This is a genomic window from Paraliobacillus sp. JSM ZJ581, from assembly GCF_044383835.1.
Classification (GTDB): domain Bacteria; phylum Bacillota; class Bacilli; order Bacillales; family Amphibacillaceae; genus Paraliobacillus.
Window position 1 is genome coordinate 1 of record NZ_JBISEP010000003.1, and the last position, 57,671, is coordinate 57,671.

Sequence of the window (57,671 nt, forward strand, 5' to 3'; positions counted from 1 at the left end):
TTTGCGTGTGCGCCGATATTTTTGCGTGTGCGCCGATATTTTTGCGTGTGCGCCGATATTTTTGCGTGTGCGCCGATATTTTTGCGTGTGCGCCGATCATCTCCCAAAACCGGAGATGATCGATTTTTTTTACAAAAAATGCTTGACCCATTCAAAAAGGGTTCCGCATCAGCCGGAACCCTACTACTTTATATTCATGTATTAACTTGGTTCGATTAAACCATATCTTCCATCACGGCGACGGTATACAACGTTTGTATCGCCTGACTCTGCGTTTGTAAATACGTAAAATGTATGTCCTAGCATATCCATTTGCAAGATGGCTTCTTCTGAATCCATTGGTTTTAAATCAAAACGTTTAGTTCTTACAATTTCAAAGTTATCTTCTTCCCCTGACTCTGCTTCTCCATTTTCACGAATTGCTTCTCTTTCCATTTCCGCAAAAATATGTTTTGGTGCACCTTTTTGACGTGCTTTGCGGTTTACTTTTGTTTTATATTTTCGAATTTGTCGTTCTAATTTATCTACTACCAAATCAATTGCGGCATATAAATCCGCATGTTGTTCCTCTGCGCGTAGTAATAGATTCGTCATCGGAATTGTAATCTCAATTTGTTGCTCATCATTATAGACACTTAAATTTACATTGACATCTGATGTTGGGGGTGTATCAAAATAGCGTTCAAGCTTACTTACCTTTTTTTCAATATATTGTTTTATCGCCCCTGTAACCTCAACATTTTCACCTCGAATGTTATATTTCATAAAAGTGTCCTCCTTTCTATATCTATATTTCTATAATACCCTTACTTATTCCTGCATAAACCTATAAAAAATTTGTCGAAATAATAGATAATTAATGTATATTAAACCCTATTCATCATGAAACATAAGCATACCAATACTTTTTACACACCTCACAAATAAAAACATGATACAACTTTTTAATTTTTTTAATCCCAAAGATGAAGCTGACATGTTATAATGAGTTAGTATGCATAGATGGAAATTTATTGCTACATAAGCACTAATAAATAACAACTAAAGAAAGGGTGTTTCGATGGACCAACAACATTATAACCCATCACCTCAAGCTAGTGGAAAAGCAATCGCTTCTATGGTTTTAGGTATTTTATCTATTCTTACTCCTTGGCTTGGATTTATTTTAGGAATTATTGCGATTGTGTTAGCTAGCAAAGCTTTTAAGGAAATTGCTCAGTATCAACTTGGTGGGCGAGGTATGGCAGTCGCAGGGCTCACAACGGGTATTGTTGGCACCATTATTTATGGTCTAATAATCATATTTTTTTTCATCGCTATGGCCACAATAGACAGTATGCATTATTAAATCAAGTAAACGAACAAACACAAGCATCCTTTGTTAGTGTTTGTTCGTTTTTTACTACATAAAACTATCTGTCTTTCCATTTAAGTGGTATATTATAAAGTATATCTCGAACAGAAAGGAAGCTTATTTTGAAAGAACAACAATTCCAACAAACACCTCAAGCTAGCGGAAAAGCAATCGCTTCTATGGTTTTAGGTATTGTAGCTATTATTACTCCTTGGCTTGGATTTATTTTAGGAATTATTGCGATTGTATTAGCTAGCAAAGCTTTTAAGGAAATTACTCAGTATCAACTTGGTGGACGTGGTATGGCTGTTGCAGGATTAACAACAGGAATTATTTCTATTGTATTTTACGGACTCTTAATCTTCTTAGCTATTCTCGGTTTTGCATTTTATTCAGTGTAAGAAAAAGCTCTAACTACAAGATGAATGTAGTTAGAGCTCTATTTATTTCCGCTTATCAAGATATGAGCCATCAGAGTTAGCAAGTGATTGATAGGGGTTCATATATTTCTGATTCGTACTTTTCTGCTTTTTCACTGTACGCATATCTGTCTTAATATTAGTAAACAATAGATTCAGACGTTGCTGTATTTTTTGTTCTAATGGAACTAACTTTATTCCAATTTCTTTTTCTTCTGCTGTATAAGGCGGTTTTATTTCAGCCAATATAATTTCTCTATGATTTAATAAAACATTTACATTCTCAATAATCTTTTCTCTTTCTTCAACAGCTTTACTGACATTTTCATCTAGCAGGAGCAGTAATTCATTTGTTCGTTCGTATAATTGATTCATTCGTTCTGTCATTATACCCGAGCTCCATCTCCATATTTTTGTTGGCGTGTTTGTTTTAGAGCTTCCTTCCAAGAATCACGAAATTCTTCGATCAGTCCATAAGCTTCTTCCAATTTATTAATATCATTTTTTATATTGGCTTCCATCAATATATAGTTAATATAATCATATATTGGCAGCATTTGTTTCCCAATTTCTGTTTCTTGATTCAATGTCACCATTAATTCATTAATAATATTTTGTGCTTTTTGAATGTTTGTATTTTTCCATTCAAAATTAGAATCATTTATACCTTTTTTGGCCTGTTTTAAAAATTTTAAACATCCATTATATAACATAAGTGTTAATTCGCCAGGAGAGGCTGTGTTGACTGAATTATTTTTATACGCCTCATATTGTTGATAACTCATTACTAATATAACACTCCCTTATTCTTACATACCGCCAAACTGTTGTGTTAAATAGGTCGATTGTTGATTCATTTTCTGAATTGCTTTTTCCATAGCAGTGAATTGTTTCCAGTAACGATTTTCAACTTCCGCTAATCTTTCTTGAAAATCATCCATTCTTGTTTCCATATCTTTTAGTTTTTTTCCAAGCGTATATTGCTCTGCTGTCCAAGTCGTCTTACCTGCGCGATTATTAATGTTCTCCATCGTCTGTTTAACTGAATCTTCTAAGCGATTTACTAACCCCTGATTATTCTCATCTGCATTATAAAATAGCTTATACACAGCATCAGAATCATCTTGCAATGCTTCACGTAATTTTTCTTCATCAATAACTAATTTTCCATTATCCGCATATGATTTTGATGTAGTTATACCAATTTTGGACAGATGATTCAAATTTGCATTTCCTGTATCTACATTTTGATACCAGTCTTGACGCATACTTGTTAAGCCAGAGCTTAGCATAGAATCACTTTTTAACATCCCGCTTTTTGCTTTCTCTTCCCAAAGCTCTATTTCACTTTCTGACATATCCTTTTTTTGTAATTCTGTTAAAGGCTTATAATCTCTATGCCTTTTCTCTATTACTTTTTCATTCACACTTTCTATTAATTCATTATATTTATTAACAAATTGAGTGATAGAATCAACAGCTTTATCTACGTCATTCGTAACAGATATTCTTGCTTGTCCGGCTGTCACATCATTAAAAGTTAACGTTAATCCGTTAATGGATGTCGTATTTGTTTTAGACTCTAAGTCAATCGCTCCATTATAAGTGAATTTGGCATTTGTTCCACCTTTTTCACCTGCATTGGTCATATTAAAAATATTAGCAAAAAAACCACTATCTGAACTAAAATCAATTTCATTTCCACCAGGATTGAAATCACCCGTAGATTTCGTTTCCATTACAACTTTATCTGTTTGTACGTCATAAAACGCATTAATACCAGTACCATCTGAAATTTTTGCTAAAACATCGCCTAATGAATCTGTAGCATCAATTTGGATTTCATGCGTCTCCCCAGCAGGATTATTTTGATACGTTGTAAATTTTAAAGAACTAGGTAACGATGTGGCTCCTAATTTATCTAATTGCTCGGAAAGAGGAGCCAATGGATCAATTTTGTTTGATGCGTCAGTTGAAAGACCAGTTGAACTGACATTAATAGCATTTGTAGCTAATTGACTGACTTCAATACTGTATGAACCATTTGATGTACTTGAAGACGCAGTAGCAGTTATTGCATCAGATTGTGTTGAAATAGCAGATTTGACTTTATAGGAACTAGCTCGCTTCATACTAGAAAATAATTGTTCAAATTGCGAAAATTTTGTGTTCATCTCACGATATGCATCACGTGTCCACTCAGTCCAAATTTTGTCTTGCTCCATCTTCTGTAATGGTATACGCTCTGCTTTCATTAAATCGTCTATAATGCCATCGGTATCTAATCCCGAAGCAAGGCCTCCTATCCGCATAAAGTTACTATTTATACCTGTTACCATGTTTGTTCACCAGCCTTTTATATTTTTTCATCAACGATAAATCCCATAAATTCAGCCATAGCAGCGTAAACATCCAACATTTTTTTTGGAGGGATTTCTTTTACAATCTCATTGGTAGACGTATCAACAACCGTTACGTAATATTCATCAAGCTTATCATGTAATTCAAATTTTACAGAAGTACGAGTAGGCTCTAAAAATTCATTTAATGCTCCTATCATTCCTTCTATTTGTTTTTTTTCATTACGTGTATCAACTTGCTTCTGAATAGTAGCTGTTGTAGTATTTTCTTCATAATTTTTAGTATTTTCCACAGATCTTCCGCTTACAGATGTCGAAAACTCGTTGTATAATGACTGTTGCAAAAGCTGGGATCCAGAAAGAATTTTTCCCACACCCATAACTCATGCCAACTCCCTTTAGTTTGTTATCTCTTATATCGGCAGTTAGTCATTTTTATTAAATTGTTTTATTATTTAAATAAAGAAAAAGCATCACCACAATGTGATAATGCCTATGATTTAAGCCTTTACATCAATAGAACCACCTAAATGTGGTGTAACAGATTGCTCCATCATTTTAATTAATCCTTCATTCACAACCTCTGCTTGCTCCATTGTTTTATTCGTAACGCTTAACGAAACCTGCTGTTGCAAGCTAGCTTGGCTCATCACTGTAGATAATGCTGCAATGTCCATGATTTGCCTCCTTTTAGTTATTTTCTAGTCTGTCTTTTATCCACTATTTAAGGTGAATTCTTTAAAGTTTATTTTTAATTTTTATTCAACTGCATGATATTCTAGAGATTCATTTTACATTTTGTATATGCACCTTCAAGTATGAAGATCACAATTTTAAAAAAACTTTCTATATAAGTATTTAAATATCTCTATATCAAGCTCTGAATCTATATCAACACTATAATTCTTATTCATTACATAAGACAATTTATTATCATTTAGACTTGTGTTTATACTTAAGTTCTCATCAATTTTATTAATATAAATAGAACCATCAACTTTGTAAAAATCAGGGAAATCTTGCCTTCTAACTGTACTTCCCATTGTTAGTAGATTTTCTAAAGTTTCATCTTCATTAATTGTTCGCATTAAAATAGGGTTCTCTGACACTTCGACAACACTAACAAGGCTATTCATTTTGAAATCAACAATTTTTTCAATTGATAAATCAATATCTTCTGTGGTGCGCAAAGGTTGTGTGGGTTGAAGTAATACTACATAATCATAGTAGTCCCCTATATTATTCAAAGCTTCTATTGCATGTATAACTACATCTATAGTTTTCGATTTATCAGTTGCAAGATGACCAGGTCTTAAAAAAGGAACATCCGCTCCATATTTTTTAGATTTCTCTGCTATCTCAATAGCATCAGTTGAAACTATAATTTTGTCAAGGTATTTTGAACTTTTTGCGGTTTCAATAGTGAACTGAATTAGAGGCTTGCCATCTACTTCAAAAAGATTTTTTTTCTTGATACCTTTACTGCCACCACGCGCTGGTATAATTGCTAAAAAACTATTTTTTTTATACATCATGTCACCTATTACATTTTGTCATTAAAATATTTTTGAATATTGAAGTTCCAAATATCTGAATCAATTAATATTTTTAAAAACTGTTCATCACTATTACCTTTTCCATATGTTTGACTATAATATCTAGCCTTACTAGTTGCTTGATCTATGGCTTCTAGTATATGTTCTTTATTTTCAGTTACATTAATAATATTACATGATTTATATTTATCATATCTGTTATTCTGCCTATTTCCTATATCAATTGATTGAATACCAAAGATTTCAGCTTCTCTTATACCTGCACTAGAATTGCCAATTATAAAATCGCTATGCTTTAAAAGTGTTAAAAAATACTCAAATCTTAAAGAAGGGAATATCTTGAATTTCTCATTTTTATCTAATGATTTATATGCTTTTAAAATAACCTCATTACCTTCATCGTTATTAGGGTAAATAACCACATAATTTTTATTTGATTCTCCAAGTGCATCTAGCAAAGTATTAACATTTTTTTTTATCTTTTCTAGCTGTGTAGTTACTGGGTGATATAATAATATGCCATAATTGTCATAATTAATTTGATATCTTTCTCTTACCTTTTCAAGACTAGGTAAAGTATCAGATAACATTATATCTACATCAGGAGATCCAATTACATATATGGATTCTTCAACTTCACCTAGTTGAAGAACACGTTTTTTGGCCTGTTCATTGCTTACGAAGTGTATATGAGCCAATTTAGTAATCGAATGCCTAATCGACTCATCAATTGTTCCTGATACCTCTCCTCCTTCAATATGAGCTACTTTTATATTATTAAAAGCCCCTACAATTGCTCCAGCTAATGCCTCCAAACGATCACCATGTACAACAATTAAATCGGGTTTTTCCTCATGTACATAATTACTTAAACCAGTCACTGTATTACTTAAAATAAGATCCATCGTTGTTCCTTCTTGCTGATTTATATACTTGTAAATATCCTCAAAACCGTCTTTTTTTATTTCTTTCCAAGTCAATCCATACTTAGAAAGCATATGCATACCGGTTGCGAAGATTTTTAACTCAAATTGATTATGATTTTGTATCTTCCACATTAAAGACTTTAGTTTTCCATAATCTGCTCTAGTACCAGTAAGGAATAATATTTTTTTTTCATTAGTCATGTTTGATATCGTTCCATTTCAAATGTTGATCTTTATTAATTTTTTTGTTTGCATAAGAGCCTAATATACTATTATAGTACTCAGCTTTCAATTCTCCCAACCCAGGCCTTTTAACCCATATATTACTAGCGGAAAATTTTTCTCCAGCATCAATGTCTTTAATTGCCACAACAGTAGAAAAAGCAAAGTCTATTGTAACTTGCTCCTCCTTTGAAGGTTCTTTTATTCCTCCACGCATTTTCGCAATTTCCTTTGAGCCTGAGATTAATTGTTTCAATTCTTCTGTATCCATTGAACATAGAATATCAGGTCCACATCTTTCTTTTGAATCAGTATAATGTCTTTCAAGAATCGATGCGCCAAGCGCAGTTGCTGCAAATGCTGCATTATTATTTAAGGTATGATCAGATAAACCTATGACTGCTTCCGGAAATTCTTCCCTCAATATTTCCATACCTCCAAGTCTAACCAATTCAGGAGGTGTGGGATATAGGTTAGTGCATTGCAATAGTGCAAAAGGTACTTTGTGTTTCTTAAGTATTTCAACTGTCTTTCTCACACTTTCAATTGTGTTCATGCCCGTAGATACAATCATGGGTTTTCCATAAGAAGCTACTAATTCAATTAAAGGATAGTTATTGCACTCACCAGAACCAATTTTGTAAGCTTGTACATTTAATCTTTCTAAACGTTTTGCTGCTTCTCTAGAAAAAGGAGTGCTCAAAAAAATCATTCCTTTGGATTCTACGTAATTTTTAAGCTCCAATTCATCTTGTTCATTTAAAGCACTTTCACTCATAATATCATATATTGATTTATTTGAATTTCCAGGAATTACTTTTTTAGCTTCTTTACTCATCTCATCATCAATTACATGAGTTTGATGCTTAATCATCTCTGCCCCTGCACTAAATGCTGCATCTACCATTTCTTTAGCGACAACTAAACTCCCATTATGATTAATACCTATTTCAGCTATAACTAAGGGAGAATATTCTTCTCCGATATACCTTTCCCCAACTTTTATATATGGTTTTGACATCAATATACCTCCAATTTTTCTTCATGTAATATAATCAAATAAAATATTTAAAGCTTAGTAAATTCATTATTTTAAAATAATTATAAGCATTTATTTAATTGATTACTGCTTATTTCACTATATAGCTTGGCTTAGTATGAGAAAAAGAAAATTTTTTAATGGAATAATGATGTTTTTCGAAAAACTCATCCACAGCTCTTGTTTCACCTTCTACTGTTCCGTAATCATCAAAAACAATAACTCCACCTTTAACTACACGATCGAATAGTAACTCTAATGCTAGAGCTGAAGGCTCATATACATCGCAATCGATATGTAATAGGGCAATTTTTTCTTGAGGTTTCTCTTTAATATAACTTGGCAAAGTATCCATAATATTTCCTTCAACAAGTTGTATATTAGAGATTCGTTTATGTTGAAAACTTAGCTCTAATTCCTTTTTAGTGATATAGCTATCATTAAATTGCTTATTCCATTTATCAACAAATGCCATATCACTCTTCACTTCATTTACAGACGGAAATTCACCAAACATGTCAAAACCAATTATTTGTCTAGATTTTTCATTTTCTAATAATTCCCTAAAAGTTGCAAATTGAACTAGAGAATTTCCTTTAAAAACCCCTAACTCAATAACATTTCCAGGTAAATTAATGATCTTTTTATATAACTCATAGTGGGATAAGATATTACCTATTCGATATGGTTCAGAAGTCAATATAAAACCATTCTCATAATCAAATGCATTTTCAAAGAGATACTTGTTAATCAACTGATAACACTCCTTACATAACTTTCGATGAATTTTTCAATTCAGTTATAGTTAATTTTTTTAAACATTCATAGAACAATTTAGGATAAATAAAACAATTTGCTATTGACTTGTTAGTTTTATGAATAGTGTAATTATAAAGGACATAGAACTTTATCCTTTGTCCTCCTACTGTGACAGTTTAGCTAGGTTCAGTAAACTAGATGATTAAAATTAGGAATAAATTTTAATACCGTAAAGGAATATCCATTAATCTTACAACATTTCTGCAGCTTAGTTTCATTTATCCAGCACGCAATTCACGTATTTTCTGCCACCGCAAGTAAAGCGACTACGGTTTCTAAAAAAGATCTACTTTTCCTAATTAGATAAATACTTTCACTTGATAGTATCACTTTAGTAACTATTTTTTTAAAGTGTAAACCAATAAAGTTGTATCACTTGTTAGTAATATTTCCTTCATTTTAATCATCTATCTTAATAGTTTCGATTAGCTCTTCTATGTATGGTTCTGTAAATATTAGATGATTATCTATTTCAGTTAGGTATTCTCCAAAATAAAAATCAACCATCTCTATTTTATTCTTGATGTTTGTTTCAGCTTTTATTTTTTTTGATTGTTTCGCCAACTGTTCGGTTTGAAATCTAACCATGGGACTAATGACAGTTCTAAAATATTTATTATTCTTTACTTTTTTTAAAAGTTTATCGAATTTAACTAATTTTTTTTCTATTGATTGCAGTTGTGTATGAGTAAATTCTTTGCACTCAACTATTAAACGTTGCATTTCTGTCAACAATAAATTTAATTGGTCCTTTGAATTATATAAGTTTATTGTTTTCTTATAAACCAGTTCATCCTTATAATTATTATTCTTACAAAACCATTCTGTTTCTGTAGAATTATCTCTTAGATAATCATTTATTACTTGCTCTAAAGGAATAAATGTTGCACCATTTATTTTAGCACCACCTTTTGAAGTATTATAAACAGTTACATTTTTCGCAATACTAATGTAATGTTCAAGATGTACTCTCATACGCTCAAAGCCATCATCTGTGAAAACTTCTTCGCCATAAACGTTCTTAACTTTAAATAATTTTTCATCCATTGTTTCAGGTCCATAGCTGATTCCACTAGCATACATTTTATTTTTTTCATAAGCCAAGTTTTGACCTACAAGGATAATATTACGAAAACCTAATTTAACTAATAGTTGAAAAGTAACAATTGCAATTGATGGTGCATCTACAACCAAATCCAAATCTTTGCTATCGTTTAATAGAAATGGTGCTACAGAATCTTGACTAGTTATCATATGAAGCATATTACCAGGATAGTTTTTCAGCGTTTCATAACCAACTGTACTACCAAAGATTAAAGGAATCTCGCTTATTTCTTTTTCTTTTATTTTCTCAAAAACGAGTTGATTTTTTTCAGTAGGATCATAAGTACATGCTGCATCTGGATAAATATTATGTTCAATTAATGAATTAATTGCTGAACCCACAGAAAAGATATACGCTTGCTTATTATCTTTAATAAATCTTAGATGTTCATACTCAGAATCTAAACTAGGTCCTGCTGAAACTAGGATTGCAGTCTTCCCCTTAAAGTAATCTTTATCAATATCATTTAAAATGTTTGGTGTTTGCATTATTTTTGGTATGTTTTTAATGGCATTAATCGTCCATCTCTTCTGGAAGGATAAATTAGTTGCCAAACGACTCTTTTCATTTTTTAAAGATTTAGCAAGTGTTTCATATAAATGAAATAATTCATTACTATAATGTGTTTGGTAAAATGGATGTGCATAAATTTGAATTTTAAGAGAATAGATCGTTTTTAATTTATTTATTTTTTGTTCAAGATTACTTCTATTCATAAAAGATAATTTATTTATGTCAAACTGTTTCTCTAATGAAATTGCATCTAAAACAGTAGCTAAAATATTTATGTCTGGTTCATAAATAGTAAAAGCAACGTTAGGGTATTTGCTTGTTAGAGCTTCAATATGGTATCCTAAGCCGAAACCAAAGACGATAATATGTTCCTTATCCTCTTCTAGGTTAAAATCATTTACTATCCGAATAGCTTCTGAGTTGGGATCATATTTACTATGAATATAATTGTATTGATAGTCTATTTTCATTTTCAATGTTGGCATACCTTTTTTTGAATTCTCCACAATGATTCTATCTGTATCCATAGAGATATTATTACATTCGTCTAACAATTGCCTATCCGTTCTTCGGAGATAGTTTCTATTTTCAATTCGCATTCTTTCGTTCCCCTTCCAAATCAATTGATTTGGTTAGTGCTTGTTTTAATGTTTTTAATCCAGGTACTATTTCGTAATCTAGTATATCCGCAATTAATGTATTGTCTTTTGCTTTAATACTTTCTTCTAGTTGCACAAGTTCTTTCCTTATTGTTGTAATAGCTATCAAATAATCATTCCAATTTGTTGGTTGCTGTTCCGATTTTTCAATCGATTCTACTAATTGATCAATCCATTGTAAAGCAAACAAAATTTGTTCAAGATTTACCCAAGCCTGCTCTGAACCACCTTGATAAAACAAGTCTATAGTTGTTTTCATTTCAGGAAGTGCCCGCATTAAATAAGATTCACCAGTAAGATAAGTTTCGTTCATTAGTTCTTTTAAAGTAAGGAATATCACCTCTACTTTTTCTAACGTACTTATCTGTTCTATGATCTTATTTTCAAAGTCTTCATAAATATCTTGGCCATCTAATTTCATATGACTGAATTTTTTATCCGATTGATCCAATTTTTGTTTAATATAAGTATAAATATGATCGATAGCTGCACGTTCATTTTTCAATTCGACTACTTGCTGATCAATAATTAGTTGCATCATTTATTACCCCATTTTAATGTAATCTTTTCTATTTATTATATCGACAATTTTCTTATATTTTCAATGCTAATTTAGCTAATAGTAAATTAGTCTTGTAGTGGTAGATAAAATAAAAAATAAGGCCATCTTTAGGTAGATGACCTTATTTTTATATCATTTATTGTAGTAACTGTAGTACACCTTGTGGTGCTTGGTTAGCTTGTGCCAACATAGACTGAGAGGCTTGTGTAAGAATGTTATTCTTCGTAAATGCCATCATTTCTTTTGCCATGTCAACATCACGAATACGTGATTCAGCAGCTGTTAGGTTTTCTTGAGAAGCACCTAAGTTGTTAATCGTATGCTCTAAACGGTTTTGAATAGCACCGAGTGCTGAACGTTGAGAAGAAACAGTTGTGATAGCAGCATCAATTGTACCTAAAGCTGCATCAAACGCAGCAGTACCAGATCCACCTTCAAAAGATGTTACATTAATTGCACTTGCACCACTTGCACCATTAAGTCCGAGGCCAGAAGTACTCATGTTTTCGATGTTAATAGATAATTGCTCCCCTTGGTTAGCACCAATTTGGAATGTAATATTCACTGCTCCAGAACCAGCAGCAGCAAAATCACCATTTAATAATGTCTTACCATTAAATGCAGTACGATCTGAAATCCCTTTAATTTCTTCTGTAAGTGCATTGATTTCATCTTGGATAGCTTGCAAATCTTCAGTTTCTTGTGTACCTGTATTACCAGCTTGTACTGTTAGTTCACGCATACGTTGAAGAATTGCATGTGTTTCAGTTAATGCACCTTCTGCTGTTTGGATTAAAGAAATACCATCTTGAGAGTTCTTTTGTGCCATATCAAGACCACGGATTTGACCACGCATTTTTTCAGAAATTGCAAGACCTGCTGCGTCATCTCCTGCTTTGTTAATACGAAGACCTGATGAAAGTTTTTCTAATGAATTTTGTACTGCACTGTTGTTACCAGTTAGTTGGCGGTGTGTGTTTAACGCCGCAATATTGTGATTAATTCTCATTTGAAAGTTCCTCCTTGAATTTGAATTATACTCCACATCCTTGTGGGATACCGAATGAACTAAAGCGGCCGTCTCTAGTTTCAACCGGTGTTCAATTATAATATCGGTATAAAAAAAAGATTGTTTAGCATTTTTTAATCTTTTTTCAAAAGTTTTAGTAAATCTGTCGATATATCTGCTGCGCGATTATTTTCTTCTTGAATTTCAAGATAAATTTCTTTCCGATGAATGTCTATATGCGTTGGAGCAGAAATGCCTAATTTAATTTGATCACCATCAATACCGACTACTTTTATTTCAATATCTTCTCCAATTTGAATAGCTTCGTGTAATTTTCTAGTTAAAACTAACATATTAGCCCTCCCTCTCTAGCTCAGAAGGTTGTATGGGGGCTTTAATTAAATGACTTTTTTCATTTGTTATATACTGTTTCGCAAGCTTATTCACTTGATTAATAATAATAGGCGCTTGTAAATTTATCGTACTTTTTTCAAAAGGTTCTTTTAAAGAAACAATCGATGCTACTTTTACCTGATCAGCTGAGTTTATCTCTAATGCTTCTATTGTATGATCGTCTAAATCAAACGCATACGTATGATAAATATGATAAGGATTTACTACGATAAACCCTAACGTAGGTGTTATCGTAGATTGCAACACTTGAAAAACAGAATTATATTGTAATTCAAGCAAGACAAATTCCTTTTCATTATTAAATCCTGGGATGCCCTGTGGAAAGGTTAATAAGTTGTCATTATCTATCGTTATTTCACCATGGTATTTTGTTTGTATATTCATTATCACCAGTTCTCCTTTTTAAATGAGCATTTCAAAATTCACACCATGAAATTTGAGATTTTCAAAATCAATTTCTAGGCTAGCTTCTTGACGAATCCCTGTTTCAACAGATCCCCGTTGATACTGTATAATAGGCTTGTTTGGTGTATGCTTTATCATTGGCGGATTAACTTGAACATCAACATGAATTTCTGATGGTTGATAATCTGTTTTAACAGAAAAAACAGAAGGTACCCAGCCAATATTAAATTCCTTTATCTTGCGATTACCATTTTCAATCGCTTGATTCACAATTGGCTTTGATTTGTGTTCAATTTTCATCAATTGCTCACCTTGTTCTGTTCTTCTCGCTATACCTTGTAATACTTTTTGGTAACCTTCTCTAGCAGCATCTTTGTTGATTACTTTAGCACTTTTCAATCCCATATCATGCCATGCTTTTGTTTGATCGATAGTCAATTTAGAAGGTGTCGTATTGATGTTCAGCTCAGCTTGTGGCTGATTGATTTGTTGTGTTGCTTTTGGTTGTTCAATCGTTTGTTTCCCATGATTGGTTTGAATCGAAATAAGGGCTGGCTGTGACTCCATTCTAATCTGAGGTAGTTTCATCCATACACTCCCCTTCTTACTTTTAGAATAAAAAGGCTTGTCACAAATGCGACAAGTCTTTTTATTATCTTAGAAAATCTAATAGCGTTGGCTGAATAACACGAGAGCCAGCACTAAGTGCAGCTCTATGAATACTTTCTTGTGTGGTTAAATTAAGAATTACTTTTTCAATGTCAGCATCTTCATTCTTGGACATCATGCTTTTTGCAGAAATTTCTTGATTACTCAATCGATCTTCAATTAACTCTACACGATTCATACGTGCTCCGATATCTGCTCTTTCATTTACTACATTTTCTGCATGTGTATCTATCAATCCAATATAATCATCTAAAACTTCCTCTGGTTCACCTGTACGTAAGGCTTCTGAAAATGCTTCAATATCCTTGAATAAATCTTTGGTAAAAACATGGTTCGGATTACTATTCACCTGCAATTTAGTACCCGTCGCTACTTCTATAAAGACTTCCGTTGATTCTGGAGGGAGATCTGATACTGTAACATTTCCATCCTTATTTACAGTTACAGGCGGATTCATGTTACCTGTACCTGTACCATCGTCTGTACCAGTTGTTTTCGTTCCGTTGAAAATATATTTATCGTTTACTTTAGTATTGGCGATTTCAACCAAATGTGCTTTTAATTCATCTATCTCTTCGGCAATATTTGCTCTTTGTCCTTCTTCATAGGTTCCATTACTTCCTTGGACAGCTAGCTCTCTCATTCTTTGTAAAACTTTATTCGCTTCAGCCAGAGAATCGTCCGAATTATCTAACCAATTATTCACTTCTCCCATGTTACGTTGGAATTGTTCAATATCGGAAACTTGAGAACGATAATTAATTCCCTTCATTGCAACAACTGGATCCTGTGATGGTCTATTAATTTTTTTCCCTGTTGATAATTGGTCCATGTATTTATCGAGGTTACTGTAACTATTACTTAGATTACGCATCATATTATTCGTTAACATACTTTGTGTTACGCGCATTTACTTTACCTCCCTACTAATCCCATATTATTAATAATTCGATCAAGCATTTCATCAACTGTCGTCATTCCACGTGCCGCAGCATTATATGCGTGTTGGAATTTTATTAGGTTTGTCATTTCTTCATCTAATGAGACAGCACTTACCGAGTCTCTATTTTCTTGTACTTGTTGTTCAAGCACCGCCGCATTCGATAACATTCGATTTGCTTCTTGCGCTTTTACACCCATATCACCAATAAGTGACTGATAAAAGCTTCTTGTAGATTTTTTTTCACCTAAACCTATACCCGTTTGATTTAATACATCAGATAAATTAGTTGCATTTGTGCCATCACCTGCATCACCGTTTTTACTTGCTGCAATCAAATCTGGATCATCTAGTATTTCTTGATTAACTGTAATCGATCCAGCCGGAGAGGATGCATTATATTCAAAGAAAGGTTTTCCAGGATCACCGTATAAATCTATCCCGCTCTGTTGTACCGTATTAAAAGCATCAGCAAACGCTTCCGCCATTTGATCTATATCACTTATCATTTCATTATAATAACCTGCTACATCACCATTGCCGTCCCCATCAATATCCGCACCGATATAGCCATTCATTTCCATTAGTCCTTTTAGCTCACCTTGCGAGCCAAAATCAACTGCAGCAATATCTATAGGCTGTACTGCTGCATCGTCTGGATTGAAAAAGCTAAATGTCGTAACATTATCATCGCTGTCATATCCTACTTCTAAATGATTGACCGCTCCGGTTTTCCCATCGACAAGCGTCACATCTTGTCCTACACCATTTAATGTAATAGTCGCTACACCTTCAGCAATTGGGCTAGGTTGTCCACTACTTTTATCATATGTAACAGAAATATTTGCAATCGATGAGAGTTCATCAATTAAGCGATCCCGTTCATCATATAAAGTGTTCGGTACATGACCATGTGGTTCGATTCCTTTGATCTCATCATTCACATCATTTATTTGACTAATAATTGAATTAATATCTTTTACTGTTACGTCGATTTGATTTTTTATATCTCCACGTACTTTTTGTAAAGAGCTATTAAGATAATTAAATGTATCTGCTAATGCTAACCCTCTTTGTGCCACTACTGAACGAGTCCCCGAGTGCTCAGGGTGGTCAGCTAAATCTTGTAAAGAACCATAAAATTGATCCATTACTGCGTTTAAACCTTCTTTTGATGGCTCATTCATAAGGTCTTCCATTTGTTTCAAAGCAGCAGCTCGCTGATCATAATAACCAAGCTTACTATGTTCGTTTCTAAATTGCACATCTAGAAAACGATCACGTACACGTTGAATTGATCCAGCTTGCACGCCACTTCCGATGTCTGATTTCACACCTTCTGTATACCTAGAAGGTGTAAGCGTGGAAACTTGTTCAAAGTTAACGCGTTGTCTCGTATATCCTTCCGTATTCGCATTAGAAATGTTATGTGATGTTGTGTACAGAGCAGATTGTTGTGTGCTTAAGGCACGCATTGCTACTTCTAATCCATGAAATGTAGATACCATTTATATTTCCCCCTCAGGCCTTTGAATCAAACACAGAACGTTTATTGGTTTGTTGTCTTTCACCGTAATTGAATGTATCAATCGTTGGCACAATCATATCCATAGATAACTGAACAAATTGTAGTGATTGTTGTGTGAGTTGTTGGTTTAACGCTTCTTGCTGCTTCAACTTCACTAATGTTTCAGTCAATGCTGTTGTTGTTTGTTCTAATTTCTGACTAGCTTCTTCATCTTCTAAGTGCTCAAGCATTGTTGTTACCGTTACTAATTCTTCTGAAAATTCGTTTACTCGTGCCCATTCTTTTGTCTGTTCGACTCGTTGTTGCTCGGTTTCGTTTATTGCTTTCACATGTTTCTTTTCGTTTTTCAAAAGTTCTTGTAATTGTTCAATATCACCTGTTTTTAACGCTTCTGTTTTTTGAACAGATAAAGCATATAAGCTTAGGTGCAGTTGTACTAAATTTGCTAGCGTATGTTGAATTGTTTGGAGCGGCACGGAGAATGCCCCCTTCCCCTTGTTGAAAATAATGATAGAATTTTACTTTATATCCACTTCCTAAAGATACAGGATTAGAACTACAGGGTGTAAGTCTGTTAGACGTTATCACACGGTATCACGGTTTTAACCTAACATCTTTTTCACCAAATGTATCTTCATGCCGTACTATACCTCTAGGAATCTACGTGCATTTCCTACACTTAAGATACGATAAGCATTCATATGCCCGAATCATATTGTTAAGTAAATATAAGTTATAGCTTATTGACAACGCTTTATGTCACAGTGCTTTGTTATCATAAAAGAATAATGGGTCACCTATAAATCGAACCCATTATCCTTTTCCCCAAAAGTTGAGCATCTTTCTTGCTGTTTCTTTTGGCTCGATCTGATATTTTCCATTTTCAATCGCCTGTTTAATCTCATTCACACGTATTTCACGCTGAGATTGGACTTGCTCACTTTCTTGCATTTTCTTTGCTTGTTCTGAAATTTGAAGTTTATCTGAATGAGGTTGTTTACTTACTGTCTCTGCTTGTTTATTAAACTGTTTTTGATAGGGATTGAAATTGGAATGATTTGCACCTTGGATTTTCACAATCATTCACCCACTTTCACTTATTAGAGCTATTAAAATGCACTTGTTTTATATTTTTCGTTATATCTTCTTTACTTAATATCGTCATTCATTTAAGAAAGTTTAATTTTTTTTATCTGTTCGATCAATTGCATAATACGTTCTTACTTTCTCACGTTCTGATTCTTCATTACGCAATTGAATTTGATCAATTTTTTCTTGATAGGCCAAATCATTAGCAAGCTCTTGTGAACAATCTGCACACAATTTACCATCTTGAATCGTTTTTCCACACTTTTCACAAGGATAAGCTAAGTTTGGAAATTGAGAAGCGCGAAGTCGTCTTTCCTTAACAAATTTAAGAATTAAAGCTTCTTCCACACCTGTGCCTTCAACAATTTGTTGGACAGTTGCTTGACGGTTCACACGTTTTCGCATAAACGCATACACAATTTGAAACTGTTTTTCTTCTTTCTTTAGACAGTCTGAACAGACATCATTAGTTGTCCGCACAAATAACGCATTACAGCTTTTACAATTATCTAATTCTCCCATGAGAGCGACCACCTTTGCCCTTAATTACGTTCATTATATCATATATATCGGTATATTTTACTTCATCTAAATAGTAAGTGCACAAGAAAATGTATTATCTAGCTAATGTGTATGCAAAAACGATCGGACAACCGGCTTGTTTTAAGATTTCTGCTGCGTGGTGTAGTGTCGTACCTGTCGTATAGATATCGTCTATGAGTAAAACAGGTTGACTCGTTGATCGTCTTATTCGAAAAGGATTGGGACTTGTTATCCGTTCTTCCCGGGATCTTTTTGCTTGTTTTTCCCCATGGGTACGTTGAAGTAAATCATAGACTGGTAAAGGTAATAATTGTGCCATTGCTTTTGACTGGTTAAAAGCACGTTCTTGTAAGCGCTGTGGGCTTAATGGAATTGGAACGGTGATAGCGCCCTTATCTAAATCAGCAAAATATGCTTGAAAACCAGATTGAATTGACTCACGAAATGCTTCGATCAGACAATAGTCGCCGCGATATTTCCACTTAGTAATCATCGCTTGTATTGATTCATTGTATTGAAATACAGATCGATTTTTCAATAAAAAATGTTTGTTGTTATGATGACGTTGCTCACAATCATGACACCGAATATAACCATCTAATGCTTTTTCATTGTATTGTCTACCACAATCCAAACAGTCTACATTTTCAATCTGTTGTAATCCTGCTTGACAAGTGTCACATAATGGAATTGGTTTTTTCGGAAAAAATAACGACGACCATGTTACTTCTGGATAAATCTGTTTCTGACACCATATACACTTCATTACATCTCCCTCGCTTTCTGGTTCATTTGCTCGATCATCCGTCTCGCTTCTATCATTGCGTTTGTTTTTCCATCATGTAAAAAAATGACGTCTCCTGTTGGGTCGGTGACACTTCTACCAGCTCGTCCTGCCATTTGGACTAATGCAGCTTGATCAAATACATCATGACCTGCATCAAGCACGATAACATCGACAGACGGAAAAGTTACTCCTCTTTCTAAAATAGTAGTCGATAGCAAAATAGAGAACTGCTTATTGCGAAATTGTTCGATCTTATGCTCTCGTTTACTATCATCGGCGTGAACAGATTCAATCGATTCCATAGCTAGTTGCTTTCGTAATGTTTGGCAGATGCATTCTAATTGTTTAACTGTTGGAATGAAAATCAACAATTGCCTTTCCGTGTTGATGCGTTTGCGGTACCAATTCCAAAATGCATTTGGTAGCTTATCGTTTTTTAGTGCTGTTTTTAACGTTAGGGACAAAATAAATTGCGGCTCGGGTAGGGGGTAACCATGAAAACGGATCGGAACAAAGACAGTTGGTAAAGTATTGTTGTCTGATCTGCGTTTCAATTCTTTTCTCGGTGTGGCAGTAAGGTAAATATAAGTCGCGTTTTTGGCAGCAGCTCGTTTCGTGACAAATGGCAACTTCGGGTCGGCGTGGTATGGAAAAGCATCTATTTCATCAATAATAACAACGTCAAAGGCACGTGCAAAACGAATTAACTGATGTGTCGTTGCAATGGTAAGTTGGGATGGGATATCTTTTTTCTCCACTCCCCCATACAGTCCAGTAATAGTTATATTAGGAAAAGCTTGTTGAAAACGCGGGAGTAACTCGCGGACGACATCTGCTCGTGGGGTTGCTAAACAAATTCGTTTTTCTGTTGAAATGGCTTTTGTTATAGCCGGAAAGAGCATTTCAGTTTTTCCTGCACCACAAACTGCCCAGCAAAGTAATTCTGTATTCCCTTGTTTAATCGTTTGGCAAATTTGACGAGCGGCGTGTTGTTGTGCAGCGGTTAGTTCTCCTTTCCAAGCACAGATTTTCGCAGGAATACGATAAGTTGGTTTCGGACCACTCCAATAAAATAATTTAGCACACTGCAATACCCTACCCATTTCAATACAGTTGCGACAATATAAATGAGTCGTATGACACCTAGAACAAGGGAGCTTGCCGAATAATGAGGGAGCAGTATTACCACAACGTCTGCAATGGTTTGGGTTAGTTGTAATGGATGGAATCGTTTGAATGAGGCCTGCTTGTTGGAGCACATCAAGTTGAGAATCATCAAGAGAGATTTCTTCACGTAGTAATAACTTCCCGGCTAAATAGTGGCTGCATGATGAGACATTCAATCGATCTTTTATTTGTTGTGGCGAGTTTTCGATGATAGAAGGTAAATAGGAGAAATCATCTAATTGTTTCGATGATACAAACGAAAAAATACTTTTTAACAATGAGCAACACCCTCCTTTTATTCAAATGGGATAGGGGACGGCCCCCCATCATCCCATTATTTCATATACCATACTAACCCTAGAGCACCTTCACCTAAATGTGTACCAATAACTGCTCCAAAATAGCTAATTGTAATCTCGACATTGTTATATTCACATGCAAGTTCTTGCTTTAAGGCTTCCGCTTCTTGCGGTCGATTGGCATGAACAACCGCTGCCCGCATGGATTTCCCAGTACTTGCATCTTCATCAAACAACGTGATAATTCGTTTGATCGCTTTTTTTTGTGTGCGAATTTTTTCAAACGGAACAATTTTTTTATCAACAAAATGAAGCACTGGTTTTACTTGAAGCATGCTACCGACTAGTGCCTGTGCACCATTTAACCTACCACCACGATGAAGATGAGTTAAGTCATCAACGACAAAATAGCCTCGCATTGTTTGCTTGATTTCATTTAGTCGATTCATGATAGTAGGTGCATCAGCTCCTGACTTGGCCATTTCTGCTGCTTCTAATACATAAAAACCTTGCGCCATACAGCTAATCTCTGAATCAAAAGGATAAACAGTCACGTTATCTACCATATCACTCGCTGCAACTAACGCTTGATACGTCCCACTAATGCCACTTGAAAGGTGTATAGAAACGATGGCATCATAATTGGCTGCTAATTTTTCTAATTGTGCTTTAATGTAACCAATGGAAGGCTGTGAGGTTTTTGGCAATTCTTTTGCTTTTCTCACTAGGGGGTAGAAATCATCTGCAGTCAAATCAATTTCTTCTTCATAAGAGACATCATCAATTAAAACATTTAGTGGAAGCATTTCTATATTTAACTCGTCTCGGACATCGGCAGGTATATAAGCCGTACTATCTGTCATTACAACTACACTCATAATTGTTATCGTACCTTTCTTCACCATCTATTAAAACAACATTAAATCTATGATTACATATTCTTTTCTATTCTAACCAAAAACGCAACAAAATCATAGTAGTTAATAGAAGAAAAATAGAAATGGATTAACATTAAAGTATATGAATCATCAATCATAAAATAAATACAGCCTGACATTGCTTTTTCTTTCCATCAAAACAATAATCAAGCTGTATCTTATAATTAATTAGACTTAAATATTACTTCCACCCAACCATTTCTAATCGCTGTTACTACTGCTTGCGTCCTGTCATTCACATTCATTTTTTGCAAAATATTACTAACATGATTTTTAACCGTCTTTTCACTAATAAACAACGCTTCAGAAACACCACGATTACTTCTTCCATCTGCCAGTAATTGAAGCACTTCACATTCCCTACGTGTTAATAAATGTAACGGCTTACGATATTCAATTTGCTCTATCTTACCTGACTGTGAATCACTTAAACGTCGGAATTCTTTTACTAAATTATGCGTTACCTTAGGATGTAAATAAGATCCACCCTCACTTACAATTTTAATCGCATGAATTAATGTATCTGAATCCATCTCTTTTAATAAATAACCTTGTGCCCCTGATTTCAGGGCGTGAGTTACGTAATTTTCATCATCATGAATCGATAAAATAATTACTTTTAAGTCTGGATATTTATCAATTAAATTTTTTGTTGCTTCCACACCATTTATATGTGGCATATTAATATCCATTAAAACAACATCTGGTTTATACACTTCAACCAAACGTATTACTTCATCTCCATCATTTCCCTCAGCGACAACTTGAAATTCATCTTCAAATTCCAAGATGCGCCTTACTCCTTCACGAAATAAAATGTGGTCGTCAATCAGTACGATTTTTTTTTTCATTTTTGTTCCTCCCATTATATTTCTCTATTCTCTGTCCTATTTAATATTTCTTTATTAAACTATAAAATGCATTTTTTGGAATTAACAGATCAAAAATAATCAAGTTTGTTTATAAGCAACTAATACATTTTTTTATTATACATGATTATTGTCGATTTGTTGCACAACTTTTTATTCATTTAATGGAATTTGAATCAATACATTTGTACCTTCTCCTTCTTTAGACTGAATCGAAAGCTCTCCATTGAGCATTTCCACTCTTTCTCGCATTCCAACCAATCCAAAGGAGTCTCGTTTCTTTTCACTGATATCAAAGCCTATTCCATTGTCTTGAATCGTTGTTGTTACACTATTGGCGTTAATTCTCAGATCAACCCGAATAGTGTCCGCCTTTGCATGTTTCACCGCATTTTGAACTGCTTCTTGCACTAAGCGAAATAGTGCTACTTCATATTTTGAAGGGAGACGATCATATTTACCATTACAAGTAAATCTGATTGACATATGGTTATAATCAGCCATATCATCAACATATTTCCTTATCGTTGGCACTAATCCTAGATCGTCTAACGCCATAGGTCTTAAGTCATAAATAATGCGCCTTACTTCGTAAAGCGAGGATCGCACTAGAGATCGCATGCTTTTCATTTCTTTCAATGCTTCTGCTCGTCCAAACTCTTTAAACGTTTTATCGACTAATTCAGATCGAAATAAAATATTTGCTAACATTTGTGCGGGTCCATCATGTATTTCTCTAGATAAGCGCCGGCGTTCTTGCTCCTGTGCTTCAATGATCCGCAAACCAAATGCTTGTTTTTCATTCGCATCCTGTATCATTTCTCCAACTTGCTTAAAATCTTCATTTAGATAATTTAGTACGACAGTCACCTTACTTACAAGCGAATTCGCTTTATGAATGGTTTGATCAAGTTTTCTCAATCGACGCTCAATATCATCTCGATTCTGTCGTAAGATCTTTTCCTTTTCTTGCATCATTTTGAGCTCACTTTGCAACTGGTGTGCTTGCTCGTATGTCTCTTTTATCTCTACTTCACTAAATTTATTAAAATAATTACTTACTTCTGCTAATCGTTGTCTGGAAAATTTCACTCTTATTTCTAAATGTTCAGATGCATCTATATTTTGATTCACTGCCTCCTTCAATAAACTCAATTGTTCAGTAAGCAGTCGGTATTCTTCACGTGACTCTTCGCTAATAGAATATATATCATCTTTACTATTTTCCACAGTTTCTATCATTTCATTGATAATACGATCTAAATCTTTCTCTGTTTTCATTCTTCATCCCACCTAATTATATCTATTCGAATAGCGATCACTTTTTTGTCGGTGTGCTGTCAAAATAATAGATCGTTTGTATCATAAACGAAAGCAATACTGCTTTATTACACTATACTTTTTTATCATAGCATATTTATCTATCGATTGCCGTTTTTAACTGCTATCTATATAATAGGGATGAAGGTGGTTATTTTATGTTAGAACAGTATTTCACTGTAAATATACACGGTTCTGATGAACAACTCATTCAAAAATCCCGTTTCATCGGATATGTACGTCGTGTAGAAACAGAAGAACAAGCGCAAGCATTCATTCAAGAAATCAAGAAAAAACACCATGACGCAACACATAATTGTTCTGCCTACATGATTGGCGAATACAATCAAATACAAAAGGCAAATGATGATGGAGAACCTAGTGGTACTGCTGGAGTCCCAATATTAGAAGTTTTGAAGAAAAAAGAGTTAAAAGACACTGCAGTAGTTATTACGCGCTATTTCGGAGGGATTAAATTAGGTGCAGGTGGTTTAATTCGCGCATATTCCAGCACCACATCCCTAGCTCTAAATACAACAGGAATCGTAGAACGTAAGCTCATGCAAAAGATGAAAATAACTGTTGCATATCCCTTACTTGGAAAAATAGAAAATGAGCTACGTAGTGCGTCATATGCTATTGAATCCATTGATTATTCAGAAAAGGTAACCTTCCATGTGCTAGTCAGTATAACGCATGTCTCTGCGTTTCAAGCATGGATCGTTGACCTCACAAGTGATCAAGTTATTTTTGATTTGGGTGGAGAAATATATGTTGAGATACCTACGCAAAAGAAAGAGGAACTTCTATGATAAATAAACATGCTAAAATTCCAATCTATTATCAATTAGAAAATTTAATTCGTACACAGATTGAGCGAGGAGAATTCCTTGCTGGTGATGCCCTACCTTCCGAAAGAGTATATGCCGAAACGTATAACATTAGTCGGATGACCGTTAGACAAGCGATTAATAATTTAGCCATCGAAGGATTAATCGTTCGTCAAAAAGGAAAAGGAACCTTTGTTGCAGAAAAGAAATTTCAACAAGCCTTACAAGGGCTAACAGGTTTTAGTGAAGATATGTTTGCACGAGGATTACAACCTTCTAATAAAACTATCCATTTGGAAGAAATAAAACCTACTCCAATGATCGCAGCAAAACTGATGATTGATTTAAACGAACCGATCTTAATGATTAAACGTATCCGATTAGCAGATCAAGCACCAATCTCATTAGAAACCATTTATACACCGACAAAAATTGTTGATAAAGCAACATTTTCAAATATTAACGTTTCTTTTTATCAATATGTTGAACAACAGTTGGGACTTACGATTGCACATGCTACACAAGAAATTGAATCTAGTTTGGCCACAAAATATGAACAAAAATACCTCACATTAAAAAAAGGTGATCCGGTTTTATCTATGAGACGAACAACATATTTATCAGATGGAATGCCTTTTGAATATGTAATGTCCGCATATCGAGCCGATAAGTATATTTTTACATTACAAATGCCGCGGAATTTAGAATAGTATTTTCTCGTTACTACGATAAAATAGAAAGACCTAAGTCTCAGGAGGGCTATTATGAAGAAAATTTCTTTTTTATTTATGATCGCTGGTGCTATCTTTTTATCTATTGGCGGTTATCAATTATTTAAAACGAAAGCTGCGGAAAAAGAGAGTTTGAAAGAAGTGAATGAATTATTGAATAGTAGTGACGAACACGCAGTGACAAATCCAAATGATTTTAGTCCTAGTCCAAATGAAAAAGTTGGAAAGTTACAGATTCCTAGCATTGATGCCGAGCTCGCTATTGTTGAAGGAACAGATCCTGAAGATTTGGCAGAAGGGGTTGGCCATTACAGCGAATCTGCGTACCCAGAACAAAATGATCAAATTGTTTTATCTGGGCATCGTGATACGGTATTTCGCTCTTTAGGTGACGTAAAGCTTGGGGATACTTTTACGATACAGCTTCCTCATGGTGATTATACGTATGAAATGGTTGATTCAAAGATAGTCGCTGCGGATGATACTTCTATTATTAAATCTACCGCGCCAGATGAAGAGCTTATCATCTCGACTTGTTATCCTTTTTCGTATATTGGAGATGCTCCTGATCGATACATTATTTATGCAAAACCAATTAAAACTAACTAGTAGGAGGACGAATATGTGAAACGTTTTTTATTACTAGGCGGGTTATTCTTGTTACTGACCGGACTTATTGCCTGTTCGAATGAAGAAGATACAGCAGAAAATCGCCTTCAAACCTACATCGATAATTGGGAAGAAGAAAAATTCACAGAAATGTATAGCATGATCGGTAATCAAGAAGATTACCCTCCAGAAAATTTTGTCGATCGATACAAAAAAATTTATAACGATATTGAAGTAACGGATTTAACCATTAATTATCAACTACCTAAATCTGCAGAAGAAAAAACACCAAGTACCTTTCCACTTGAAGTTAGTATGCACACCATTGCTGGAGAAGTAAATTTTGAAACAGAGATCAGCTTAACCGAAAAAGTAGTTGATGAAGAAACCAACTGGTATATCGATTGGCATCCAGGATTTATTTTCCCAGCCTTAAAAAATGGAGCAGACGTAGTCATTCAAACAACAACCCCGGAACGTGGAGAAATATATGACCGTAATAAAAATGGCCTTGCAATAAATGACACGATCTATTCGATAGGTGTACAGCCTAGATTATTTAAAGATAAAGACGAAGAAATAAAACAAATTGCTAATTTGCTAGATATAAGTGTGGAAGCAATTAATAAAGCGTTATCGGCAAATTGGGTTGGAGAAGATACATTTGTTCCTTTGAAAAATATGCCAACAACGATAGATGAGCAATATAAGGAAGAGCTTTTTTCAATTTCAGCAGTAGTAAAAAAAGATAAAACCGGCCGAACGTATCCATACAGAGAATCAGCTGCTCATTTAGTAGGTTACATTGGTCAAATAACTGCTGAAGAACTGAAAGAACAAGAAACGGGTACGTATACAAAAAATGATCAAATAGGAAAACGTGGATTAGAACAGTTATTTGAATCAAGATTAAAAGGGGAAACTGGAGTTACTATTGTGGCAAAATCAGATGATGATCGCTCCACTGTAATTGCAGAGAAACAAGGGCAAGATGGAGAAGACATTACAATTACAATTGATGCCAATTTACAAGATATGATTTACAACAGTTATGGTAAAGATTCCGGCACTACAGCAGCAATTCACCCGAAAACTGGGGAAACATTGGCATTAGTCTCCGCTCCTGCTTTTGATCCAAATGAATTAACGTATGGGATCAGTCAATCGAAATGGGAAACAATTCAAAATGATGAACAAACGCCATTAACAAATCGTTTTGCATCGACATTCTCTCCAGGTTCTGCAATTAAACCAATCACTGGTTCAATCGGACTTCAAAATGGTTCAATTACAGCTAGAGACGGTATTGTAATTAACGGTAAAACATGGTCGAAAGACAGTTGGGGGGATTATGCTGTTCGACGTGTATCCACTTCGTCAGATCCTGTTGACATAACTGATGCATTGATTCGCTCAGATAATATTTATTTTGCTAAAAAGGCAATTGAGATGGGGAGTGAAGCATTTGTTAGCGGATTGAAACGTTTTGGGTTTGGTCAAGCATTTCCATTCACCTATCCGATTGAAAATAGTACTGTATCGTCATCTGGTACAATTGATCAAGAAATTTTATTAGCTGACTCGGGATATGGTCAAGGACAGTTACAAATTAGCTCGCTTCATCTGGCAACCACTTTTACAACATTTTTAAATGACGGAGATATGATACAGCCAACACTTGAGCTTGATCAAAAAGATAGCGTAGTTTGGCAAGAGGGATTACTCTCAAGTGAAGAAACACAAGTAATAAAAGACGCATTACGCCAAGTAGTCGCTGCTTCTAACGGTACAGCACCAGAAGCGAACATTGCTGACGTCCAATTGTCAGGAAAGACAGGCACTGCTGAACTAAAAACCTCTCAAAGTGATACAAAAGGGCAAGAAAATGGTTGGTTTGTTGCTTACCCAGAAGATGAATCAATGATTCTTTCTATGATGATTGAACATGTGGAAGATAAAGGCGGCAGTCACTATACTGTAGAAAAAGTAGCAAGGCTATTTAATCATTTATATTAATGCATCAATGCCAGGTTTCATTACCTGGCATTGTTTTTTATGCTATGGTACACCACACCCTTCGACACATCATTACATCATACTACTAAAACAAAAACGAATAATATCTCTTGACTCCTTGAGCTTACATATTATTTAATTGATCAGAATATATCATAAACTGCTCAATATCTTTTTCATCTAAAGATTGATCGATTAATCGCTTCATATTTTGCTTCTCTAACATAACAATCCACTGATCGACTTCATCACAAAACAATTGATCGACTGCTACATTTACATATGGATAAACAATCGCTTTTAAACGCTGATCAAAACCAGGAATTTGAAGTAAATCAACTAAAGCAATACTTTCAAACTTTTTCCCTTGTTGAAATATAAAAAAAGCTTTCCGGTTGATTACTTGTAATGTTTGTCGACTGATTTCTATTTTTCGTGACTCTAAAGGAACAAATTGATATACTTCACCATCAAGTCGCAGCGAAAAATACTGATAGGCTAATACAATTCCAATTCGATCCGCTTCTTCTTTCACATAATAAGGTTGAAACGTATTAACTGAAAACATATGAACACTCCTTTTCGCTATAAGACATGTCACATATATTACTCACTGTCATACCCTTGCTTTAATTAGATAGTAATATAATATTACTATCTAATTAATATTGGAACCGTTTATGCTTACGTTATCATAGTTAGAGAATTTTTCTAACCAAATGAACCACTTTTTATCCACCGCAAACACTTACATGTATATCATCCTTATTTTTAACAAATCCTTATCTTTTGATCTGTTAAACTACTTTTAACAAATCAACATAAGCTGTCATTGAATATTATTGGCATTACCCTTTCAAGTTAGATATACTTAAGGTTAGGGGAAAATCAACTAATGAAGGTGACAAGATTGAGAAAAAAACACAAAAAATTAATTGGTAGCAGAGTGGTAAAAACAGGTGTTGCCGTTTTTTTAACATCACTCATTTGTCAATGGCTTAACTGGCCGGCTGTTTTTGCAGTTATTACTGCGATCGTTACAATTGAACCTACAGTAAACGATTCAATCAAAAAAGGTATGATACGATTTCCTGCTTCAGCAATTGGCTCTGCTTATGCTGTTTTTTTTATTTTTTTATTTGGTAATTCTCCACTTACGTATACAGCGGCTGCAGTTCTAACCATTATTACTTGCTCTAAGTTGAACTTACACGCAGGGCTTCTTGTAGCTACCTTAACTTCTGTTGCAATGATCGAGGTAATTCATGATCATTATCTTATTTCATTCTTTATCCGCTTAGGAACTACTTCTATTGGGTTACTTGTTTCAACAGCGGTAAACATGTTTGTCTTACCACCAAATTACACATCACGTATTTTAACGAATATTGATGTAGCAATGGATAAAACTAGCGAAGAGTTAAGGGCGATAGCGAAGGATATCTTGTTCCAAACACAAGATTGTGCAGAAAGAGTCCGGGTGCAAGAAACATTTACTCAATTGAAGAGAAGATTAGACATAACAGATAAGTTAATACAATATCAACAATCCGAGGCAAAGTACCATCGTTTATCAATGGAACGCAAGCAAGAGTTACTAGATGAGGAAGAGAATTTGGCTACGCTACGATTAATTAATTATCATATCGGTAATTTAATTCATACACCTTTTGATGAAATCACTTGGACAAATGACCAAAGTAGTCGTATTGTAATTGCAATACAAGCTTTGGCAGACACAATGGAAAATCCAGATTCATTTCGGATCCATCAACATCGCCAGTACATCAACAAGCTAACGGACAAATTTTGGCAATCGAAGCAAGAGGAACAATTCATCAATAAAGAAAATCCAGTTGCTTTCTTTAATCCAGAAATAATTATTTTATATGAATTATTATCTATTTATCATCTCGTAGAACACCTTTTAAACACGAATGGTGAGCTTACAGAACAAGAGGTTGAAAAGAACTTGAAAAATAGGTGAAACATGATATAGCAGTGAAAATATGCGACACGCCTTGAAAATAAAAAGGTGTTTTCTTTTATTCGTGCGATGTATCGCTGTTGGAGCATCCTTGTTCTACAGGAACTTACCCGAGCTAACGAGTCACTCATCTGAAAACATAATAGATGTTAGACGAAAAAACCGTCGATCCTGTAACAATATCTAACTGAAACACATCATGTGGTGTCGATGCCGTTTCTGCGGAAATGAAGTATATTTTCACTGCGCTGATTATACTTCTATATGAAAAGTATTTCTAGTTAAGGAATCATGTTTTATTACGGCGCCTTTTCTATTAAATCTTCATTTCAATTTCTGCTTCATCTTTTAGTTCTTTAATCCGCTGATTGAGCTTATCTTGTAACTGCTGATTCGCTAGCTGTGTTTTGATGCTGTCTCTCACATCTCCCAATTTAGGAATATCTTCACTTTTATCTTTTAATTTATTATAATACGCTTCTACCTCCTCGTCTGATACTGTAATATCATTAAATGACTTTTTCACATACGCCTTTTGCTCCAATTGCATGGCTACTTGATTTCGAAAAGTTTCTATTGTGTAATTAAGTTTTTCTAACTCTTTCTCAAACTGCTCTTCAGAATCAAATTGTGTTTTTGTCTCAGTAATATAATTATCAATTTCTTGGTTTGTAATTTCAATCCCTTTATTTGCTACATCCTGTGATAATACTTCCTGACTCACCATTGCATTTAGTGCTTTTTCTTTAATGAACTCCTGATCTTTTACATCTTGACCTTGTTCATATAACAATGTTTTTGTTTGTGTATATGCCTTATTATATGTCTCCCCAGTCAATTCTTTACCGTTAATAACAGCCACCACCATGCCTTCTTCTACTGTTTCATCATCTGACACGGTCACTTCTTCTATTTTGGAGTTATTTGAATTTTCCGCTGATTCCTTTTCTCCTTCTTCACTATCGCTGCAAGCTACTAAAGTAGTACATAGCATACTTACAAGAAGCATACTGCCTAATTTCTTTAACATAAACCTGTCACTCCAGTTGTTTAATTACTTCCATATTAAAACATTATTTTTATTACTATGCAATCATTCGCTTTACCCTAAAAATAGTGCCCCAAACACTAAAGCACCTGCTATTACAAATGCAGGATGAATGTTTAACCGCTCCATCAAGATGAAACTAACGCATCCAATTCCTAACATAGTTAACACTCCACTATTCACATAGGATACTTGAAAAAATTGAAGTGCCATTGCTCCCAGCAGAACTGCTATTGTTGGACGGATGAATATCGTCAAACGTTTTACTTTTGGCGAATCTTGATATTTCATTAATAAGCGAAGCAACAGAATCATCCCTATTAATGAAGGAACGACTGTTGCAAAAATCGCAATGATAGACCCTATTATACCTGCTTGCTGAAAACCAATATACCCTGCCATTTTCGTCGCAATTGGCCCTGGTAATGCATTTGCCATTGCAAGCATTTCACTAAAATCACTCACTGTCAGCCACTGAAATCGATTAACTACTTCATTTTCAACAAGTGGAATAGAAGCTGGGCCTCCCCCATAGCCAAGAATACCTGGAATAAAAAACGCAATAAACAATTGCCAATATGTATTCATGGCGACTCCTCCTGCTTGTTAGCATCGGGTTTAACTAATGCAACAAGCAACAAGCCTAGAATTAAAATAGCTGGGTGAATTTCTAGTATTTCAGTAAAAATAAGTGAAGTGAGCACAAGAACTAGCATCCAAAACCAACCTAAATCGTTTTTTGCCTTTGTCAAGAAATTATATGTAAGTACAGCTAGCATCACCCCAACTACGGGAAGTACTGCTTCCGTCATACCGTTGACCCATCTCGTATTACTCGCTGATGACAAAAATGTTAATAATATAATCATAAGAAAAACAGTAGGTATAATCGTTGCAGCAACTGCTGTCACCATTCCTAATATTCCAGCCACTCTATAGCCGATATACCCTGCCATTTTCGTTGCAATTGGCCCTGGTAATGCATTTGCTAATGCGAGAATATTTCCGAACTCTTCATTATCCATCCATTTGTATTTCTCGACTACTTCTTTTTGTACAAGCGGAATAGAAGAAGGTCCTCCACCATACCCAAGGATACCAACCCTAAAAAAAGCTAAACATAAATACCATTGATTCATCACGTGTCTTCCCTTTCTATTATTGGACACATCTAAACATAAATTTTTATCTAAGCTATCTAAAGTAGCTTAGGTGTTATTGGAATAAAATCGTTGCATCCTGTTTTTTATTTTAACAATTCAGCATATAGAAAGTAAGCTAACAGACTTTTTTGACAAAAATAAATAAAGCTTCCACTTGTAAATGGAAACTTTATTCATTCATCTATATCATATCGTTAACTTAGTTTGGGTAACACACGGTTTTCCTTTGCCATTTCTGCATGACAAAGCGGGCAAGTTGGTTCTGTTTCAAAAGAGTAATCTTCTCGCATCCACCCTGAACAAGAATCGTTCACACAAGACCATACCGTTGTATCAACTTCTTCAACTGGTTCTTTCTTTCTGTTATTGTAAGCCATAGAGACATCCCCTTTCCTGGGTATTACACTCTATTATAACCTTTTTCATAACAAAAGACAAAGAGGCTTATTCACTATGAAAACGTCTCTAAGCTAATTTCCAACATACTTTTCTTGATTGTATACGCTTAAATCATTTCTCTACCCATTTAGGGACATCAAGATTACATAAGATATCTAATTCTCTTTCTCGATCTAACAAATACGAGCTGATTTCTTTCAACTCTGCATCAACGATTGCTGGGTGTGTCATAATTTCAATTGAATCCACATCTAAATCTTTAAGTTGGTCAAAGATTTTTTCGGTTACTCCTTCTTTATAAAAATCAACCCATAATTGCTCGGTATATAATAGATGCTTTTCTTCTTTAATCGAATCAGCATATCTTACTGGCACTTGATAATCAGTAGCCAACTTAATCACAATTTCCTTTAATTGTGGCAACCCATGTACATGGTGATGACTATCGATATGATTTAGTTTCAAACCAGTAGCAAGAAAAGCATCTAACTGTGCACGCCATTCTTTTTCAATTTGTTCCAGCTCAATTGCATCTATATCAGTTGTTGAATTTTTAAATTTAAACTTCCCTTCTTCATCAACGATAGCAGGCACTTGATCTAAGACAGGCTTGCCATATGTAAGAACTAGATGAATCCCAACTTTTAATGACGGTGTTTTTTTCGCTTGTTCTATCGCATAATTAACTGCTTTCCCATTCATCATTAATGTTGCTGAATTTACAACTCCATCAACATGGGCTTTTATAATTCCATTTGTAACGCCTTTTGTTAAACCATAATCATCTGCATTAAAAATTACTTTCATTTTATTTCCCTCCATCAATTGTTTTAGTTATTTGAAGAATAATAACGCTCAATTTTAAAGTTTGTTTTATCCCCCCTAAAATAAGATTTGGAGAATTCAATCACTCTACCATTTTTATCCTCTGCAACTGTTTCTATATAAAAACAGGGAAGACCAATCTCGCACTCTAAATAATTACTCGTATCTTTATCAGTTAAAACAATTTCTAGCAATTCTGTAGTTTTCGCAATTTCTACCTGATAATGCTCTTGTAAGGAGCGATAAAGCGAACGCTCCACATCTTTCTTGGATATCGCTGGAGCGACCTCCCATGGAATATAAGCAACTTCATATTGAATGATTTCATCGTCTGCTTTTCTAATCCGCTTAATTTTTTGAATAGGATCATTCTCTTCTAAATTAAAAACACGTTTCCTACTTCCTGTTGCAGGCACAACATCCAGGCTTTTCAGCGTTATTTCTCCCTTTTTCCCCTGCGACTTTAATTGTTCGTCATAACCATACGTTGTAGCTGATAATGTTTGATGCACCTTTGGCTCTGCAACAAAGCTTCCTTTTCCTCGTTGTCTAACTAGGTACCCTTCCATTGTAAGTTGATTCAAAGCACTTCTAACGGTTGTTCGACTAACTTGAAATTCATCACATAATTCATTCTCGGTCGGGAACTTATCCCCTACTTTGTAAACGTTTGATTTAATTCGTTCCACAAGCTCCTCTTTTATATACGCGTGCAGAGATTGCTTTTTCTTCATCTTTTCACACCTCTTAGTTCAACTGTATTTATATTTTAGTGTTGTATTTAGTATAACAAATTTTGGTGAAATGTTATAACAATAATTGAAATTATTTTTTTATTTTGTAAATGGCTTAATAATTAAAGTTTATACTTTAAGCAACATTGTATCTATTATACTAGAAAATTTCTTTTGTTTAACATTCTAATTTAAAATCTAGTGTTTTTCACCCTATTGTATTTACATTATTAAAAATGTATGATACTTTTTAATAAAGTATTATACATTAACAATATATGAAGGAGTGATTAGATGAAATTAGTAATTGTTGGCGGCGGATCAAGTTATACACCTGAGATAATCGAAGGGATTATAACACGTCATCATTCGCTTCCAATCAACAACATTGTTTTAGTAGATATAGAAGAAGGACAGGAAAAACTTGAGATTGTAGGAAGTCTAGCAAAACGAATGATTAAGAAAGCAAATGTTCCAATCGAATTGTCTTGGACACTTAATCGAAGAGAAGCTTTGCAAGGTGCTGATTTTGTTTCAACTCAAATCCGAGTAGGTGGTCTAGATGCGAGAGCAAAGGATGAAAGAATTCCTTTAAGTCATGGCTTTATCGGACAAGAAACAAATGGTGCAGGTGGTATCTTCAAAGCATTCCGTACAATTCCAGTCTTAATGAAATTGGCTGAAGAAATTCATGAGATTTGTCCTGAAGCGTGGTTAATTAACTTTACCAATCCAGCAGGTATCGTTACCGAAGCATTATTGAATCATTCACCACATAAAAAAGTTATTGGTGTTTGTAACATCCCTTTCAACATGCGTCATTCGATTGCTGAAATTATGGATGTTAAGCCAGAAGACGTTCAAATTGAATTTATCGGTTTAAACCATTTCGTTTTCGGCCGCAAAGTTTGGATCAATGGTGTCGATCGTATTGATGAAGTTTTGGAAAAGTTAAGTTCAAAAGAAATGGATTACGCACCTGCTAACATTGTTAACTTAGGTTGGTCAGAAACATTTATTAAGTCGTTCCGATTATTGCCAAACCCATACCATCAGTATTATTTCCAAACGAAACAAGTACTTGAAAAAGACATTGCAGCATTTAAGGAAAATGGGACTCGTGCAGAAGTGGTTCAAGCACTTGAAGGTACTTTATTTAAAACGTATGAAAATCCTGATCTAGCAGATAAACCTGCTGAATTAGAAAAAAGAGGCGGCGCGTATTACAGTGATGTGGCTTGTAGTTTAATGGATTCTCTATATAATAATAGACAAAATATTATAACTGTTAATACGTTAAATAACGGAACAATCTCTGATTTACCTGATGACGCGGTAATTGAAGCTAATTGCTTAATCAATAAAGATGGACCACTACCTATTTCAATTGGTAGCTTACCTAGCTCAATTAAAGGTTATGTGTCTAACATGAAAGCGTTTGAACAGCAGGTAATCAAAGCTAGTCTTTCCGGAGACTATCATGACGCTTACCTCAGTTTCATGATGAACCCATTAATTCAAGATGAACAAGTAGCAGAAACGATGTTGAATGAGTTACTAGAAGCTCATAAAGATCATCTACCACAGTTTTTTAAATAATTGATTAAATAGTCTTCGCTTTCTCTTCCACCTAAATACAAATAAGGAGGCTAATGATTTAGCGAAGACTATTTAAAAATAAATTAACTAGTAAGATAAGTTAGGTTAATAGGTGGATTGTAAAAAATGTACTAACTGAAGGGGTAAACAACAGATATATATAATGTTTTGGAGGGTTTTTTAAATGGATAACAAATTTTTACAAAAATTTATTGAAATTGCCGGACGTATTGGTTCGCAACGACACTTAGTAGCTGTCAGAGATGGTTTTGTCGCAATTATGCCTTTAATTATCATTGGTTCACTTGCAGTTTTAATTAATAACTTCCCGAAGTTTGGTCCTGTGGACTTAGTTGGCTTTTTAAATAGTATTTTTGGTGAAGGTAACTGGCAAAATGTTGGGGGAACGGTATGGAATGGTTCCTTTGCTGTAATCGGTTTATTGATTGCGTTTTCAGTAGCGTATAACCTTGCTAAATCATACGATCTAGATGGCTTAGCAGCTGGGTTAATCTCTATCGCTTCTTTCATTATGTTAGTTCCTGTAACAGAAGATTGGGGGCTAAACTTTGCATGGTTAGGTGCACAAGGGTTATTCGTAGCACTTATCGTTTCCCTTTTAACTACAGAGTTGTTTCGTCTATTAGTTAATGCTAAACTAACGATCAAGATGCCTGATGGCGTACCTGAAGGAGTGTCACGTTCTTTCCAAGCTTTAATACCAACTGCATTAATTTTAGTAATCGTAGGTATTTTCCAAGCCATCATGACTGTTGTTGGTGAAATTAGTATTTTCGAAGTCATTTTTAACGTAATACAAGCTCCACTTCAAGGTATAGGTAATACATTACCTGCAGCAATGGTTGTATCATTTTTAAATCACTTGCTTTGGTTTTTCGGTTTACACGGTACAAACATTATTGGATCAGTTATTGAACCGATTTATTTACCACTAATTGAAGAAAACTTAGCACTATTCCAAGATGGTATGTCAGCATTTGAAGTACCTTATACTGTAACAAAGCCTTTCCTAGATTCATTTGTATTTATGGGCGGTTCCGGGACAACAATTGCTTTAATTATTGCAATCTTTATTGTAGTTAAAGGAAAGCAGAAACATCCATATAAAGAAATAGCGAAATTATCTGCACCAGCTGGTATATTTAACATTAACGAGCCAGTAATCTTTGGGTTACCAATCGTATTAAACCCAGTAATGCTTATTCCGTTTATTTTAATACCTGTAACATTAACAGTTGTTTCTTTCTTTGCATTGGACTTAGGTCTTGTACCAAAAACGGTTGCGATTGTACCTTGGACAACACCACCAATTCTAAGTGGGTATCTTGTCACTGGGGGTAGCTGGAGAGGTATTGCATTGCAATTAGTTAATATAGCGCTAGCTGTTGTTATGTACATTCCATTTGTTATTGCTGGAATGAAAACGCTAAAAAAACAAAACGAGGTGAATTAACTTCATGGAACAGAACGAAACATTGCAAACCATCTCATTTTCCATTATCTTACACGCTGGTAATGCACGCTCATTATCGATGGAAGCAATAGAATTAGCAAAAGAAAAAAAATTCGATGAAGCTGAGAAAAAGATAGAAGAAGCTGGTCAAGAATTTACTGAAGCACATCATTTTCAAACACAGCTTTTGCAAAAAGAAAGTAGTGGGGAAAGCCAAGATATTAGTGTGATTCTCATTCACGCACAAGATCATTTAATGACTTCTATGGTTGTTAAAGACATGGCTAATGCTATTATTGGACTCTATAAAGAAATAAAAGGAGAATGATCATGAAAATAATTTTAGTTTGTTCAGCAGGTATGTCAACTTCATTACTTGTTAGCAAAATGAAAAAAGAAGCAGAAGCACGTAATTTGGCTGCTGATATTGAAGCAATTCCTGAATCACAATTAAGCAATCATCTTGAGGGGTTAGATGTTGTCTTAATTGGACCACAAGTAAGATACCTAGAAAAACAAGTTAAAGCAAAAGTTGAGCCAATGGGTATAAAAGCTGCTGTTATTGATAGCATTGCCTATGGCACCGTTCAAGGTGGAAAAGTATTAGATCAAGCATTAGAATTAGTTAAATAAATTTATATCATCATCCGTAGAGTGCATGCTCTACGGATGAATTTTATTGTATATAGTTAGCATAGACTTTTATTACATACTAATTACGTTCAATAAAATAACATATGTTTTCCCCCTGTTTGATTGCTGCATTTTTTTATATAATAGAACTATATTAATGAAGAGAGTAGGGGCTTATAATGAAAATTATTTTAGTTTGTGCTGGAGGATTATCCTCTTCTTTATTAGTTAGTAAAATGAAACATGAAGGATTAGCTCGAAATCTGACCATTGACATCTCTGCGGTTGGAGAACCTGAATTGCTAGATCACACAGAAGAATTAGATGTTGTCTTAATTGCACCACAAATCCGTTATCTTGAAAAAAAGATTAAGCAGGCGCTAGAACCTTTAGGGATAAAAGTTGCTGTTATTGATGGTATGGCTTATGGAAGATTGAAAGGTGATGTAGTATTAGATCAAGCATTAGCATTGGTGGAATAAAGTATAGACTTATTTGATCGTACGGCGAAAAAGTAACAGGGCGTGTCATACTATGATTAACATGATATACAACTTGTATCTTTTCTTTAAAATAGGCCTTTCGTCTCATGCGTAACTTTAATATATATACTATAATGAAAACGGTTACAATTTTGGTGATGAATATTCTTGTGAAAAACTTAATGACGAAAGTTTTTACATAGAATATTAAATTTTCAAATTAGATTGTCCCCCTATTTGGCATCCACTTCTAGTTGGATGCTATTTTTTTGTCTAACTTCCCTTTTATACGGTACACTAGAGCTACATATTTCTTTGGGCATAAAATGAATAACAATGAAAGAGGGATGATTCTAGCATGCAATATAGACGAATTGGCACGACGAATTTAGACGTTTCAGTCATTGGATTGGGAACTTGGCAATTTGGTGGAGAATGGGGAAAAGATTTTAGCCAAAAAGAAGTGGATGCTATTCTAGACGAGGCAAATGCACAAGGCATCAATTTAATTGATACAGCAGAATGTTACGGTGATCATTTATCTGAACGTTTCATTGGGGAGTATTTAAAAAGACACAGCCGAGAAGATTGGATCGTTGCAACTAAGTTTGGACATCATTTTCATCGCGCCTTTGAACGGACAAGACACTGGAACTCTGACGATGTCTTAAAACAGCTCGATCAATCATTAAAAGCCTTGAACACAGAGTATATCGACCTCTATCAAGCCCATTCTTGTACAGATGAAGAATTTAATAATGACACGCTTTGGACAATGCTAGATAAGCAAAAACAAGCAGGTAAAATACGTCATATTGGGGTTTCCTTACGAACAAACGACGATCCTTATCAAGTAACAGCAGCTCGTGAAGTTGGGGTCAACGCACTTCAAGTCGTTTACAATCGATTAGATCAAGCGCCTGAACAGGAGATTTTTCCAATAGCAGAAAAAGAACAGTTAGGCATTCTAGCACGTGTTCCATTAGCAAGTGGTTATTTGAGCGGGAAATATAAACCAGGGGCTAACTTTGAACCTTCAGATGTCCGATCTCGCCGTGATAAAGAGGAGCAAACAGAGAAATTAAAACAAGTGGAAGAGATAATGAAAAAAGAAGTTCCTGAAAATACTCCCATGGCAACTTGGGCATTAGCATGGTGTTTACAGCACCCCGCAGTCACTACAGTCATTCCTGGGTGTAAAAATCCTGAACAAGTAATTAGCAATGCAGCAGCCACTAATTTATCGCTGGTGTCTCAAGATCACCCACAACACGTAAATAAATAAGTAATCAACTAACGTAGCGATAAGTATTCATCGCTACGTTTTTGCTATTTCCTTCAGCTGAGCGCCGATCATCTCCAAAAATCGTCGATATTCATTTTTTTACAAAAAAATGCTACCCCCCCTTCTACCAATACTAAAAAATACCTGCATCCTTTTTTATATTGCAGCACGCTAAGACATGATGCAACATATAAAAAATGCAGGCAAATACTTTCGAAGGGATGCAGCTCGCTTGCTACATATTCTATCATATACAAAAATGTAACCGTTATCAATAGTTATTTTTATTTTGTCTTCAATTATTTTACTTTTCAAATGAGACTAATTCAGATACACTTATTAAATATACTGTTCTATAGCGAATTTCTTATACACTAATATGATCATGAGCTGTAAAAAATGGGAATATAATTAAAAATACAAACTTTTCTGTTAATTTCATTAGAGAAACATGTTAAAATAGATACATGTCTTTAAACAAAAACTGTAAACAGTACATCGTCTATTTGTCAAAAAAGTATACCGTATTTTAATAGCATTCTTTGAAAGGACGTGAGCGAAATGGAATTGAGTATGAAAGGAAATAGTACTGTATCTCTGCATCGCGATGTAGAGTACCTGAATGAAATATTAGATAACGTATTATTTCATGAGGGTGGGAAAGAATTACTTGAAAAAGTTAACAAAATTCGTACGTTAACAACATCATTAAGAGATTCGCAAGATCCAAATATGTATTTACAAATTAAAAAAGAAATTGATCAGCTGGAACCACCGCTTAGAGAAAATGTAATTCGAGCATTTTCTGTGAACTTACAGCTATTCAATATCGCTGAATTAACGTATCGTGGAAGAAGACGTAGAGAATATCAAGCTCAAGATGATTCGATCATTCAACCGGGGTCTTTAGAGGATGGGGTGAATCGTTTATTTGAAAATAACATCACACCAGAAAGAATTGAAGAATTACTAGAACAATTATCTTTAGAATTAGTTATAACAGCACATCCCACTGAAGCCACAAGAAGAACCGTGTTGCGTATTCACCAACGTATTGCAGACTTATTAAAAGCTTGGGATCATTCCTATACAAGATACTCTAAAAAAGTGATTCAAGAAACAATTGAAAACGAGATAACAATATTGTGGCAATCATCTGAAATTCGCGAGAAAAAACCTTCCGTCATGAAAGAGGTTTCGAATGGGTTATACTTCTTTGATAAAGTGCTATTTGATGTGTTACCACGATTACATCAAGACTTAGAAGATCTACTTTTCGAAAAATACAATCGACGTTGGCATGTGCCTTCTTTTCTTCGTTTTGGCTCATGGATTGGTGGAGATCGTGATGGAAATCCAAATGTTACTGCCAAGACAACGCTACAAACACTTAGAGAACATCGATCACTTGTGCTCAATAAATATAAAGATTCACTAGATAGGCTAAAGGAATTATTGAGTCAATCAACGAAAAAAGTTGAAGTGAGCGATGAGATTTTACAGTCGATCGAAAAAGATCGTAAAGAATTGAATTACAGTGGTTGGCATAAAGAGGATGAAGTATATCGAATTAAACTTGGCTTAATGTTAAAACGTATTGAATACACAGAAATAGATGACGACCGTGCATATGTTGATGCACATGCATTACTTGATGATTTACATTTGATTCAAGATAGTTTAGTCATGCATCATTCATCTAACAATCCAGTTAAATTATTACGTAAAGTAATCCGTCAAGTAGAAGTCTTTGGATTCCATTTAGCTACACTGGATATACGTAATCATAGTGGAGAACATGAAGCTGCAATTGCAGAAATTCTGCGTCAAGTAAATATTGCACCAACATATAAAGAATTAGCTGAAGCTGAAAAATTAGAAGTTCTAAAGAAAGTATTAGAAGATCCTCGTCCGCTTATATCTATTTATGACGAGTTTTCAGATGAAACACAAGAAATGATTAACACATTCCGAATGATCAAAGACGTAAAAGATACATTTGGCGAACGTGCTATTGAAGTTTACTTAATCAGTATGACAGCTTCAGTAAGTGATTTACTTGAAGTACTTGTACTCGCAAAAGAAGTCGGTTTATATCGTGTTTATCCAAACGGGCATGTAAAAAGTCGACTCCATGTTGCACCTTTATTAGAAACGATTGATGATTTAAAAAATGGTCCTGCGATGATTAAGGAACTATTTGACATCCCATTATATCGCAAACACCTTGAAGCACGTGGTGAATTACAAGAAATTATGCTTGGTTACTCTGATAGCAGCAAAGATGGTGGAACGTTAACTGCTAACTGGGAGCTTTATCAAGCACAGGAGGAAATTCACTCTATCGCTTCTTCTTACGGTGTAAAATTAAAATTTTTCCACGGTCGTGGTGGCTCCTTAGGTCGTGGTGGCGGACCACTTTACACTAGTCTTTTATCACAACCACCTATCACTTTAGGTGATGGAGTGAAGATTACCGAGCAAGGGGAAGTACTATCTTCGCGCTATTTATTAACTGATATTGCTTATCGTAGTTTGGAACAAGCCACTACAACAATGATGACTTCAATTGCTGGATTGACAGAGGATTCAGTCCAAAAGGATGTTCCATCTAAAAAAGCGAAAAAAGCAATGAGCAGTATTTCTAATTATGCATTAAATAAATATCAATCATTAGTATTTGATGATGATGGATTTTTAACTTATTTCAACCAAGCCACACCATTGAATGAGTTGGGGGCATTAAATATTGGCTCTCGACCTATGAAACGTAAAGGTAGTGATCGATTTGAAGATTTACGTGCAATTCCATGGGTATTTGCTTGGACGCAAAGTAGACAGCTACTTCCTGCTTGGTTCGCTGCTGGAACTGGCTTTCATCAATTTATCAAAGAAACAGATGACTTAGCTTTATTACAAGAGCTTTATGACACTTGGCCTTTCTTTCAATCAACCATTAATAACTTACAAATGGCTCTTACAAAAGCAGACCTTACTACAGCTAAAGAATATATTAAAATGGTTGCAGATGAAAAGATCCAAACACGCATCTATGACCAAATTGTTGAAGAATACCATTTAACAAAAACGATGGTATTAAAAATTTCAAAACAAGAAGAGCTGATGGATCATAAACCGAATATTAAAGAATCTGTTCGATTACGTAATCCTTTAGTAGACCCACTGAACTTAATTCAAGTCAATTTAATTTCACAACTTCGGATGGAAGATGCGCACGGAAGTAATGAAGAAGTGCTAAGCAATCTATTAACCGAAGTATTGCTTACTATTAATGGTATAGCAGCTGGACTACGCAATACAGGCTGATCATTTAAGAAAAGCTATTCTCAATAAAACGAGAATAGCTTTTCTTATTTAAAGGGGGTTTTTGTTCCATAAATCCCATTCAATAAAAAAACATGAATCGACAGAATTAGTTAAATTCCTTCTATTTACTTTCTATCACCTTTGGTATAGACTAACACTATCAACTTTTTATTGGGTGGTGAGAATGATTCCATTCCTTCAAGAGAATAAAAAAATAATTGATCAATCAGACAAGGAAAAAATAGAAAAGATTGAAGAACTTAGACATCAAATGTATCAACATTTTGATAATACACAAAACAAACAAGATATAGTAGCTATTTCACAAGAATTAGACAAGCTAATTTATGATTATATTGTTTCGTCTAACAAAAAAAATAATTAATAACATCTCTCTTCTTTTTTATTTTCTTCCAAATAATCCACCTATTTATCCGCTCAGAACTTATTGATTTAATAAGGCAGATTTATCGACAATAATGACAAAAAAACGATAGAAATTCCGGGATTCTTATCCTCTGCTTTCTACATTACAAACACCCTTTAGAACTTAACATTTGAATCTGAGTAATAACTACATATTTTTTTGGGGATTATCATGCAGACGAAAAGACGCCTTTCATTAAAGACGTCTTTTTCTGTAATATTATGTCCGCATTTTTAAGAGAAGACACGGACTAACCCCACTACTTAGTAATCATATCATGCACTTTATTAATTTCTTCTTCTGACACAATTAAATAATTAACTCTGTCTATTATCTGTGCTTGTCCTTCCAACATATACGTGTTAATATTTTTTCTTGTATTCCGGTAATTTAAAAATAAATTTTGCATATCAGTAAAGTCCATATTTGTTTCTACATTTGTTCCTAGTACATCTAGGATGTCACTTATTTTTGTAACGGAACCAAAACTTGCACCTTCATTAATAATAGCTTCAATCACTTTACGCTGTCTTTTCGTCCGTCCAAAATCACCTTCTGGATCTTGCTTACGCATGCGAACATAGCCTAATGCTTGGGCACCATCTAAATGAATCTCACCCTCTTTATATGCATACCCCTTTTTATAATACCCTGAATCGACCCATGCTAGCTCATTTTGTACAGTAACTCCACCAACAGCATCGACCAGTCCTTCTAATCCCTCCATATTTACTTTCACATAATAGTCTAATTCAATATTAAGGAATTTTTCTACTGTATCTACAGCCATGTTGGCTCCACCCTTTGCATAGGCGTGATTTATTTTCTCTGTTGTACCATTACCAACAATTTCAGCTCTAGTATCTCTCGGAATACTAATAATTTGAATACTATCATCATCTGGATGAATGGAAAGTATCATTAAAGCATCTGAGCGCCCAGAATCATTTTTCCGCTCATCAACACCTAACAATAATACATTGAGTGACTCTCCCTTATTGATCTTATCTTTTGCTACTGTAGTGTCGATACTGTCGATTCCTTGATGAATTTCATCATCTACCGTTTGCTTGGCATTCCACCAGATAGAAAATAAAAAAGCTACAATACCTAGCAGAAGAAGGATGAAGATAATAAGTGCAATTCTTAATCCTTTTCTTTTTTTCGTCTTTTTATTTGTTAATCTACTTTTGCTCATTACAAAAGCACCTCTTTCTACAGTTACATATTTATTTATATTTTTCATGTGTATGATGCTTGTATATTATGGACGCTTGTATTACGTAAAAGGTTTCACTAATTATGGCATACGCTCTGAGTGAAGGCAATAGTAATAAAAAATCAGTGAAGAGCCAAACTAATTTGATTGATTCTTCACTGTTTTATTTAGAATTTTTTTATGATTAATCTGTTAATTCGTGTACACGTTTCATGATTTCAGCTTCAAAGTTACTTAATTTATTCTTGGTCGCTTCCGAAGTATCACCATTCACCGCAAAATAAAATTTAATCTTTGGCTCAGTACCTGATGGTCGTAGACAGAACCAAGATCCATCCGCTAACTTATATTTTAATACATTTGATTTTGGTAAGACAATTGGTTCAGTTTCCCCAGTATTAGTGAATGTTCGCTCACTTGATTGATAATCTTCAATCTCAACAACTGGATTTCCTAATATTTCTTTAGGTGGATTGGTTCGAAATGCTGTTAATAGCGATTGAATTTGTTCCGCTCCATCTTTTCCTTTTAGAGTTAGTGATTGCAATGATTCATAATAATAACCATATTGTTCAAACACTTCTAGTAATCCTTGATATAACGTTTTTCCTTTTGTCTTATAATATGCTGCAGCTTCAGCAGCCATCATACACGCTTGAACCGCATCTTTATCTCTTACAAAATCACCAATTAAGTAGCCATAGCTTTCTTCATAACCAAATAGAAATTCGTATTCTCCAGTTTCTTTAAATGCTTTAATTTTTTCACCGATAAATTTAAAACCTGTTAATGTATCGATAATATTTAATCCATGAGTATGTGCGATGACTCTACCAATCTCAGAGGTAACGATTGTTTTAAATACTATTGCATTAGCTGGTAATGTGCCTTGCTGTTGTTTTTCAGTGATTAAATAATGCAACAGTAAAGCCCCAACCTGATTACCTGTCAATACTTGATACTTTCCTGAATCATTTTTCACCGCTACCCCAACACGGTCTGTATCAGGATCGGTTGCTAACAAAATATCTGCGTTCGTTTTCTCACCTTGCTTCATTGCCAATTCAAAGGCAGCATGTTCTTCTGGGTTTGGTGATTTGACTGTAGAAAAATTAGGATCAGGAAGTTCTTGTTCCGCTACTACTTCTACATGCTTGAAACCCATTCTCTTGAGCCCTTCACGTACAGGAATATTTCCAGTGCCATGTAATGGTGTATAAACAATCTTGAAATCATCTGCCACTTGTTTAATGATCGATGGATTCACTACAATCGTTTGTAACTGTTGCTGATATGCTTCATCAATCTTGTCACCTACAATTTGTAACAAACCACTTTGTTTGATTTCTTTTTCATCTGCAACTGGAATTTCCAGTTCATTTTCTACCTCATTTACCTTGTTTACAACTTCATCAGCAGGTCCTGGAGGAAGTTGTCCACCATCAGATCCGTATACTTTAAACCCATTATATTCTGGTGGATTATGGCTAGCTGTTATAACAATGCCACTATATGCATGTAAATATCTCACGGCAAAAGAAAGTTCTGGTGTCGGACGTAATGCATCAAACACATAGGTCTGAATGCCGTGATTACTAAGTGTTTTCGCTGCTTCTATTGCAAATAATGGAGATTTGAATCGTGAATCGTATGCAATCACTACACCACGTGTTTTTGCTTCATCACCATATATATCGATATATCTTGCCAATCCTTCAGCCGCTTTACGAATGGTATAAATGTTCATTCTATTAGACCCTGGTCCCAATTCACCACGCATGCCACCTGTACCAAATTCCAATTCTTTATAAAAGCTATCTTCTAATTTTTTCTCATCACCTTCTAAATCATTCAACTGCACTTTTAGTTCTTCATCTAAATTATTGAAATTTTTCCATTTTTCATAATTGCTTTTCCAGTCCATTCTAATTTCCTCCAATCATTACTACAACTTATCATCAATAAGAATCAGCCAAACATATTAATAATTTGTATGAAAAATATCTTAGCTTATTCGTACAACATTACTTTTGGATAATAGTCATCGATGACACACACATCTAATCATTTATTTTACTTTCAAAATTATATAATTTCTTACTAATATCACATTATATCAAAGAATAATTTTCTCGTCTCTATCTCTTTATAAAATCATTTAATGAACCAACGATTAAAGTATTACATTGTATCGTAACATTTCTAGCATATTTTAATTATTTCAATAGAAGATAGCTAGCATTATTTAGTGATTTGTTTTACAATCATTCTATAACTGTTTTATTTATCTAATAAATAAACGCACGTTTTCCATATAAAAGGACAAACTTAGTAGTGACAGGATTAATTACTTGTTAAGTAACGAATAACTTTACAAAAAAGTGTACTGAATATTGATTGGAATTTATCCTTTCTTATCTTTTAAAAAAGGGGCGATAGTTTGTGTCAACAGACAAGTTAAATGAACTAAAAATATTCACATTAAGCTCAAATCCAGCATTAGCAAAGAAAATTGCAAAACACACTGGTGTAACGCTAGGAGATTGTTCTGTAAAAACGTTTAGTGACGGAGAAGTACAAATAAATATTGAAGAGAGTGTACGTGGATGTGATGTCTATGTGGTTCAATCTACATCCGATCCTTCAGATCAACATATTATGGAATTAGTAATTATGTTGGATGCATTAAAACGAGCTTCTCCAAGAACAATTAATGTTGTTATCCCTTATTATGGATATGCACGTCAGGATCGTAAAACGAAAGCACGTGAACCAATCGTGGCAAAACTGGTTTCTGATTTGATCGAAACAGCAGGGGCATCACGTGTAATGTTACTAGATATTCACGCGACCCAAACACAAGGATTTTTTGATGTTCCCGTTGATCCATTAACAGGAATTCCAATACTTGCAGCTTATTTTTCTGATAAAAAATTTGAAGATGTTGTCGTTGTTGCACCCGATCATGGGAGTGTAAAACGAGCACGACAATTCGCTGATCGTTTGGAAGCACCTATCGCTATTCTAGATCGACGCGGCCCAAGAGATGTTGATGCACCTCATCTCAGTGTAGTTGGGGATATCGAAGGAAAAACAGCGATTATTATTGATGATATCGTTGACACTGGACGACGTATAACAACCGGGGCACAGGCATTGATTGATAACGGGGCAAAAGAAGTTTATGCAACTTGTACTCATCCAGTCCTATCGGGAATTGCAACAGAAAAAATTGATGCTTCACCAATTAAAGAACTCGTCGTTACAGATACGATTCCAATTCCTGATGAAAAATGGAGTAACAAAATGACACAGCTAAGTACAGCTGCATTATTTAGTGAAGCTATTTTACGCGTTTATCGTCAAGAATCAGTAAGTCCTTTATTTGAAATATAAAATATCACTATATAATCTCTTTTCGAGACATAACTATTTCTATACATCGTGCGCATTTTTTCAGAGATGTACATGATGCATGTTGTTTGACCATTTCAGTATTAAAAAAGCGATATATTCTAGAGAGAACATCTAGAACATATCGCTTTTCTTTTATTATATGAACGCAACAAGTGTTGGTATTAATAGTTTTCCCAAAACAATCGTAATCGTTGCAGCAAGTATCATTGCTAAAGTTGAGAAAGTAGTCGCCTGCTCTCCATACTCCATCGCTTTATTTGTACCTACACCATGCGCACTCATTCCTAAAGCAAGCCCTTGTGCCATTGGTGAAGTGATCGCAAAACGTTTAATCACCGCAGGCCCCATGATCCCACCGACAATTCCAGTAATAATAACAAAAACAGTCGTTAACGTTGGTAATCCCCCTATTTCTTTTGAAATTTCCATCGCAATCGGAGTAGTAATTGATCGTGGCAACACACTAACTAAATAACTACGATCAATATGTAACAATAAAGATAGTCCATAGGAAGTAAAAATGGCAATTAATGAACCTGCTGTAATACTAACCATGATTAAACCTAGATGCTTTTTTAATAGTGGTAAATGCTTATAGATAGGAATAGCAAATGCGATGGTTGCAGGTCCTAGCATATGTGTTAAGAATGCAGCTCCATCTAAATATTCTGTTGCTGGTATATTCAACACTGTAATAACGATGATAATTAACAAAGGAGTGGCTAATAACGGATGAAATAACGGAAAAGCAACTTTTTTATTCAGCTGTTTAGTTAATCGGTAAAAAAGATAAGTCATCACTGTTACAAGTAAGATCATCATTTAACATGCACCCCCTTCTTCTTCGCTATCCAATCTGCAATGAATGCGGTTAAGCTCATGACGAGAAAAGTACTAATTCCAATAATAATAACAATTTGCACGCCTTGCCAACTAGCAATTTCATTATAATTAACAATTCCAACTGCTGAAGGAATAAAAAATAGTAATAATTCCGCCATTAACCAATTTGCCCCTTGTTCTACCCACTCTAACTTTACTATGTTACATACTAACGCAAGAAATAGTAATAATAAGCCAATGATCGAAGCAGGTAATGGAATAGCAAATAACTGCTTTAAACCTATTGCTAAAAATAGAAAAAGATGAATAAATACGATTTGTATAATAATTGTTCCAATCCTCACATCGAACACTCCTGACTAACATATAACCTTTCTTATAGCATACATGAGTCTTTGGTATTCGTAAAATACATATATTTTATGATCATCATAACTTTTGGTTATATCTAGATCAGTGGATAAAATCGATAAATGTTTGACCGGCGTGAGAAAGATATTTTCCTTTCTTTTTAATTACTGCCAGATTCCAAGGGATTGCAGGTGTCAAATTGATGGCACGAATGGATTTACTTTTTACCCTTTCACATATCGATTTTGGTAAAATAGCAATACCTAAATCGGCAGCAACCATTTCTGACATCAAGTCCCATTGTGAGCTTTTAAATAAAATATTTGGTTCATAGCCAACCTCTAAAAAACGTTTCCATATCATATCATGCAAGGAAAAATCCTCATGATAAAAAATAAATTCTTCTTTTTCTAGTTCACTTAAATCTACTGACTTCCGATGAGCCAGCATATGATCACGATGTACAATTAATTGCATATTTTCTTTAAATAGCGGATAAATCTCAAACTGACTTTCATCGATTGGTAACACTGTTACACCTAACTCTAATTCCCCTTCTGCAACACTTCTAACTACCCTTGCGCCTCCATATTCTGTGATGGTAATTTTTATATTCGGGTATGCTTTGTGAAATGCAGCCAATACATTTGGGAAAAATAAACTCCCAATGATTGGAGGTAACCCAAAATGAATTTCCCCTCGTTTTAATTCGGTCAGATCATGCAAAATAGTCATCATATCATCAATTTGTTGATTCATTTTTTTCGCATATTCAAACACAACCATCCCAGCATCGGTTAACTCACTTGTCTTATTGGTTCGAAGTAATAATGTCATCCCTAATTCAATTTCTAAGTTTTTTATCATTTTACTTAAAGCTGGCTGCGAGATATGTAGCGCTTCGGCAGCCCTAGAGATACTTTGACGCTTAGCCACCTCAAGAAAATATTGCAATTGCCTCAACTCCATGACTTAACCTCCCTGATTTGGAATAGTGGTGGGGACAGACTCCCTTATCCCTTGTCCGATTAGAAAAGGGACAGCGCCTATCATCGCCTGTCCCCTTATTCTTACTTATTTATTTTTGATGCTGCCGCTTTGTCAGCAATAATTGTTACATTTGGATGTTCTCTTAAAATAGAAGCAGGGAAATCTTCCGATATTGGATCATTTACTAATTGATATAAACAATCTGCTTTCTTTTCACCAGAGATTAGTAATACGATTTGTTTACTTTGCATAATTGTTTTAATACCCATCGTGATCGCTTTTGTTGGTACTTCATCAATCGAATCAAAGAAACGAGCATTTGCTTCACGAGTTGAGGGTGCTAAGTCCACAACATGGGTTTCTTGGTCGAATGGAGTACCTGGTTCATTAAATCCGATATGACCATTCAATCCAATTCCTAATAGCTGAAGATCAACACCGCCTGCATTTTTAATCTTTTCCTCATATTTGTTACAAGCTTCTTGTAAATCTTCTGTCTCACCCTCTGGAAGATTCGCTTGTTTAGCAGGTAAATTAATATGATTAAAAAGCTTCTCATTCATATAATGGTGATAACTTTGTGAGTTATCTGGTGAAACACCTACATACTCATCTAAATTAAAGCTTGTTGCATTTTCAAATGATACATTATTTTGCTTGTACGCATCAATTAATAACTCATAAAATCTTTCTGGTGTAGAACCAGTTGCTAGACCTAGTACTGCATTAGGCTTCTTATTTACTTTTTCTACAAATATATCCCTAGCTCTTTTACTCATCTCTTCATAATTGTCTACAATAATAAAGTCCATTTTATCTCTCCTATTCTTTTTCTTGAATTGAGTATGCAATATTGCCTCTACAGATAGTATAGTGCACACGCCAATTATTGTCTATCAATACAATATCTGCATCTTTCCCAATGCTAATACTTCCTTTACGGTCATAAATATCAAGTTGTTTAGCAGGATTCACTGCTGTCATCTGCACAATGTCTTGCATGTCTGCTTCTGTAAATTCAGTCATGTTTTTAGCTGCGTCTATCATACGTAAAATACTTCCCGCTAATGTTCCGTCTGATAGCACTGCTTTTTCATGGTTGACTGTTGCCATTTGACCACCTAAATCATATTCGCCTGGTGGTAAGCATTTCGCTCGAAGTGCATCAGTAATTAACATTAATCGCTCACTACCAATATTTTGATAAATTAGCTCAATCATTTCTGGCGAAACATGTATACCATCTGCAATCAATTCTGCTTTTATTTGGTCGAGTAATAAAGTAGCACCTACTACACCAATATCTCGATGGTGAATTCCTGTCATTGCATTTGCAATATGCGTTACTTGACTTACCCCTTGAGAAATAGCTTTTTTCATCTCATTGATACCCGCATCTGTATGTCCTGCTGAAACATTAATACCTTGTGCAGATAAGGCTTTAATAAATTCGCCAGTTGGATCTGTTTCTGGCGCCATTGTGATTGTTTTAATTTTATTTTTCGCTAGTGTTTGCCAATGATTGAACTTTTCTAAATCGGCTTGTTGGATAAACTTCTCGGGTTGTGCACCAGCACGTTTTGTAGAAATAAAAGGCCCTTCCAGATGCACACCAACAACCTCTGCTTGCCCTGGTTTATTATCATATGCACCTACATTTTTCAGTGCAGCTTCAATATTTTGATCTGATTGTGTAATTGTCGTAGCAAGAAAACTTGTTGTACCTTCTTTTGGAAGTGCTTTTGCCATTGTTTCCATTGCTTCTGGCGTGGCATCCATTACATCGGCACCATTTGCTCCGTGAATATGGGAATCGATAAACCCTGGTATAGCAGTTAATCCATTTCCATCAACAACAGAACTTTCTACGTCATCACCGATTGCATCCATAATAGCAGTGATTTTTCCGTCTACTACTTTAATACATCCATTTTCCTTACATACTGTCTCTGTGATTATTCGCACATTTTTAATTAAAAGTGTATTATTTTTAGACATATAACCGCTCCTTGCTATTTTATTTCATATAATTCAAGATTAGCATAGAAAAACTATAGTTGTCTATACCAATCCATATAGAGGACAAATGATTCACGTGAAAAAGCGAACATACTTGCTTCAAACAAGTGCGTTCGCTTAAAAGTAATTATGATTGCAATTCTTGTTGTAACAATTCGATTCCTTTAGGGCTAAGCGTGATTTTCCCATTGAAAAAAGATTGATTTTGATCACTAATTTCTCCAGTAATCATACACGATTTAGTTGAATTATATTTACGTAAAACAATTCGATCACTATCTGTAAAAATTTCTAAAGGATCTTTATTTGCAATATTTAAAGATGTTCGTAATTCTTTTGGTAATACGATTCGTCCTAAATGATCAGTTTTTCTCACAATACCAGTACTTTTCATTCGTCACCTATCCTTTCAATTGTTATTTCTTAAGAACAGCATACTATGTGATAGTCTGTCATTCTCTCTAATGAAAATAATACTACTTCATATTAGAAAATACTAGACTTTTTAACTATAAAACAAATGTCGCGATAACGATTCCTATAAACAGTAACATAATGTAATTAACTGAGAATAGGAAAATTTGATTCGCCCAGTTCCAATCATCCTTTTGCTTCAGATAACCAGTAATAGCAATCATGAATCCAGCACTAGCCATGGCAACTGCAATTATCATAAATACAGATCCAAGTGGATAAAATAATAACGAGCTAGGAATTAAGCTGGCTAGATAATAGGTTGTTCTTCTTTTCGCTACATCAATTCCATGCGTAACGGGTAGCATCTTAACACCAGCAACTTTATATTCATTATACTTTTTAATGGCAATTACATACGTATGTGGCATTTGCCAAAGAAAAAGGATAACTACCATAGCAATTGGAATAAGTGAGAGCTCTGATGTAATCGCATACCAGCCAATTAAAGGTGTAACCGCACCAGATACACTACCAATAATGGTGTTCCAAGTATATCTACGCTTGGCCCAAATTGTATATAAAAAAACATAAGTAACCCAGCCAATTAATGCAAAAATAACGGTTAAAAGCGTTGTGAAACTTAACAATATAAATCCAATAATAGATAGAATCATAGCAATATTAAAAACAGTAGATAATGCGAATTGGCCTGTTACTGTCGGGCGATGCATTGTACGTTTCATCACTGCATCTATATCTACATCATACCAGTTATTAAACACAAGCGCGCCTGCAATGACACATGTCGTTCCTAACAATGTAAGAATAGTAGATAGTATGGAATGTGTGGCAGTTTGATTCACATAAAGTGCAGCAGTTATTCCAGCAAGCACTGGTAATATGTTAGAAACAAGCACAAGTCCTTTGAAAAGCGCTTTGACATCTTGAAGAAATGAAGTTTTACTTGCTTCTATTGTATCTGTAGATACTTGCTCCATCTTTATTTCCTCCAATACGTGATGGATTTATTATAACATGCTACAAAGAAAATGTAGAGCATAGCAGTATTTTCGATTTGCAGAAAAACCTTTTCCGACTCATTTGTTTATAAAAAATGATGCTTGTTTTAATAGTATATGCTTACAAAACTTGACTCGTAAGCTTGATTTCATTAACAGGAAAAAGGTAGTGCAAATCAGTACACTACCTTTCCAATTAGTTGTAGATAGACGATTATTTAAAATTATATTTCGTTACAATCGGTTCTCTTTCTTCTGCTCGGTCATTAAAATATTCATATAGAGAAATTCCTAGATATGATCCTGACATATTAAACACGTTGCCGTATCCCATATTGCGTAAAGCAGCAACGACATTATAACTACGCTGACCAGAACGGCAGTGAATATATACTGGTTGATCCGTTGGAATCTCACCCAAACGATTTCTAAATTCACTTAATGGAATATTTTTTGCCGTTTTTAAGTGACCTGCTTCATATTCTTTTTTCTCTCTTGCATCAATAATAAATGCACCATTTTCTACAAGTTCTCTTGTATCAGACACTTTAACTTGTTTTATCTCACCATTTAAAACATTCAGCCCTACTAGTGCAGCAAAGTTCACTACATCTTTTGCAGTTCCATAGACAGGTGAATAAACCAGTTCAAGCTCTTTTAGATCTTCTAGCGTACCGTTCATCATGATCATTGTAGCGATCACGTCAATTCGCTTATCGACGTTCCCTTTTCCGATTGCTTGTGCACCAAGGATTTTTCCAGTTGGCACTTCAAACAGCAATTTAAAATGCATTACATTACTTCCAGGCATAATGCCAACTTTATCTGTTGGAATTACATACACATAGTCATAATCAATACCTGCTGCTTTTGCTTGTTTTTCGTTGATACCAGTTGAGGCAGCATTTAAATCAAATATTTTAATTCCAGAAGAACCGATTACACCAGTATTTCGATGTGGAATACCATACATATGGCCTGCTGCTGCACGTGCTTGTCTTTGTGCTGGGCCAGCTAATGCAAGACGTGTTTTTTGACCAGTAATTTTATGGTGTACTTCAATTGCATCACCTACAGCATAAATTGCCTCATCTGTTGTTCGATAATTGTGATCTACTTTAATACCACCTGTCGTACCGATTGCTAAACCTGCTTGTTTAGCAAGTGTTGTTTCTGGACGAACACCAATTGCCATCACCACGGCATCAGCAGCTACTTTATTTCCTGATTGTAACTGAATTTGGTTCTCTTCAATTTTGGTAATCCCGTCACTTAATACGAGGTTGATTCCTTTATCCAGCATTTCTTTGTGTAAAATTTGCACCATATCATAATCAAATGGTGCCATCACTTGATTTTGCGCTTCTACTAATGACACATTTTTTCCTGCATAAGCTAAATTCTCTGCTACTTCAATCCCGATAAAGCCCCCACCAATAACGGCGATGTTCTCAATCTCTTTTTGTTGTACGTATTGATTGAGTTTTTCTATATCAACTACGTTTCGCACAGTGAATACATGCTTCTTATCTGCTCCATCAATCGGTGGCACAATTGGGCTTGCACCAGGAGAAAGCACTAGCTGATCGTATTGCTCTTCGTATTCCTCACTTGTTTGTGTGTTTTTTACTGTTATCGTTTTTTTATCACGATTAATTTTTATTACTTCACTATTTGTTCGTGCTTCAATACGATATTGCATATCAAATTTTTCTGGATTCATTAGCACAAGACGACGACTATCTTCAATTTCTCCGCTTAAATGGTAGGGAAGAGCACAATTTGAAAACGATACATGTGGCCCTCTTTCAAACATTATAATTTCCGCTTGTTCATCTAAACGACGAACTCTTGCTGCTACAGAAGCCCCTCCAGCTACGCCACCTACTATTAATACACGTTTACTCATTCATTAAACCTCCAATATAATAAACTACTCTTTATTCATTTTTGACAACTTCATCGTTATTTATTTCACAAACTAATAATACCATTAGGGGTATATAATTGCAATGAAAAAAAAGACTGTTCATAAAATATTCATAAATGAAGAAGGAGGAAAGCCTCCTTCTCCATTTAATTTGATTCAAAAGGGTAAGTTAATCCCCACTGTGCTCGAATGTTGTCCATTAATTTCATAATCGCTGCTGATTCATCTAACGACATAATATCACTTTCTAGCTGGTTGTTTTGAATCAAGCGCCCAGCTTCTTCTGCCTCAAAGCGAAAGCCTAATGATTCACGATTATCTTTAAATGTTTGCACCGTTTCAGCTACGTGTAAAGAAGCCTCTCTAGCATTATGGAAAGAGGGGATTTGAATGTAGCCTTTTGTTCCATGAATCGTTGCCTCATTCTTTAAGCCAACTCGAATAGCTCCATTTAAACTAGCCACTTTTCCATCTGAATAACTTAACAGGATAGAAAACTGTTCATCAACTCCTGTTTCACCGATGTGTGCTGTACTCACCACTTTTTCTGGATTTGCCCCAAAGATCATCGATGCAAAAGAGACAGGATAAATGCCTGCATCTAATAGAGCCCCACCACCAAGGTTAGGGTTGAGTAAGCGCCACTCTGGTAACCATGGTGCTCGAAAACCAAAGTCTGCTTTAACAAGACGAATTTCACCAATTGCATTTGATTTAATCCATTTTCGAACTTGACGAATTGCTGGTAAAAATCTTGTCCACATTGCTTCCATTAAAAATAATTTCTTTTCTTTAGCATAAGTAATTAGTTCGTCTAACTCGTTTGCATTAACAGTAAATGGCTTTTCACATAGAACAGCTTTTCCAGCTCGTAAGCTTGTCAGTACATTTTCCTTGTGATATGGGTGTGGAGTCGCCACGTATATGATATCCACATTTGGATCTGCTACTAATGCTTCATATGTGCCATATGCTTTGGTCGCACCATATTTATCGGCAAATTTTTGTGCTGAGTTTATCTTTCTAGAGCCCACCGCATAACATTCTCCATTATCCGTATAAGCCAAGTCACTTGCAAATGCTGCGGCTATATCACCTGTTGCTAAAATGCCCCATTTTAATTTTTGCGTCATCACAATGCCCTCTTCCCTTTAGAATAAGACAAGGAGTCTGTATTCCCTGTTCCATTTTTATTTTCTTGCTTGGTGTACTTTCAATTGCTTCCCTTTTATTGTTTTATGTTTCATTGCTTGTAGGACGAGCATTCCTTTTCCATTCAATATTTCTATATAGGATTGATTATGTTCAACTGTAATCATGCCTATATCATCTGAGGAAACGCCGTTAATGCTTGTAATCGTACCAACAAAATCCAATGCACGAATTTTCTTCTTTTTTCCTCCATTAAAATAAAGTTTCATAATACCTTGTTCGAGCTTTTTTTGAATTCGGTCATTTGGTTGCGGTTTACTGCTTATTTTTTTATAAAAAGCAGCTTTGCACCTATCTATTTGTGCTTTAGAAGGTGGCTTTTGTTTTGTCAGCTCTTGACCAAGGTATGTTTCTATCATCTCGAGGTTGTTCTGTTCCAAATTTGTCACAAATGTAATAGCTTTGCCGGTCTTACCTGCCCGAGCCGTACGACCAATTCGATGCAAATAGCTTTCTTTTTCTAATGGTATATCAAAATTAACAATAAGTGGAATGTTTGCCACATCGATTCCTCTAGCTGCAACATCCGTTGCAACTAAATAGCGAAATCTAGCTGTTTTAAATGTTTCCATTACATAAAATCTATCCTCTTGCCTCATTCCACCATGAATTTTTTCAGTTGGAAACCGCCAAGCCTTTAGTTGTTTCGAAAGCGCATTCACGTTTTCTCGGGTGCGGCAAAAAATGATACAGCTATCAGGATTTTCAGTAATTAAGATCGATTGTAATAGATCTAACTTTTTATCATCTGTTACATCAACCATACAGTGTGTCGTGCGATTTTTCATCTGATTGGCTTTGTTCAATTTAATTGTTAATGGTGCATTCATATATGATTGACAGATATGTTCCACTTCTTCCGAGAATGTTGCTGAAAAAAGCGATGTCACACGATCGATTGGCAATTTTTCAATAATTGCTCGTACTTGATCAATGAATCCCATATTAAATAGCTCGTCTGCTTCATCAATTACCAAATATCGGATAGCATCTATCGGTAACGTTCCTTTTTCTAAGTGATCTAATACTCTCCCTGGTGTACCAACAACGATATGATTTTTTTGCTTTAAAGCTAATTTTTGTTTTTCATAAGACTGTTTTCCGACAATGGGGATTGCTTTTATTCGTTTATATCTACCAATGTTTATAATATCTTGTTTAATTTGGTGTGCTA

General features: G+C 34.7%; 61 protein-coding genes (1 of these 61 running past the window's edge). 16 read left to right on the forward strand and 45 right to left on the reverse strand.

All coding sequences use genetic code 11. The features are described 5' to 3' along the window. Positions 1 to 201: 201 nt before the first annotated feature. A complete protein-coding gene (hpf, locus tag ACH6CY_RS02920; protein WP_374065748.1) occupies positions 202 to 765 on the reverse strand; it encodes a ribosome hibernation-promoting factor, HPF/YfiA family in 564 nt (187 codons plus the stop codon). Between the two features lie 295 nt (positions 766 to 1,060). Here hpf and ACH6CY_RS02925 point away from each other — a divergent pair, with 295 nt between their 5' ends. Both ACH6CY_RS02925 and ACH6CY_RS02930 read left to right on the forward strand, forming a co-directional pair. Then, positions 1,061 to 1,348: a DUF4190 domain-containing protein gene (locus ACH6CY_RS02925; protein ID WP_374065749.1), complete on the forward strand. Its 288-nt coding sequence runs from the start codon at positions 1,061 to 1,063 to the stop codon at positions 1,346 to 1,348. 128 nt (positions 1,349 to 1,476) lie between these two features. Further along, positions 1,477 to 1,755: a DUF4190 domain-containing protein gene (locus ACH6CY_RS02930; RefSeq protein WP_374065750.1), complete on the forward strand. Its 279-nt coding sequence runs from the start codon at positions 1,477 to 1,479 to the stop codon at positions 1,753 to 1,755. A 42-nt stretch (positions 1,756 to 1,797) separates the two neighbouring features. Here the strand turns inward: ACH6CY_RS02930 and fliT are convergent, their stop codons facing one another. From fliT to ACH6CY_RS03055, 25 genes are all read right to left on the reverse strand, one after another. After that, positions 1,798 to 2,160, reverse strand: coding sequence for a flagellar protein FliT (gene fliT / locus ACH6CY_RS02935; RefSeq protein WP_374065751.1), 363 nt, complete (start codon positions 2,158 to 2,160; stop codon positions 1,798 to 1,800). Continuing rightward, entirely contained in the window at positions 2,160 to 2,558 is a 399-nt protein-coding gene (gene fliS / locus ACH6CY_RS02940; protein WP_374065752.1) for a flagellar export chaperone FliS, read from the reverse strand. The genes fliT and fliS overlap by 1 nt, the downstream gene beginning before the upstream one ends. 24 nt (positions 2,559 to 2,582) lie before the next feature. Next, on the reverse strand, positions 2,583 to 4,112 hold the full coding sequence (locus tag ACH6CY_RS02945; RefSeq protein ID WP_374065754.1) for a flagellar hook-associated protein 2: 1,530 nt from the start codon (positions 4,110 to 4,112) through the stop codon (positions 2,583 to 2,585). 17 nt (positions 4,113 to 4,129) lie between these two features. Further along, the gene (gene flaG / locus ACH6CY_RS02950; protein ID WP_374065755.1) at positions 4,130 to 4,513 is read right to left on the reverse strand and encodes a flagellar protein FlaG; all 384 of its coding nucleotides are present in this window, start codon (positions 4,511 to 4,513) and stop codon (positions 4,130 to 4,132) included. Positions 4,514 to 4,633: 120 nt separating this feature from the next. After that, complete coding sequence (locus ACH6CY_RS02955) at positions 4,634 to 4,810, reverse strand: YjfB family protein (protein WP_374065757.1); 177 nt, start codon at positions 4,808 to 4,810, stop codon at positions 4,634 to 4,636. A 156-nt stretch (positions 4,811 to 4,966) separates the two neighbouring features. Then, the gene (locus ACH6CY_RS02960) at positions 4,967 to 5,665 is read right to left on the reverse strand and encodes an acylneuraminate cytidylyltransferase family protein (protein ID WP_374065758.1); all 699 of its coding nucleotides are present in this window, start codon (positions 5,663 to 5,665) and stop codon (positions 4,967 to 4,969) included. Between the two features lie 11 nt (positions 5,666 to 5,676). After that, positions 5,677 to 6,816: a UDP-N-acetylglucosamine 2-epimerase gene (gene neuC / locus ACH6CY_RS02965; protein ID WP_374065759.1), complete on the reverse strand. Its 1,140-nt coding sequence runs from the start codon at positions 6,814 to 6,816 to the stop codon at positions 5,677 to 5,679. Beyond that, a complete protein-coding gene (locus ACH6CY_RS02970; protein WP_374065761.1) occupies positions 6,809 to 7,858 on the reverse strand; it encodes an N-acetylneuraminate synthase family protein in 1,050 nt (349 codons plus the stop codon). Before ACH6CY_RS02970 ends, neuC begins: the two co-directional genes overlap by 8 nt. 109 nt (positions 7,859 to 7,967) lie before the next feature. Then, a complete protein-coding gene (locus tag ACH6CY_RS02975) occupies positions 7,968 to 8,630 on the reverse strand; it encodes a TylF/MycF/NovP-related O-methyltransferase (RefSeq protein WP_374065762.1) in 663 nt (220 codons plus the stop codon). A 464-nt stretch (positions 8,631 to 9,094) separates the two neighbouring features. Then, positions 9,095 to 10,912, reverse strand: a complete 1,818-nt coding sequence (locus tag ACH6CY_RS02980; protein WP_374065763.1) for a motility associated factor glycosyltransferase family protein — start codon at positions 10,910 to 10,912, stop codon at positions 9,095 to 9,097. After that, a complete protein-coding gene (locus tag ACH6CY_RS02985; RefSeq protein ID WP_374065764.1) occupies positions 10,902 to 11,513 on the reverse strand; it encodes a hypothetical protein in 612 nt (203 codons plus the stop codon). The genes ACH6CY_RS02980 and ACH6CY_RS02985 overlap by 11 nt, the downstream gene beginning before the upstream one ends. Before the next feature lie 157 nt (positions 11,514 to 11,670). Next, entirely contained in the window at positions 11,671 to 12,543 is an 873-nt protein-coding gene (gene hag, locus ACH6CY_RS02990; RefSeq protein ID WP_374065765.1) for a flagellin Hag, read from the reverse strand. A 134-nt stretch (positions 12,544 to 12,677) separates the two neighbouring features. After that, the gene (csrA, locus tag ACH6CY_RS02995) at positions 12,678 to 12,896 is read right to left on the reverse strand and encodes a carbon storage regulator CsrA (RefSeq protein WP_374065766.1); all 219 of its coding nucleotides are present in this window, start codon (positions 12,894 to 12,896) and stop codon (positions 12,678 to 12,680) included. Position 12,897: 1 nt separating this feature from the next. Next, entirely contained in the window at positions 12,898 to 13,341 is a 444-nt protein-coding gene (gene fliW, locus ACH6CY_RS03000; protein ID WP_374065767.1) for a flagellar assembly protein FliW, read from the reverse strand. An 18-nt stretch (positions 13,342 to 13,359) separates the two neighbouring features. Further along, on the reverse strand, positions 13,360 to 13,950 hold the full coding sequence (locus ACH6CY_RS03005; protein ID WP_374065768.1) for a DUF6470 family protein: 591 nt from the start codon (positions 13,948 to 13,950) through the stop codon (positions 13,360 to 13,362). Positions 13,951 to 14,014: 64 nt separating this feature from the next. Next, positions 14,015 to 14,941 carry a flagellar hook-associated protein FlgL gene (gene flgL, locus ACH6CY_RS03010; RefSeq protein ID WP_374065769.1) on the reverse strand — a complete coding sequence of 309 codons (927 nt, stop codon included), beginning with the start codon at positions 14,939 to 14,941 and terminating at the stop codon, positions 14,015 to 14,017. Between the two features lie 5 nt (positions 14,942 to 14,946). Continuing rightward, entirely contained in the window at positions 14,947 to 16,479 is a 1,533-nt protein-coding gene (gene flgK / locus ACH6CY_RS03015) for a flagellar hook-associated protein FlgK (protein ID WP_374065770.1), read from the reverse strand. Between the two features lie 13 nt (positions 16,480 to 16,492). Further along, positions 16,493 to 16,975, reverse strand: coding sequence for a flagellar protein FlgN (locus ACH6CY_RS03020; protein ID WP_374065771.1), 483 nt, complete (start codon positions 16,973 to 16,975; stop codon positions 16,493 to 16,495). A gap of 337 nt (positions 16,976 to 17,312) precedes the next feature. Beyond that, positions 17,313 to 17,582, reverse strand: a complete 270-nt coding sequence (gene flgM / locus ACH6CY_RS03025) for a flagellar biosynthesis anti-sigma factor FlgM (RefSeq protein WP_374065772.1) — start codon at positions 17,580 to 17,582, stop codon at positions 17,313 to 17,315. A 96-nt stretch (positions 17,583 to 17,678) separates the two neighbouring features. Next, complete coding sequence (locus tag ACH6CY_RS03030) at positions 17,679 to 18,110, reverse strand: TIGR03826 family flagellar region protein (protein WP_374065773.1); 432 nt, start codon at positions 18,108 to 18,110, stop codon at positions 17,679 to 17,681. A 94-nt stretch (positions 18,111 to 18,204) separates the two neighbouring features. Next, a complete protein-coding gene (locus tag ACH6CY_RS03035) occupies positions 18,205 to 18,897 on the reverse strand; it encodes a ComF family protein (RefSeq protein WP_374065774.1) in 693 nt (230 codons plus the stop codon). Continuing rightward, positions 18,897 to 20,363 carry an ATP-dependent helicase ComFA gene (locus ACH6CY_RS03040; RefSeq protein ID WP_374065775.1) on the reverse strand — a complete coding sequence of 489 codons (1,467 nt, stop codon included), beginning with the start codon at positions 20,361 to 20,363 and terminating at the stop codon, positions 18,897 to 18,899. The genes ACH6CY_RS03035 and ACH6CY_RS03040 overlap by 1 nt, the downstream gene beginning before the upstream one ends. Before the next feature lie 56 nt (positions 20,364 to 20,419). Then, a complete protein-coding gene (locus ACH6CY_RS03045) occupies positions 20,420 to 21,262 on the reverse strand; it encodes a DegV family protein (protein ID WP_374065776.1) in 843 nt (280 codons plus the stop codon). A gap of 224 nt (positions 21,263 to 21,486) precedes the next feature. Beyond that, complete coding sequence (locus ACH6CY_RS03050) at positions 21,487 to 22,173, reverse strand: response regulator (protein WP_483874856.1); 687 nt, start codon at positions 22,171 to 22,173, stop codon at positions 21,487 to 21,489. 171 nt (positions 22,174 to 22,344) lie between these two features. Then, positions 22,345 to 23,472 (reverse strand): sensor histidine kinase, encoded by a 1,128-nt coding sequence (locus ACH6CY_RS03055; protein ID WP_374065778.1) that lies wholly within the window; start codon positions 23,470 to 23,472, stop codon positions 22,345 to 22,347. Between the two features lie 197 nt (positions 23,473 to 23,669). On the opposite strand from ACH6CY_RS03055, the gene ACH6CY_RS03060 reads away from it, so the two are divergent. From ACH6CY_RS03060 to ACH6CY_RS03075, 4 genes are read left to right on the forward strand one after another with little or no spacing between them, the layout of a single operon-like run. Then, positions 23,670 to 24,323, forward strand: a complete 654-nt coding sequence (locus ACH6CY_RS03060) for a YigZ family protein (protein WP_374065779.1) — start codon at positions 23,670 to 23,672, stop codon at positions 24,321 to 24,323. Beyond that, positions 24,320 to 25,051 (forward strand): GntR family transcriptional regulator, encoded by a 732-nt coding sequence (locus ACH6CY_RS03065; protein ID WP_374065780.1) that lies wholly within the window; start codon positions 24,320 to 24,322, stop codon positions 25,049 to 25,051. The genes ACH6CY_RS03060 and ACH6CY_RS03065 overlap by 4 nt, the downstream gene beginning before the upstream one ends. 54 nt (positions 25,052 to 25,105) lie before the next feature. Further along, on the forward strand, positions 25,106 to 25,681 hold the full coding sequence (locus tag ACH6CY_RS03070) for a class D sortase (protein WP_374065781.1): 576 nt from the start codon (positions 25,106 to 25,108) through the stop codon (positions 25,679 to 25,681). Positions 25,682 to 25,696: 15 nt separating this feature from the next. Beyond that, complete coding sequence (locus ACH6CY_RS03075; protein ID WP_374065782.1) at positions 25,697 to 27,697, forward strand: penicillin-binding transpeptidase domain-containing protein; 2,001 nt, start codon at positions 25,697 to 25,699, stop codon at positions 27,695 to 27,697. 124 nt (positions 27,698 to 27,821) lie between these two features. Here the strand turns inward: ACH6CY_RS03075 and ACH6CY_RS03080 are convergent, their stop codons facing one another. Next, complete coding sequence (locus ACH6CY_RS03080) at positions 27,822 to 28,265, reverse strand: IDEAL domain-containing protein (protein WP_374065783.1); 444 nt, start codon at positions 28,263 to 28,265, stop codon at positions 27,822 to 27,824. 327 nt (positions 28,266 to 28,592) lie between these two features. On the opposite strand from ACH6CY_RS03080, the gene ACH6CY_RS03085 reads away from it, so the two are divergent. Next, entirely contained in the window at positions 28,593 to 29,684 is a 1,092-nt protein-coding gene (locus ACH6CY_RS03085) for an aromatic acid exporter family protein (RefSeq protein WP_374065784.1), read from the forward strand. Positions 29,685 to 30,000: 316 nt separating this feature from the next. On the opposite strand, the gene ACH6CY_RS03090 is transcribed toward ACH6CY_RS03085, so the two are convergent. The 6 genes from ACH6CY_RS03090 to ACH6CY_RS03115 all read right to left on the reverse strand — a co-directional run bounded on the left by ACH6CY_RS03090 (position 30,001) and on the right by ACH6CY_RS03115 (position 33,853). Continuing rightward, a complete protein-coding gene (locus tag ACH6CY_RS03090) occupies positions 30,001 to 30,714 on the reverse strand; it encodes a SurA N-terminal domain-containing protein (RefSeq protein ID WP_374065786.1) in 714 nt (237 codons plus the stop codon). A gap of 72 nt (positions 30,715 to 30,786) precedes the next feature. Further along, entirely contained in the window at positions 30,787 to 31,320 is a 534-nt protein-coding gene (locus ACH6CY_RS03095) for a chromate transporter (RefSeq protein WP_374065787.1), read from the reverse strand. After that, positions 31,317 to 31,871 (reverse strand): chromate transporter, encoded by a 555-nt coding sequence (locus ACH6CY_RS03100; RefSeq protein ID WP_374065788.1) that lies wholly within the window; start codon positions 31,869 to 31,871, stop codon positions 31,317 to 31,319. Before ACH6CY_RS03100 ends, ACH6CY_RS03095 begins: the two co-directional genes overlap by 4 nt. A 218-nt stretch (positions 31,872 to 32,089) precedes the next feature. Continuing rightward, complete coding sequence (locus tag ACH6CY_RS03105; protein WP_374065789.1) at positions 32,090 to 32,272, reverse strand: cold-shock protein; 183 nt, start codon at positions 32,270 to 32,272, stop codon at positions 32,090 to 32,092. Positions 32,273 to 32,405: 133 nt separating this feature from the next. Next, complete coding sequence (gene chbG, locus ACH6CY_RS03110; protein ID WP_374065790.1) at positions 32,406 to 33,101, reverse strand: chitin disaccharide deacetylase; 696 nt, start codon at positions 33,099 to 33,101, stop codon at positions 32,406 to 32,408. A 23-nt stretch (positions 33,102 to 33,124) separates the two neighbouring features. Further along, positions 33,125 to 33,853: a GntR family transcriptional regulator gene (locus ACH6CY_RS03115; protein WP_374065792.1), complete on the reverse strand. Its 729-nt coding sequence runs from the start codon at positions 33,851 to 33,853 to the stop codon at positions 33,125 to 33,127. Between the two features lie 294 nt (positions 33,854 to 34,147). On the opposite strand from ACH6CY_RS03115, the gene ACH6CY_RS03120 reads away from it, so the two are divergent. From ACH6CY_RS03120 to ACH6CY_RS03155, 8 genes are all read left to right on the forward strand, one after another. Continuing rightward, entirely contained in the window at positions 34,148 to 35,452 is a 1,305-nt protein-coding gene (locus ACH6CY_RS03120; protein ID WP_374065793.1) for a 6-phospho-beta-glucosidase, read from the forward strand. 184 nt (positions 35,453 to 35,636) lie between these two features. After that, entirely contained in the window at positions 35,637 to 36,926 is a 1,290-nt protein-coding gene (locus tag ACH6CY_RS03125; RefSeq protein ID WP_374065794.1) for a PTS sugar transporter subunit IIC, read from the forward strand. Positions 36,927 to 36,930: 4 nt separating this feature from the next. Continuing rightward, positions 36,931 to 37,254, forward strand: coding sequence for a PTS lactose/cellobiose transporter subunit IIA (locus ACH6CY_RS03130; protein ID WP_374065795.1), 324 nt, complete (start codon positions 36,931 to 36,933; stop codon positions 37,252 to 37,254). After that, a complete protein-coding gene (locus ACH6CY_RS03135; protein ID WP_374065902.1) occupies positions 37,254 to 37,559 on the forward strand; it encodes a PTS sugar transporter subunit IIB in 306 nt (101 codons plus the stop codon). The genes ACH6CY_RS03130 and ACH6CY_RS03135 overlap by 1 nt, the downstream gene beginning before the upstream one ends. Positions 37,560 to 37,738: 179 nt before the next feature. Next, on the forward strand, positions 37,739 to 38,041 hold the full coding sequence (locus ACH6CY_RS03140) for a PTS sugar transporter subunit IIB (protein WP_374065796.1): 303 nt from the start codon (positions 37,739 to 37,741) through the stop codon (positions 38,039 to 38,041). Between the two features lie 358 nt (positions 38,042 to 38,399). Next, on the forward strand, positions 38,400 to 39,326 hold the full coding sequence (locus ACH6CY_RS03145) for an aldo/keto reductase (RefSeq protein WP_374065797.1): 927 nt from the start codon (positions 38,400 to 38,402) through the stop codon (positions 39,324 to 39,326). A 561-nt stretch (positions 39,327 to 39,887) separates the two neighbouring features. Beyond that, positions 39,888 to 42,653 carry a phosphoenolpyruvate carboxylase gene (gene ppc / locus ACH6CY_RS03150; RefSeq protein WP_374065798.1) on the forward strand — a complete coding sequence of 922 codons (2,766 nt, stop codon included), beginning with the start codon at positions 39,888 to 39,890 and terminating at the stop codon, positions 42,651 to 42,653. A 184-nt stretch (positions 42,654 to 42,837) separates the two neighbouring features. Then, positions 42,838 to 43,038, forward strand: coding sequence for a Spo0E family sporulation regulatory protein-aspartic acid phosphatase (locus ACH6CY_RS03155; RefSeq protein WP_374065799.1), 201 nt, complete (start codon positions 42,838 to 42,840; stop codon positions 43,036 to 43,038). Between the two features lie 301 nt (positions 43,039 to 43,339). Here ACH6CY_RS03155 and ACH6CY_RS03160 read toward each other — a convergent pair whose 3' ends face one another. Together ACH6CY_RS03160 and ACH6CY_RS03165 are read right to left on the reverse strand one after the other, a co-directional pair. Then, on the reverse strand, positions 43,340 to 44,278 hold the full coding sequence (locus ACH6CY_RS03160) for an LCP family glycopolymer transferase (RefSeq protein ID WP_374065800.1): 939 nt from the start codon (positions 44,276 to 44,278) through the stop codon (positions 43,340 to 43,342). Between the two features lie 205 nt (positions 44,279 to 44,483). Then, complete coding sequence (locus ACH6CY_RS03165; protein WP_374065802.1) at positions 44,484 to 46,223, reverse strand: phospho-sugar mutase; 1,740 nt, start codon at positions 46,221 to 46,223, stop codon at positions 44,484 to 44,486. Between the two features lie 518 nt (positions 46,224 to 46,741). On the opposite strand from ACH6CY_RS03165, the gene ACH6CY_RS03170 reads away from it, so the two are divergent. Next, positions 46,742 to 47,695, forward strand: coding sequence for a ribose-phosphate diphosphokinase (locus tag ACH6CY_RS03170; protein WP_374065803.1), 954 nt, complete (start codon positions 46,742 to 46,744; stop codon positions 47,693 to 47,695). Positions 47,696 to 47,851: 156 nt separating this feature from the next. Here ACH6CY_RS03170 and ACH6CY_RS03175 read toward each other — a convergent pair whose 3' ends face one another. The 10 genes from ACH6CY_RS03175 to ACH6CY_RS03220 all read right to left on the reverse strand — a co-directional run. Further along, positions 47,852 to 48,538, reverse strand: a complete 687-nt coding sequence (locus ACH6CY_RS03175; RefSeq protein WP_374065804.1) for an LrgB family protein — start codon at positions 48,536 to 48,538, stop codon at positions 47,852 to 47,854. Next, positions 48,535 to 48,903 (reverse strand): CidA/LrgA family protein, encoded by a 369-nt coding sequence (locus ACH6CY_RS03180; protein WP_374065805.1) that lies wholly within the window; start codon positions 48,901 to 48,903, stop codon positions 48,535 to 48,537. The genes ACH6CY_RS03175 and ACH6CY_RS03180 overlap by 4 nt, the downstream gene beginning before the upstream one ends. A gap of 109 nt (positions 48,904 to 49,012) precedes the next feature. After that, entirely contained in the window at positions 49,013 to 49,879 is an 867-nt protein-coding gene (locus ACH6CY_RS03185) for a LysR family transcriptional regulator (protein WP_374065806.1), read from the reverse strand. 101 nt (positions 49,880 to 49,980) lie between these two features. Continuing rightward, complete coding sequence (nagB, locus tag ACH6CY_RS03190; protein WP_374065807.1) at positions 49,981 to 50,712, reverse strand: glucosamine-6-phosphate deaminase; 732 nt, start codon at positions 50,710 to 50,712, stop codon at positions 49,981 to 49,983. A 10-nt stretch (positions 50,713 to 50,722) separates the two neighbouring features. After that, entirely contained in the window at positions 50,723 to 51,898 is a 1,176-nt protein-coding gene (gene nagA / locus ACH6CY_RS03195; RefSeq protein WP_374065808.1) for an N-acetylglucosamine-6-phosphate deacetylase, read from the reverse strand. 148 nt (positions 51,899 to 52,046) lie between these two features. Beyond that, the gene (locus ACH6CY_RS03200) at positions 52,047 to 52,313 is read right to left on the reverse strand and encodes an AbrB/MazE/SpoVT family DNA-binding domain-containing protein (protein WP_374065809.1); all 267 of its coding nucleotides are present in this window, start codon (positions 52,311 to 52,313) and stop codon (positions 52,047 to 52,049) included. A gap of 115 nt (positions 52,314 to 52,428) precedes the next feature. Beyond that, positions 52,429 to 53,334, reverse strand: coding sequence for a heme o synthase (gene cyoE, locus ACH6CY_RS03205; RefSeq protein ID WP_374065810.1), 906 nt, complete (start codon positions 53,332 to 53,334; stop codon positions 52,429 to 52,431). A gap of 235 nt (positions 53,335 to 53,569) precedes the next feature. Then, positions 53,570 to 55,264: an FAD-dependent oxidoreductase gene (locus ACH6CY_RS03210; protein WP_374065811.1), complete on the reverse strand. Its 1,695-nt coding sequence runs from the start codon at positions 55,262 to 55,264 to the stop codon at positions 53,570 to 53,572. Positions 55,265 to 55,431: 167 nt separating this feature from the next. Then, the gene (locus ACH6CY_RS03215; protein ID WP_374065813.1) at positions 55,432 to 56,418 is read right to left on the reverse strand and encodes a Gfo/Idh/MocA family protein; all 987 of its coding nucleotides are present in this window, start codon (positions 56,416 to 56,418) and stop codon (positions 55,432 to 55,434) included. A 57-nt stretch (positions 56,419 to 56,475) separates the two neighbouring features. Then, on the reverse strand, positions 56,476 to 57,671 hold the 3' portion of the coding sequence (locus tag ACH6CY_RS03220) for a DEAD/DEAH box helicase (RefSeq protein ID WP_374065814.1). The gene runs 247 nt beyond the window's last position; only the last 1,196 of its 1,443 coding nucleotides appear in the window; its start codon lies beyond the right edge, outside the window; its stop codon occupies positions 56,476 to 56,478.

Bases quoted from the DNA above. Each gene is read 5' to 3' on its own strand.
- csrA (WP_374065766.1), bottom strand. From the start codon at position 12,896: ATGTTAGTTTTAACTAGAAAATTACACGAAGCTATTCAAATTGGAGAA.
- ACH6CY_RS03160 (WP_374065800.1), bottom strand. From the start codon at position 44,278: ATGAGCAAAAGTAGATTAACAAATAAAAAGACGAAAAAAAGAAAAGGA.
- ACH6CY_RS03130 (WP_374065795.1), top strand. From the start codon at position 36,931: ATGGAACAGAACGAAACATTGCAAACCATCTCATTTTCCATTATCTTA.
- ACH6CY_RS03095 (WP_374065787.1), bottom strand. From the start codon at position 31,320: ATGAATACATATTGGCAATTGTTTATTGCGTTTTTTATTCCAGGTATT.
- ACH6CY_RS02970 (WP_374065761.1), bottom strand. From the start codon at position 7,858: ATGTCAAAACCATATATAAAAGTTGGGGAAAGGTATATCGGAGAAGAA.
- ACH6CY_RS03035 (WP_374065774.1), bottom strand. From the start codon at position 18,897: ATGAAGTGTATATGGTGTCAGAAACAGATTTATCCAGAAGTAACATGG.
- ACH6CY_RS03055 (WP_374065778.1), bottom strand. From the start codon at position 23,472: ATGAAAACAGAGAAAGATTTAGATCGTATTATCAATGAAATGATAGAA.
- ppc (WP_374065798.1), top strand. From the start codon at position 39,888: ATGGAATTGAGTATGAAAGGAAATAGTACTGTATCTCTGCATCGCGAT.
- ACH6CY_RS03100 (WP_374065788.1), bottom strand. From the start codon at position 31,871: ATGAATCAATGGTATTTATGTTTAGCTTTTTTTAGGGTTGGTATCCTT.
- ACH6CY_RS03060 (WP_374065779.1), top strand. From the start codon at position 23,670: ATGTTAGAACAGTATTTCACTGTAAATATACACGGTTCTGATGAACAA.
- neuC (WP_374065759.1), bottom strand. From the start codon at position 6,816: ATGACTAATGAAAAAAAAATATTATTCCTTACTGGTACTAGAGCAGAT.
- flgM (WP_374065772.1), bottom strand. From the start codon at position 17,582: ATGATTGTGAAAATCCAAGGTGCAAATCATTCCAATTTCAATCCCTAT.
- flgK (WP_374065770.1), bottom strand. From the start codon at position 16,479: ATGGTATCTACATTTCATGGATTAGAAGTAGCAATGCGTGCCTTAAGC.
- cyoE (WP_374065810.1), bottom strand. From the start codon at position 53,334: ATGGAGCAAGTATCTACAGATACAATAGAAGCAAGTAAAACTTCATTT.
- nagB (WP_374065807.1), bottom strand. From the start codon at position 50,712: ATGGACTTTATTATTGTAGACAATTATGAAGAGATGAGTAAAAGAGCT.
- ACH6CY_RS03080 (WP_374065783.1), bottom strand. From the start codon at position 28,265: ATGTTTTCAGTTAATACGTTTCAACCTTATTATGTGAAAGAAGAAGCG.
- fliW (WP_374065767.1), bottom strand. From the start codon at position 13,341: ATGAATATACAAACAAAATACCATGGTGAAATAACGATAGATAATGAC.
- ACH6CY_RS03200 (WP_374065809.1), bottom strand. From the start codon at position 52,313: ATGAAAAGTACTGGTATTGTGAGAAAAACTGATCATTTAGGACGAATC.
- ACH6CY_RS02955 (WP_374065757.1), bottom strand. From the start codon at position 4,810: ATGGACATTGCAGCATTATCTACAGTGATGAGCCAAGCTAGCTTGCAA.
- ACH6CY_RS03145 (WP_374065797.1), top strand. From the start codon at position 38,400: ATGCAATATAGACGAATTGGCACGACGAATTTAGACGTTTCAGTCATT.
- ACH6CY_RS02945 (WP_374065754.1), bottom strand. From the start codon at position 4,112: ATGGTAACAGGTATAAATAGTAACTTTATGCGGATAGGAGGCCTTGCT.
- ACH6CY_RS03065 (WP_374065780.1), top strand. From the start codon at position 24,320: ATGATAAATAAACATGCTAAAATTCCAATCTATTATCAATTAGAAAAT.
- ACH6CY_RS03105 (WP_374065789.1), bottom strand. From the start codon at position 32,272: ATGGCTTACAATAACAGAAAGAAAGAACCAGTTGAAGAAGTTGATACA.
- ACH6CY_RS02985 (WP_374065764.1), bottom strand. From the start codon at position 11,513: ATGATGCAACTAATTATTGATCAGCAAGTAGTCGAATTGAAAAATGAA.
- ACH6CY_RS03210 (WP_374065811.1), bottom strand. From the start codon at position 55,264: ATGAGTAAACGTGTATTAATAGTAGGTGGCGTAGCTGGAGGGGCTTCT.
- chbG (WP_374065790.1), bottom strand. From the start codon at position 33,101: ATGAAAGTAATTTTTAATGCAGATGATTATGGTTTAACAAAAGGCGTT.
- ACH6CY_RS03115 (WP_374065792.1), bottom strand. From the start codon at position 33,853: ATGAAGAAAAAGCAATCTCTGCACGCGTATATAAAAGAGGAGCTTGTG.
- ACH6CY_RS03165 (WP_374065802.1), bottom strand. From the start codon at position 46,223: ATGGACTGGAAAAGCAATTATGAAAAATGGAAAAATTTCAATAATTTA.
- ACH6CY_RS03050 (WP_483874856.1), bottom strand. From the start codon at position 22,173: ATGAAAAAAAAAATCGTACTGATTGACGACCACATTTTATTTCGTGAA.
- ACH6CY_RS02925 (WP_374065749.1), top strand. From the start codon at position 1,061: ATGGACCAACAACATTATAACCCATCACCTCAAGCTAGTGGAAAAGCA.
- fliT (WP_374065751.1), bottom strand. From the start codon at position 2,160: ATGACAGAACGAATGAATCAATTATACGAACGAACAAATGAATTACTG.
- hag (WP_374065765.1), bottom strand. From the start codon at position 12,543: ATGAGAATTAATCACAATATTGCGGCGTTAAACACACACCGCCAACTA.
- fliS (WP_374065752.1), bottom strand. From the start codon at position 2,558: ATGAGTTATCAACAATATGAGGCGTATAAAAATAATTCAGTCAACACA.
- ACH6CY_RS02980 (WP_374065763.1), bottom strand. From the start codon at position 10,912: ATGCGAATTGAAAATAGAAACTATCTCCGAAGAACGGATAGGCAATTG.
- flaG (WP_374065755.1), bottom strand. From the start codon at position 4,513: ATGGGTGTGGGAAAAATTCTTTCTGGATCCCAGCTTTTGCAACAGTCA.
- ACH6CY_RS03120 (WP_374065793.1), top strand. From the start codon at position 34,148: ATGAAATTAGTAATTGTTGGCGGCGGATCAAGTTATACACCTGAGATA.
- ACH6CY_RS03070 (WP_374065781.1), top strand. From the start codon at position 25,106: ATGAAGAAAATTTCTTTTTTATTTATGATCGCTGGTGCTATCTTTTTA.
- ACH6CY_RS03045 (WP_374065776.1), bottom strand. From the start codon at position 21,262: ATGAGTGTAGTTGTAATGACAGATAGTACGGCTTATATACCTGCCGAT.
- ACH6CY_RS03085 (WP_374065784.1), top strand. From the start codon at position 28,593: ATGAAGGTGACAAGATTGAGAAAAAAACACAAAAAATTAATTGGTAGC.
- nagA (WP_374065808.1), bottom strand. From the start codon at position 51,898: ATGTCTAAAAATAATACACTTTTAATTAAAAATGTGCGAATAATCACA.
- ACH6CY_RS03155 (WP_374065799.1), top strand. From the start codon at position 42,838: ATGATTCCATTCCTTCAAGAGAATAAAAAAATAATTGATCAATCAGAC.
- hpf (WP_374065748.1), bottom strand. From the start codon at position 765: ATGAAATATAACATTCGAGGTGAAAATGTTGAGGTTACAGGGGCGATA.
- ACH6CY_RS03030 (WP_374065773.1), bottom strand. From the start codon at position 18,110: ATGGGAGAATTAGATAATTGTAAAAGCTGTAATGCGTTATTTGTGCGG.
- ACH6CY_RS03140 (WP_374065796.1), top strand. From the start codon at position 37,739: ATGAAAATTATTTTAGTTTGTGCTGGAGGATTATCCTCTTCTTTATTA.
- ACH6CY_RS03125 (WP_374065794.1), top strand. From the start codon at position 35,637: ATGGATAACAAATTTTTACAAAAATTTATTGAAATTGCCGGACGTATT.
- ACH6CY_RS02960 (WP_374065758.1), bottom strand. From the start codon at position 5,665: ATGTATAAAAAAAATAGTTTTTTAGCAATTATACCAGCGCGTGGTGGC.
- flgL (WP_374065769.1), bottom strand. From the start codon at position 14,941: ATGCGCGTAACACAAAGTATGTTAACGAATAATATGATGCGTAATCTA.
- ACH6CY_RS03090 (WP_374065786.1), bottom strand. From the start codon at position 30,714: ATGTTAAAGAAATTAGGCAGTATGCTTCTTGTAAGTATGCTATGTACT.
- ACH6CY_RS03175 (WP_374065804.1), bottom strand. From the start codon at position 48,538: ATGATGATCTTACTTGTAACAGTGATGACTTATCTTTTTTACCGATTA.
- ACH6CY_RS03005 (WP_374065768.1), bottom strand. From the start codon at position 13,950: ATGAAACTACCTCAGATTAGAATGGAGTCACAGCCAGCCCTTATTTCG.
- ACH6CY_RS03215 (WP_374065813.1), bottom strand. From the start codon at position 56,418: ATGACGCAAAAATTAAAATGGGGCATTTTAGCAACAGGTGATATAGCC.
- ACH6CY_RS03185 (WP_374065806.1), bottom strand. From the start codon at position 49,879: ATGGAGTTGAGGCAATTGCAATATTTTCTTGAGGTGGCTAAGCGTCAA.